We start from the raw sequence: 55,789 nt of genomic DNA, 5'->3' as shown, positions 1-55,789 counted from the left end.
GGGCCCGCTCGCAGGCCTGCCAGATCTCCTCGTCGGTCGCCTCCGGCCGGCCCACCTGGAGGTTCTCCTTGATGGTGCGGGCAAACAGCATCGGCTCCTGGAACACGACGCCGATGTTGCGGCGGAGCGAGACGAGCGCGATGTCGCGGATGTCGTGGCCGTCGATGAGGACGCGGCCCGACTGCGGGTCGAAGACCCGGTGCAGCAGCGACAGGGTCGTCGACTTGCCCGAACCGGTGGAGCCGACGAGGGCGATGGTATCGCCGGGATTGGCGACGAAGGTGAGGTCGGCCACGGCGGCGCGCTTGCCGTCATAGGAGAAGGAGACGTTGTCGAAGGCCACCGTGCCGGTCACCCGGCCGATGTCGAGGGCGCCGGGACGGTCGTGCACCTGCGGCGCGGTGTCGACCACGTCGAAGAAGTCCTTGATCTTCGGCCCCTCGAGGAAAACCGAGTTGATGAAGCCGACGAGGGCCTCGAGCTTGCCGATCAGCATGGTGGCGAAGCCCATGAAGGTGACGATCTCGCCGATGGTGGCGAGGCCGTTGATGTGCAGCCAGGTGCCGACGAGGAAGATGGACAGGACCGTCAGCGTCGCCGAGGCGCGCGAGGCGACCGCCGCGATGGCCCACCACGACAGCACCGGGATCTGGGCTGCGAGAAGCGCGTCGATCGTGGCGCGCATGGCGCGCACCTCGGCCTCGACGCGGGTGAAGGACTGGATCACCGGCACGTTGCCGAGGGCGTCGGTGGCCCGTTCGGCAAGGGCATTGTGGAATTCCTGGACTTTGCCCTGGAGCGTCTCGGTCTTGCGCAGCACCCAGCTGGTCAGGATGAAGAAGAAGAAGACCATCACCACCAGAAGGCTGCCGAGCCGCCAGTTCACCCAGAGCGACACCGGCACCAGGATGACGAGCGCGATGAGCGAGGCGCAGTGCTCGCGCAGGAAGGAGAGCAGCAGCCAGGCCATGGCGTTGGAGCCTTCCAGCATCTGCTTGAGCAGGCGGCCGGAATGGGCTCCCGAGTGGTAGCTGAGCGGCAGATTCAGCACGTGCTCGAAGAAGTGCTGCATGAAGGCGAGACGCCGGCGGTGCGACATGCGGTCGGCATGGAGGGCGACCAGCACGCCCGCACCGATGGTGAACAGGCCGAAGATGACCCAGGCCAGCACCAGCGGCAGGATCTCGGGCCAGGTCACGATGCGACCGCGGGCCTGAGCGCCCGACAGGGTGTCGATGATCCGGCCGAACAGGATGGGCTCGGCGAACATGATGCATGCGAGCACGATGTTGCAGCCGAGCAGGATCATGCCGAGCCGGGTTTCCGGGCCGAGCTGCTTGAGGACGCGCCAGTAGACCCTGAGAAGCGACATGCGAAGGCCCCGCGAACATCAACCACAGACGAGTCGCCAGAAGCACACTTGCCAGACGAAACCTGCAGCTTGCTCGAACTGGCTCCAATCACGCGACGTGTCAACGTCGGATGGTTATCTGGCCCTGCGTAGCTATCGCCATCGTGGCCTCCATCGCCAGGATCACATATCGTTGGCGTAGGGGTAGATCCTTCAGGCGGCCTTCAAACGATTCAGAGAGATTGAGTCGAACGGGTGTGTCTTCGCGCCATTTGATACCTACCTTTCCGACCGCCTTGACTAGCTGATCGACGTCCGCCTTCGAAATTTTCTCGTCCCCTCTATGAGCGAATCTATTTCTATGGCTATTCATGATAGTGAATGGCGACAAATAAATTTCTGCGACCCCGAGTAAATGCAATACCTCAATCTTTTGGCTTAAATACCGAAATCCGCTCCTATCAACTAAGTATCTGTCATTTGTCTTGTGCGCAATTACGGAATCAATAGCTCTTTCTGCCTCATAGTGACATCTAATAATGACACCGATATCATCGGAAGACTTAAGGGCTTCCAAGAAGCGATCCATGTCTGGATTGTGCTGAGTAACCACTGTGGTCATTGGGACGGCCGTTGATGGGTATCCATGGTGGTAGTTCATTGGATAAACCACTTTGAGTCAAAATCGCAGTCCTCTCCCTAGCCACGGCAGGGCGAGATGGGGCGCCACCGTCGCGGCGATGTCGGCGAACGTATCGCGCCGCCCGATGTTGCCGACCGGCAATCCCGGCCCGAAGGCGAGGACGGGGACATGCTCGCGGGTGTGGTCGGTGCCGCGGAAGGTCGGGTCGCAGCCATGATCCGCGGTGATGACGGCGAGGTCGCCGGGCCGGAGCGCGGCTTCGAGCGACGGTAGCCAGGCGTCGAAGGCCATCAGCGCCCGGCCATAGCCCTCCGGGTCGCGGCGGTGGCCGTGGAGCGAGTCGAAGTCGATGAAATTCGCCATGAGCAGGCCGCCGTCGGGCAGCGTCGCAAGGCCTTCGAGGGCGCGCGCCTGCAGCGCCGCATTGCCGGAGGCCTTCAGCACCTCGCCGGTGCCGACATGGGCGAAGATGTCGCCGATCTTGCCAACCGTGACGACGCCTCGCCCGGCGTCCTCCGCAACCTTCAGCAGGGTCGGGGCCGGCGGTGGCACCGCATAGTCGCGACGATTGCCGGTGCGCACGAAGTCGCCGGCCGACACGCCGGTAAAGGGGCGGGCGATGACGCGGCCGATGTCGAGCGGATCGCAGAGGCGGCGGGCGATGCAGCACAGTCCGTACAGCCGCTCCAGCCCGAAGGCCTCCTCGTGGGCGGCGATCTGCAGAACCGAATCCACCGACGTATAGAGGATCGGCTTGCCGGTCCGCATGTGCTCCTCGCCGAGGTCGGCGATGATCTCGGTGCCTGAGGCGTGGCGATTGCCGAGGATGCCCGGCAGACCCGCCTCGCGGACGAGGGCGTCCGTCAGGCTGGCGGGGAAGCAGGGCACGGTCTGAGGGAAATAGCCCCAGTCGAAGGTGACCGGCACGCCGGCGATCTCCCAGTGGCCGGACGGCGTGTCCTTGCCCGTCGAGGTCTCGACGGCATAGCCGTGGCGGGCGGAGAACGGCCCGTCCGCCGAGAGGCTGGGCGGCAGGCGGCCCGTGGAGGCGAGCGCCGCGGCGCCGAGGCCGAGACTGTCGAGGTTGGGCAGCGCGAAGGGAAGCCTCCTCTCCGCATACCATTCCGCCACGTGGCCGAGCGTGTCGGCGCCCGCGTCGCCATAGCGGGCCGCATCGGCGCTGGCGCCGATGCCGACCGAATCGAGGACGAGGATGAGGGCACGCGGCATGGCTCAGCCTGCGATCCGCGCCTGAACCAGGGCGCCGACGGCGGCGCCGCCATCGCCGAGCGACACGGCGCGCTCGATCATCGCCGCAACTCCTGCCATCGTCGCCTCGTCCCGGCCATGGACAAGGGCCAGCGGCTGGCCGGCTTCGACCTCCTGGCCGAGCGCGACGATGTCGGTGAGCCCGACGGCATGGTCGACCGGATCGGCCGAGCGGGTGCGGCCGCCGCCGAGCGCCACCACCGCCATGCCGATGGCGCGCGCATCGATCGACAGCACCGTGCCGGCGCGGGGCGCGGCCACCGGGCGCACCAGCGGCGCGCGCGGCAGGTGCTTGTCGGGATGCTCCATCAGGTCGCGCGGGCCGCCAAGGGCGGCGACCATGCGCTGGAAGACCTCCGCCGCCCGGCCGTTGCCGAGCACGCGCTCCAGCTTGCCGAGGGCGGCGTCCAGGTCGGGCTCCAGCTTGCCGAGCACCAGCAGTTCGGCTGCGAGCGCCATGGTGACGCCATGCAGGCGCGACACGGCGTGGCCGCCCTCCAGATGCTCGATGGCGATGCGCACTTCCAGCGCGTTGCCGGCCGCCGGGCCGAGTGGCTGGTCCATGGCGGTGACGAGCGCGACCGTCGGCAGGCCGGCGCCGGCGGCGACCGTCGCGATGGACTGGGCCAGTTCACGCGCGCGTGGGAAGTCCGGCATGAAGGCCCCCGAGCCCGTCTTCACGTCCATGACGAGGCCGTCCAGCCCGGCTGCGAGTTTCTTCGACAGGATCGAGGCGGTGATGAGTGGGATGGATTCCACTGTCGCGGTGACGTCGCGCACGCCATAGATGACCTTGTCTGCGGGGGCGAGATCGGCGGTCTGGCCGATGATGGCGCAGCCGACCTCCCGCACCGTCCGCCGGAACAGGTCGTGGGCGGGCGTCGCATCGTAGCCGGGAATGGATTCCAGCTTGTCGAGCGTCCCGCCGGTATGACCGAGGCCGCGCCCGGAGATCATCGGCACGAAGCCGCCGGCCGCCGCCACCATCGGCGCCAGCATGAGGGAGACCGTGTCGCCGACGCCGCCGGTCGAGTGCTTGTCGAGGACCGGGCCGGGCAGGTCGAGGTCGCGCCAGGAGAGCGTGCGTCCGGAGGCGGTCATGGCGCGGGTGAGCGCCACGCGCTCGGGCATGGTCATGTCGCGGAAGAAGGTCGCCATGCAGAAGGCGGCGACCTGCGCCTCGGTCACCGTTCCCGTGCTGATTCCCGCGACGAAGGCGGCGATGTCCTCCTCGCCGAGCGTCCCGCCGTCGCGCTTGGCGCGGATGATCTCCTGCGGAATGAAGGTCATGTCTCGCCCGCCGCCACCAGCAGGGCGTCGAGGAGGCCGGAGGCGCCGAAGCGGAAGGTCCTCGGGTTCGCCCAGTTAGGCCCCATGATCCGGTCGGCGAGGGCGAGGTAGGTTTTCGCATCCTCGAGCGTGCGGATGCCGCCGGAGGGTTTGATGCCGATGGTGCGGCCGGACGCCCGGATCTCCTCCAGCATGAGGCTGACCGCCTCGGGGGTCGCGGAGACCTCGGTCTTGCCCGTCGAAGTCTTGATGAAGTCGGCGCCGGTGCCGATGGCGATACGCGCCGCCTCGCGGATGAGAGCAGGCGTCTTCAGTTCGCCCGTCTCGAGGATGGTCTTCAGCGTGCGGCCGGGCGGCACCACGGCGCGGACGGCGCCGAGAAGGGCGCCGACGACCTCGCGCCGGCCTTTCGCCAGCGCCCGCCAGGGCAGGACGACATCGATCTCGTCGGCGCCGTCGAGAATCGCGTAGCGGGCCTCGTCCGCCGCGCGCATGACGTCGTCGTCGCCGGCCGGGAAGTTGACGACGGTCGCGACCTTCACGGGCGTGCCCCTCAGCAGACGGCGCGCCTGCGGCACGAAGCCGGCCCAGAGGCAGACCGCGGCGACCGGGCCGAGCGGCGTCACGGCGCGGGCGCAGAGCCCCTCGACGCCGGTCTCGTCGAGGCCGTTCGACAGGTCGGTCAGGTCGAGGAGCGCCACGGCGCGTCGGGCAAAGTCCCTGTCGGTCATGGGGCAAGCTCGTCGAGGAAGCCGCGAATCACCGCCTCCATGGCTGCGGCGCCGGCGGCTGCTACGGCCTTGGTCTCGGCGTGGGAGGGCGCTTCGGGCGAAAGCCCGGCGGCCAGGTTGGTGATCATCGACAGCGCCGCGACGGTGAGGCCGGAATGGCGGGCGAGGATGACCTCCGGCACGGTCGACATGCCGACCGCGTCGGCGCCGAGCGTGCGCAGCGCGCGGATCTCGGCCGGCGTCTCGAAGCTTGGGCCGGTCACCCAGGCATAGACGCCCTCGAACAGGGCGATGCGGCGGCGCGCTGCGCCATGGGCGATGGCGGTGCGCAGCGCGGGGTCATAGGCGGTGTTCATTGGCACGAAGCGGCCGTCACCGGTCTCCCCGATCAGCGGATTGGGGCCGAACAGGGCGATGTGGTCCTCGACCACCATGATGCTGCCGGGCGGCATGTCGGGCTTCAGAGACCCCGCGGCATTGGTGACGAGAAGGCGTGGCACGCCGAGCGCGGCAAGCGTGTCGATGACCGGCTTCATGGCGCGCGAATCGCCGCTCTCGTAGGTGTGGGCGCGGCCCTGCAGCATGGCGACGCGGCGGCCTTCGAGCGTCCCGATGACGAGCCGTCCGGCATGGCCGGAGACGCCGGCATGCGGAAAGCCCGGCAGGTCGCGATAGGGTAGCACGACGGCGTCCTCGACCGCGTCGGCCAGCGGTCCGAGGCCGGTGCCGAGCACGATGGCGCAGGCAATGGGATCGGGTCCTGCGGCGTCCCGAATGGCGCGGGCGGCGGTCATGCGAGATTGTCCGGACCGAAGGAATGGGGGAGCAGCTCCGCCAGCGTGAAGCTGCGGCGGACGCCCTCGGGGCTGGCGACATGGACGGCAAGCCTGTCGCCTCCGAACTCGCGCAGGCGCTGCCGGCAGGCGCCGCAGGGGGTGCAGAGTTCGGGGCCTTCGCCAAGGACCAGAATCGCGGCTGCGGCACGGTCGCCAGACAGGATCATGGCGGCGATGGCGCCGGCCTCGGCGCAGGTGCCGACCGGATAGGCGGCGTTCTCGACATTGCAGCCGGCATGGATGCGGCCGGACGCGGTGCGGATGGCCGCGCCGACGCGGAAACGCGAATAGGGCGCATAGGCCCGCGCGTGCGCCCTCGCGGCCGCCTCGAACAGCTCCTTCACGGCTGCATCCACGTCACTCTCCCTGGACCCTCGCCGCCCGCCTTCGTCCTTGTCGCACGGCCGGCCCGGCCGGGCCAGTTCAGGGCAGGATGACGAGGCCGTCCTCGGCGCATTCCACAGTCGCCTTGTCGCGGTTCGCCAACATCTGCGGCCCCATGTGGGTGAGGATGACGCGCTTCGCCTTCAGGTCGGGCAGGCGCGCCGACAGGGTCATCCAGTCGAGATGGTTCTTCAGCGGCTTATCGTAGGTGTAGCACTCGACCAGCAGCACGTCGGCGCCGTCAGCGAGCGGCAGCAGGATGTCGGTCCAGGTGGTGTCGCCGGAATAGGCGAAGACCTTGCCGTCGCGCGCGATGCGATAGCCCTGGCAGGGGCCGGCGCGCTGGTCGTGGTCGACCGAGAAGGCGGTGATTCCGGCGCCTGCGAGCACCGCCGGCGCTTCGGGAGAGACCTCCACATAGGTGATCGGGAAGGGAAAGCTGTTGGTGCCGAAGCCGGGGAAGGCGGTGTCGGTGATGGTGCTGACGCGCTCGCGCACGCCCGTCGGCCCGGCGATGGTCAAGGGCGCGGTGCGCCGGCTCTCGAACAGCGCGTCGAGCAGGAAGAAGGGCAGGCCGCCGGCATGATCGCCGTGAAAATGGGTGAGCAGGATGGTCGAGATGGCGTTGCGGTCGATGTTGGCGCGCTGCATGGCGAGGAGCGAGGTCGCCCCGCAGTCGATCAGCATCACGGTGCCGTCGTCGCCGGTGAGGTGGAGGCATGTCGAGTAACGTCCGCCCGAGCCGAAGGCATCGCCTGAACCGAGAACGGTGATCTTCATGTCTGATCCGCTGATAAGGGCGCCGCGGCATCGGCCGCTGCACCGGGACGCTGGGGATAATCGGCACGAACCGGGTGGAGCCGGACAGGCGGCAATTTCGCACGCGCCCGCCGCTTGTCCAGAGCGTCTTCGTGCCGCTCTCCGATAGGCCCGCATCGATGCAGGCCACATACCCGTCCCGCAGAGATGACAGCGCCCCGGCCGCTGTGCACTGTTCCGCACCCCTGCAGCGACGCAAGAGCCATGACCCAGACAGACACGCTCACCATTCCCGGTCTCTCGGCGCCCGGGTCGATCGGTATCGACGCCAACGGCATCCCGCACATCCGCGCGGAGAATGAGGCCGACCTGTTCTTCCTGCAGGGCTTCCACGCGGCGCGCGAGCGGCTGTTCCAGATCGACGTGTTCCGCAAGCGCGGCCTCGGCCTTCTCGCCGCCGATTTCGGCCCCGGCTACATCGAGCAGGACCGCGCCTCGCGCCTGTTCCTCTATCGCGGCGACATGGAAGCGGAATATGCCGGCTATGGGCCGGAGGCGAAGGCGACCTTCACCGCCTTCGTCAACGGCATCAACGCCTTCATCGCGATGACCGAGAAGGACGCCTCGCTGCTGCCCTTCGAGTTCGGCCTGCTCGACACCAAGCCGGCGCGCTGGGCGCCCGAGGACGTCTCGCGCATCCGCACGCACTCCCTGTCGCGCAATGCACTGTCGGAGATCCTGCGCTGCCAGGTCCACGGCAAGGCGGACCATCGCACCGACCTTTTACGCCGCTGGCTCGAGCCGCCGGTCACGCCGAAAGTGCCGGAGGGCCTCGACCCCGCCTCCATCCCGCTACGCGTGCTCGACCTCGTCAAGCTCGCCACCGCCAACGCGACCTTCTCGAAGGAGCGGCTGGAGGCGACGCTGGAGGATGCGCCGAAGTGGCGGTCGACCACCGATCTGCTCGAGGTCGTGCTCGACGCCCAGTACACCGGTTCGAACAACTGGGCGGTGCATGGCTCCAGGACCGACACGGGCATGCCGATCCTCGGCTCCGACCCGCACCGTGTTCACGGCATGCCCTCGCTCCGGACCGTCTTCCACCTGACCTGCCCGACGCTCGACATCGTCGGCGCCGGCGAGCCATCGGTGCCGGGCGTGATGATCGGACATAACGGCACCATCGCCTGGGGCCTGACCATCTTCTACATCGACCAGGAGGATCTCTACTTCTACGAGACCCACCCGGACGACCGCGACCTCTACCGCTATGGCGACACCTGGGAGCGGGTGCGCACCGTCGAGGAGAAGGTCAAGGTCAAGGGCTGCGACGACCAGATTCTGGTGCTGAAGTTCACGCGCCATGGTCCCGTCGTTCACGAGGACGCCGAGGCCGGCCGGCTCTACGCCATCCGCGCCGCCTATTTCGAGCCTGGGACCGCGCCCTATCTGGTCGCCCACAAGCTGATGCGGGCAAAGAACCTCGCCGAGTTCCGCGCCGCGGCCGTCACCTGGGGCACGCCGTCCTGCAATCTTGTCTATGCCGACAAGGCCGGCGACATCGCCTGGATGCCGGCCGGCATCAATCCGGTCCGGCCCAACTGGGACGGCCTCCTGCCCGTGCCGGGCGACGGTCGCTACGAATGGGCCGGCTGGCGTGACCGCGCCCTGGCGCCGGTCATCCACAATCCCGAACGCGGCTTCGTCTTCTCGGCCAACGAGATGAACGTGCCGGAGGGGTGGGACCACGAGGCCTATCCCTTCGGCTTCGAGTGGGTGGACTACTCGCGGGCGAACCGCATCGAGGAGGTTCTTCTCTCCGCCTCGCCCCACACGCTCGCCACCTCGCGGGCGCTGCAGACGGACGTCGTTTCCATTCCGGCCCGCCGCCTCGGCAAGCTGCTGGCGGGACTGTCGGCACCCGATCCCGATACGGCTGCGGCGCTGGCCATGCTGGGGGCCTGGGATCATGCGCTGACCTCCACCTCGGCCGCCGGGGCGCTGTTCGAGGTCTGGTGGGCCAAGCATCTGAAGAAGGCGCTGTGGAACGCCGTCGTCGCTCCCGAACTGCATGCGCTGATGGTGCCGGGCGACGTCGATGGAACGCTGGCCGCCCTTGAGGCGCCCGACGACCGGTTCGGCGCCGACCCGGCGGCGACCCGCAATGCCCTCCTGCTGTCGTCGCTCGGGGCTGCCTATGCCGAAATGAAGGCGCTGCTCGGGCCGGATCCGCAGGGCTGGGCCTGGGGCAAGCTGCACCACGGCTATTTCCAGCACCCCCTGTCCTTCCTGCTGCCGGAGGCGACCGCGAAGGCCTGGTCGATCGGGCCGGTGCCGCATGCGGGCTCCGCCGTCACGCCCATGCATACGGGCTACAGGGGCACCGATTTCCGAACCATGATGGGCTCCTCGTTCCGCCTCGTCGTCGATCTCGCCGATCTCGATCGTTCGGTGACGATCAACACGCCGGGCCAGTCGGGCAATCCGAATTCGCCGCACTATCGCGACCTCTTCGCGAAATGGGCGGCGGGGGATTATGTGCCGCTGCCCTATTCCGAGGCGGCGGTCGAGGCGACGCTCGAACGCAAGCTCGTCTGCAAGCCCGGCTGAACCGTTTCAGGTGCCGTATTTCGCGCGGGCAACATTTGTTTCCTGGTGTGTCGCCGGGCTGAAACCCGCACTTCCTACCCTCCGCTCTCGACGAACTGAGGGGATGGGCCGGATCATGCCGCACCGCGACGCACTCGCCAGCCTCAGCCAGGCCCTGGCCGCGATCGACGTGATGATCCGCAGCGGCAAGGGGCAGGGCGGCCGTCTCGTCGAGATGGCGCGCGAGGCGCGGCATTCTGCCGACCAGCTCAGCCGGCAGAACCTGTCGCAGGCGTCCGCCGCGACGCAGGAAGGCGCGCATCCCGAGAAGGTCTAGACCGGCAGGCTTGATGTCGCCTTCACCTCTTCCATCACCGCATAGGTGCGTGTCTCGCGCACGCCGGGCAGCGACAGCAGTACCTCGCCGAGGAAGACGCGGTAGGCCGCCATGTCGGCGACGCGCGTCTTGATCAGGTAGTCGAAGCCGCCGGCGACCAGATGGCACTCGAGCACGTCGGGCGCGCGCGTGACGGCGTTCGCAAAGCGGTCGAAGACATCGGGCGTGGTCTTGTCCAGCGTCACCTCGACGAAGACGAGGAAGCCGCGCCCGAGCTTCTGCGGGTCGAGGCGGGCGCCGTAGCCGGCAATGATGCCGTCGCGTGTCAGCCGCTTGACGCGCTCGCTGGTGGCGGTCGGCGAGAGTCCCACCCGCTCGGCAAGGTCCACATTGGCGATGCGGCCGTCCTCCTGCAGCAGGCGGAGGAGCTTGCGATCGAGAGCGTCGAGCGGATCAGACATGGCGGAAGTCTCTATCACAAGGTCGTTTGATAGTGAATGGTCCGGTACAAGCGTCAATTCGTCCTCTCGAATCACGGCATATGTGCGGATATGGTGTCGATACCGCCAACGCAGGCTCGAGGTTGCCCCTTGTCGTCACTCCCCCGCTTCGACGCTCCCTATGCCGAGGCCGACGAGGCCATCGCCCGCCGCCTCCTCGCCACCGCCGCTCTCGCGCCGGAGGCCGAGGCGCGGATCGACCAGCGAGCCCGTGCCCTGATCGGCGCCATCCGTGCCAAGTCGGGCGGGCTCGGCGGCATCGAGGACTTCCTGCGCGAATATTCACTGACCACCAAGGAGGGACTCGCCCTCATGGTGCTGGCCGAGGCGCTGCTGCGCGTGCCGGATTCGCGCACGGCGGATGCGCTGATCGAGGACAAGCTGTCGGGCACCGACTGGGCGCATCGCGCGACGAAGTCGGAAGCCTGGCTGGTCTCGGCCTCCGCCTGGGCGCTCGGTGTCACCGCCCGCGTCATCCATCCCGGCGAGACGCCCGAGGGCATCCTTGAGACGCTCGGCAAGCGGCTCGGCCTGCCGACGGTGCGGGCGGCGACGCGGCAGGCGATGCGGCTGCTCGGCTCGCACTTCGTTCTCGGCCAGACCATCCAGGAGGCGCTCGGCCGCGCCGGATCGTCCCGCCGCTTCCGCTACTCCTATGACATGCTCGGCGAGGGCGCCCGCACGGCCGCCGATGCCGCGCGCTATCTCGCCTCCTACCACGACGCCATCGAGGCCATCGGCAAGGCGGCGGGCAACGAGGCCCTGCCGAACCGTCCCGGCATTTCCGTGAAGCTCTCCGCCCTGCACCCGCGCTACGAGGCGGTGAGCCGCGAGCGGGTCATGACGGAGCTCGTGCCGAAGCTCCTCAAGCTGGCACAAGCGGCCAAGGCGCATGACCTCAACTTCACCGTCGACGCCGAGGAGGCCGATCGCCTCGAACTGTCGCTCGACATCATCGCCGCCGTGCTGGCCGATCCCTCGCTCGCCGGCTGGGACGGCTTCGGCCTCGCCGTTCAGGCCTACCAGAAGCGGGCGCTGGCGGTGATCGACTGGCTTGACGCCCTCGCCACCCGCCTCGACCGCAAGCTCATGGTGCGCCTCGTCAAGGGCGCCTACTGGGACACCGAGGTGAAGCGGGCCCAGGAGCGCGGCCTGCCGGACTTCCCGGTCTTCACCCGCAAGCCGATGACCGACCTCGCCTACATGGCCTGCGCGCGCCGTCTGCTCGCGGCCCGGCCACGCATCTATCCGCAGTTCGCCACCCACAACGCGCTGACCATCGCCACCATCCTCGAGGAGGCCGGTGGCCATAACGAAGCCGACCGGGGCTACGAATTCCAGCGCCTGCACGGGATGGGCGAGGCGCTCTACGATTCGCTGCTGGCGACCCTGCCTGACGCCGCCTGCCGCACCTATGCGCCGGTGGGCGGACATCGCGACCTGCTCGCCTATCTCGTCCGCAGGCTGCTCGAGAACGGCGCCAATTCCTCCTTCGTCTCCGCCTCCGCCGATCCCGCGGTGCCGGTGGAGACCCTGCTCACCCGGCCGCAGAGCTGGATCGGCAACGCCACCGATGCACGGCCGCGCAAGCTGCCGCTACCGAAGGACGTCTATGCGCCCGGCAGGGTCAATTCGGCCGGCGTCGAGTTCGGCGACGCCAAGGCGCTCGCGGCCTTTGTCGCCGAGGCCGGCAAGGGTCCGGCGCGCTTTCCGGCCACAGCCCAGCCGCTGATCGGCGGCAAGACCCTGCGCGGCGCGATCCGGTCGGTCACCAGCCCGGTGGACGGCACGGTGGTCGGGGCTGTGGAGGAAGCGGACGAGGCCACGGTGAAGGCGGCCTTCGACCGCGCCTCCGCCGGCTTTGCCGCATGGAGCCGCACGCCGGTGAGCACTCGCGCCGAGGCGCTGGAAAGGCTCGCGGACCTCCTGGAGGGTGAGCGCGGGATGCTCTGCGCCCTGCTGGCGCGCGAGGCCGGCAAGACGCTCGACGACGGGGTCGCGGAGATCCGTGAGGCCGTCGACTTCTGCCGTTACTACGCGCAGGAGGCGCGGCGACACTTCGGCGAAGGCCAACTCTTGCCCGGTCCGACCGGCGAGGAGAACCGGCTCACCCTGCGCGGGCGCGGCACGATCGTCTGCATCAGCCCGTGGAACTTCCCGCTCGCCATCTTCCTCGGGCAGGTGGCCGCGGCGCTCGCCGCCGGCAATGCGGTGATCGCCAAGCCCGCCGAGCAGACGCCGCTGGTCGCCGCTGCGGCGGTGGCTCTGGCGCACAGGGCCGGCATTCCCGGCGACGCGCTGGCGCTGGTGCCCGGCGACGGACGGGTGGGCGCGCTGCTGGTCGGCGAACCGCGGGTTGCCGGCGTCGCCTTCACCGGCTCGACCGAGGTGGCGTGGAAGATCAACCAGCAACTGGCGGCGAAACGCGGGCCCATCGTGCCGCTGATCGCCGAGACCGGCGGCATCAACGCCATGATCGTCGATGCCACCGCCCTGCCGGAACAGGTCAGCGACGACGTCGTCATGTCGGCCTTCCGCTCGGCCGGCCAGCGCTGCTCGGCGCTCCGGCTCCTGTGCCTGCAGGAGGACGTGGCCGAGCGCATGCTGGAGATGGTGCAGGGGGCGGCGGCGGAACTGAGGATCGGCGATCCCGCCGATCCGGCCACCCATGTCGGCCCGGTGATCGACGCCGAGGCGAAGGAGCGGCTCGATGCGGTCGTGGCGAGGGCAAAGTCGGAAGGGCGCCTCGTCTGGCAGGCGAGCCTGCCGGCGGATGCGCCCGCCGGGCTTTTCGTCGCGCCGGCCATCATCCGCGTCGCAAGACCGGAGGACCTGACGGACGAGGTCTTCGGGCCGGTGCTGCACGTCACGACCTGGAAGGCGGGCAAGCTTGGTCCGCTCACCGATGCCGTCGCGGCCAACGGCACCGGCCTGACCCTCGGCATCCATTCGCGTATCGACCAGATGGTGGAGGAGGTCGTCTCGCGCCTTGCCCATGGCAATGTCTATGTGAACCGCAACATGATCGGCGCCGTGGTCGGCACCCAGCCCTTCGGCGGCTCGGGCCTTTCGGGCACGGGACCGAAGGCCGGCGGGCCGCACTATCTGCCGCGCTTCGCGGTGGAGCAGGTGGTGACCGTCAACACGGCCGCCGCCGGGGGCAATGCCAGCCTGCTGACGGCGGGCGAGGGCTAGCCCCGGATTGTCCGCCACAACCGGCCGTCGATGGCGGCGAGACCGAGGCCGATCAGCGCCATGCCGGCGAAATGCGTCCAGGCCAGTCTCTCGCCGAGAAAGAGGCTGGCAAGGAGAATGGCCGAGACCGGGATGAGAAAGGTGACGAGCAGGAGATTGCTCGGGCCGGCGCTGGCGAGGATGCGGAAGAAGAGGATGTAGGCCAGCGCCGTCGACAGGACGGCGAGGGCGAGCACCGCGGCGATGGCCGCGATGCCGGGCATGGCGAGGGACCAGGGCCGGTCGACCAGTGCGACGACGGGCGTCATGACGAGACTGGTGACGGTGAGCTGCGCCCAGGCGGTGAAGGTCGGGGTCACGCCGAGCGGCTTGATGCGCCGGCCCCAGAGCCCGGAGAAGGCGTAGGAGAGGGCGGCGGTGAGGCAGGCCGCCAGCGCCCAGAGCGGTGTGTCGAGCGCGCCCGTGACCGCCGGCCCGACGAGCACCACCACCCCGGCGAAGCCGAGCGCGACCCCGAAGGCCTTGCCCGGTGTTGCCCGCTCGTCATCGGTGAAGAGGTGCATGACGATGACCGTGAACAGCGGTGTCGTCGCGTTGAGGATCGCCGCGAGCCCGGCCGGGATCGCGGTCTGACCCCAGAAGATCAGTGAGAAGGGGACGACGTTGTTGAGAAGCGCCATCACGGCGAGCGTCAGCCACACGTCCCGCCGCTGTGGCAGCCGCTCTCCGGTGATGCGCAGCAGGACGAGCAGCACGGCAGAGGCAATCGCCACCCGCGCCAGGACGAGCGTCAGCGGCGGAACGCCCTCCAGCGCGACGCGAACGAAGAAGAAGGACCCACCCCAGAGGATGGAGAGCGTCACCAGCAGGGACCAATCGCGCAGGCTCACCGGATTCCGTCCCCGTTGATCTTGGATGCGGTCCTATAGGCAATGGTCAGTCGATGCGACCACCCGCTTTCTGCGGCTTCGGGGAGGGGCATGCGCGCTCCCGTATGGCCCACCGTCATTGACAGGCCGCATTTCTGTGGCAGCGTGATTCATCCGCGATAATAGACATTTGATTCGCCCGGAGACGAGGATCGAAGGCCCCGAATGTCCGACGCCATCGCCCGTCTGCATGCAGCCATCACCCGGGTCAGCCGCAATGGGAACAGTTCCTCGCGCACGGCCAGGCTGCTCGCCAGCGGCCGCGCCAAGATGGCGAAGAAGCTGATGGAAGAGGCGGCGGAGGTGACGCTCGACGCGGTCGTCGACGATCGCGAGGCGGTGGTGCGCGAAAGCGCCGACCTCATCTACAACCTGACCGTCCTGTGGGCCGATATGGGCATAGACCCCGCCGAGGTCTGGAACGAGATGGACCGGCGCGAACAGCTCTATGGTCTCGCCGAGAAGCTCCAGAAGGGTCCCGTCGCCGTCAACGGGCGTTGAGCGGACGGTTCACTCGCGCAGGAACAGCGGAAGATCCACCGGAGGCCGGCGCACCTCGCGGTTGACGGCGTTCAGCATGCCGACCGCACGGCGGATGAGCCAGCCGTCGCGCTGCGGGCAGGCGTCGCGCGCGAGGGAATGTGCGGCGCGCAGCGTGCGGACGAGGCGAGCGCGCTCCGGGGCCGGCAGCCCGGCCCGCTCCACGACGGAGCGGGTGCGCATGAACTCCGAAGGGTCCGAGCAGATGTCGCCGCGCGGCATGAACTGCGCCCCGGCAGGACCGGGGCCCGCGACGAGGATGAGGAGGACCAGGACGGCCGCGGCCAGCCGTGCCAGCACCGCGGCGATGGCGCCGACGTCGCCGTGAACCTCCAGCGTCTTGAGCCGTGCGGTCTTGCCCTGGACCACGCTCACCTGGGATCGCGCAACGCCGAGTTCGTCAGCCATCAGATGCTCCAGTGCCTGGTTCGCCTTGCCGTCCTCGGGCACGGCCCGCACCCGCGCCCTGAACACCGCCCGCCCGTCGGCGAGCCGGTCGGCCCCTTCGAGCCGGTCCTGTCCGCCCCGCGGCGTCAGCCGGACATCCACCAGCAGGCGGTCGCCGACGATGCGGAAGGGCGCCTCGCTCACCGCCCGCCTCAGAACACGTAGGGGCGCACGTAATAGGCCAGCAGCATCTGGATGAAGATGATGCCGAGAAGTAGGACGATGGGGGAGATGTCGACGGCGCCGAGATTGGGCATGCGTCGCCGGATCGGCGCGAGGACCGGTTCGGTGAGCGCCCGCAGCGTCGTGTCGATCTGGGCGACGACCTGGTTGCGGTAGTTCAGTACGTTGAAGGCGATGAGCCAGGACAGCACCGCCGAGATGATGATCACCCACCAGTAGAGGTTGAGGGCGATGATGATGATGTCGATGACTGCTTTCATGGGTCCGCCGTGACGGGAGAGGAAGCCGGACCCGTTTTATGGGGGTTGCCGGTCGCCGGGGCAAGCGCGCTTCGGGCACAGGCCCGTTCAGTTCGCCGCGAAGGACGAGCGCTGGGCCCAGCCGGTCATGCGGTTCTCCAGCCAGACGGTCGCCATGTACATGGCGACGCCGAGGATCGCGAGGGCGATGAGCGCGGCGAAGAGCAGCGGCACGTTGAAGTCGGCCGAGGCGCGCGCCATCAGGTTGCCGATGCCGTAGCGCGAGGCGTTGTACTCGGCGATCACCGAGCCGACATAGGCGAGCGTGATGGCGACCTTCAGCGAGCCGAAGAAATAGGGCAGCGACCGGGGGATGCCGACCTTGGTCATGATCTGCAGTTTGGAGGCGCCGAGCGCCTTCAGCACGTCCTCGGTCTCCGACTCGATGGTGGCGAGGCCCGTCGCGACGTTCACGACGATGGGGAAGAAGGAGATCATGAAGGCGGTCAGCACCGCCGGTAGCCAGCCGACGCCGAACCAGATGACGAGGATCGGCACAACGGCGACCTTCGGGATCGAGTTGAAGCCGACCAGCAGCGGGTAGAAGCCGGCATAGAAGAAGCGGCTGGCGCCGAGGACGAGGCCGAGCGCGATACCGAAGGCGACCGCAAGCCCGAAGCCGGCCAGCGTCATCCAGGCGGTATGGAACGAGTGGAAGCCGATCTGCCGGCGGAACTGCCAGAGGGCGATGGCGATGTCGCTCGGCGCGGGCAGGACGAAGGTGGAGACGGCGAAGGCCTTGCAGAACAGTTCCCACAACAGGAACGTGCCGATGGTGCAGACCAGCGGGGCGAGCTGCAGCGACAGCTTGGTGCGGTCGAGCGCCGTGGAGCCGACCACCTTGTAGAGCAGGTAGGCGATGTAGCCGACGATGCCGATGACCAGCGCCGTCGGCCAGGAGGTCAGCAGGAATTCACCGAGCGCGTCCATGGGTGATCCTCAGGCCGTCGATCGGGCATGCGCGATGCGGCCGCGCAGATCGTGGACGATGTCGGAGAATGCCGGCGAGTAGGTGATCTCGAGGTCGCGGGGCCGCGGAAATTCGACCTCCCTCTCGGCGATGATCTTCCCCGGCCGCGACGACATGCAGAAGATGCGGTCGGCGAGGAAGGTCGCCTCGCGCAGGTCATGGGTCACCAGGATCACGGTCAGCGTGCCGGCCATGCGCGCGTGCAGGTCGCGGATGACACACCACAGTTCCTCGCGGGTGAAGGCGTCGAGCGCGCCGAAGGGCTCGTCGAGCATCAGCAGCTTCGGCTCGTGGATCAGGGCGCGGCACAGCGAGGCGCGCTGCTGCATGCCGCCGGAGAGCTGCCAGGGGAACTTGGAGCCGGCGCCTTCGAGGCCGACCGACGCCAGCAGCGCCTCGGCCTTGGCGACATACTCCGCCTTGTGGCGCCGGAGGCGCGAGCGGTGAGGCTCGACGATCTCGAGCGGCAGCATGAGGTTCTCGAGCGTGGTGCGCCAGGGCAGCAGGGTCGGCGCCTGGAAGGCCATGCCGGCGATCTTCACGGGATCGCGCACTTCCTTGCCGTCGACGACGACCGCGCCCGTCTGCGGGAACTGCAGGCCGGTCGCCAGCTTCATCAGCGTGGACTTGCCGCAGCCCGACGGTCCGACCACCGCGGCGAACTCGCCCTCATTGACCCTGATGTCCAGCCCGTCGACGGCCAGAGTGCCGCCGGTCGCATAGGTGTGGCTTACGCCGGTGAGTTCGACGAAGGGACGCAAGGAGAGTCGCTTTCGAGGCGGCGCATCGGCGCAGGATTGGGGCAGGGGCATTCCCGCCCCCGCAAGTCATCGGCGTAGCAAGCCTCAGGCCAGCTTGCGGTCGGCCGCCGCCGGCAACAGGTCGGAGACGAAGACGTCCTCGGCCTTGGGCTTGTTCTTGTAGGTGAAGGTCAGGCCGATCTGGTCGATCGCCTTGGCCATGCGCGCCGGATCGATGCCGCCAACGCCGTTGGCCTTCACGAACGGCGTCATGACGTAGTTGTCGATGCACATCTTGAGGCGCTCGGCCTCGGTCTCCTGGCGGGCGACGTCGTTGCGGGCCAACACCAGCTTCACGGCGGTCGCCTGATCGGCGATGCAATCGCGGATACCCTTCACCACGGCGCGGTTGAAGGCGGCGACCTGGTCGCGCTTGTCCTTCAGGAAGGCGGGGCTCGGCATCAGCACGTTGCCGTAGAGGTCGACGCCATAGTCGTACATGTGCAGCACGATGATGTCGGCGTCCGGCACGCCGCGCGACTTCAGGTTGATGTAGGAGGAGTGGGCGAAGCCGAAGATGGCGTCCACCTCGCCGGAGGCGAGCATCGGCTCGCGCACGGGAAAGCCGACGTTCTCGAACTTCATCTTGGAATCGTCGAGATTGTTGACGGCCTTGAAGATCGGCCACTGGGCGTAGGCGGCGTCGGGTGCCGGGGCGCCGAACTTCTTGCCTTCCAGACTCTTCACGTCGGCGGTGATGCCGCGCGACCTGCGGCCGACGATGGCGAAGGGCGGACGATCATAGACCATCATCACGCCCTTGACGTCGACGGTCGGATTCTCGTCGCGGAAGCGGATCATCGAGTTGATGTCGCCGAAGCCCATGTCGTAGGTGCCGGAGGCGACGCGGGTGACGCCCTCGCGCGAGCCGGAGGCGGCGTCGATGGTGACGTTCAGACCCTCGGCGCGGAAATGGCCCTTCTCCAGGGCCATCAGGAAGAGACCGGCGGGACCCTCGAAGCGCCAGTCCAGGGTGAAGCGGACATTGGCGGTGGCCTGGGCATGAACGGCGGGCGCGAAGAGCGGGGCAAGGGAGGCGGCGCCGGCGAGCTTCAGGGCCGCGCGGCGGGTGGGGCGAAAGCGATACTCGGTCATGGACTGGCCTTCTGGCGGTCGGGATGTCGGAAGCCTAACCCGGGGGGCATGGCCGGACGGTGACCGCATCGGGGCAACCGACCGGACACCGCGCTCGTCTCCGGGCAGCAAAGACCATGCCGTAACGTCCGGCAACCGATTTTTGAGGCAGCCGCCGGTTCCTGCGCAAGAATGCGGCAATATGCCCAGACGGCAGGCGCAGATGCCTGTCAGCGCTGGATGGACGCCGTGGTCGAGGGGGCGCCGAGCTCAAGGCGGGTCGGCTGGATCTCGGCCATTCCGACAGGCGTGCGGATGGTGATGCGGGCGGGCACGAGGGCGCGCGTGCCGGCGACCGGCGCGAGCCAGATCTGCATGTCGCGGTTCGCCTCCATCGGAGCCGTCACCGCCGGGCGGTGGCCGGCGATGGCGCGGTAGCGGGCGTTGCAGACGACGGCGGGGCCGTCATAACCGGCGACCTTCAGCGTCTCGGTGCGGGCGAAGGAGAAGGAGAGGTCGTAGCGCTGGCGCCCGTCGAAGACCGGAAAGGTCTTGCCGCAGGCCTCCGGCGAGACGGTCGGTCCCGAACCCGAAACGAAGAAGAAGCCGGCCGAGAGCGGATCGAGCACGCCCTGCTTGTGGGCGGCGGTCAGGGGCACCTCATCGGGCATGGCGGGCCGTGCCGGCTCGGCCGAATGCGAGCGGATCGCGCCGCCGGACATCGCCATGCGGATGGCGTCGTTCTGCTGGGTCGTGTTGAGCGTCAGCGTGTAGTTGGCCGGAACGGCGCGTGCGCCGGCGATGCGGCCCGAGGCCATGGCCGAACCGCGGCCGGAGGCGACGACGCGCGATACGCCCGACAGGCGCAATGATACCGAGGCCTGGTAGCTGTCCTGCGAGATGCGGCCCTCGAACCCGGCAATGCCCACCTGGAGCCCGCCGATCAGGATCTCGTAGCGGCCGGAGACCCGCTCCTGGGTCCATGCCGGCGTGGCGGCGATGGCGAGAAGCACGGCGGCGGCAGGCAGGGTCGATCGGGACACGGTACACAACTCCAGGACCAACGGGCCGGACGGCGCCACCCGGCATGTCCGCATCAAACAGCGAAATGGTTAATGCCTTGGAAATCCACATGTGGCTTCATGGAAAGAACAGGCCGCTGAGGTAGCAAATTACCCCAAAATCGGGCGCGGCGGCCGGCGGGGAGGCGGATCGTCTTGCGATCAGGCGTGCGGGCGTGGTTTGCGGAGCGGCGGGAGGCGCTCGCGCTGGTCGTGGAGGCGGGCCTGCGTGCCTTGCGCGCCACGTCGACCTGGCCGGCAGCCCTGCGCCTGGCGATGGGCGCGACGCCTGCGCCGGCCCTCATCCTCGTACCGCAGGACCTGCGCACGACGGACCCGGTGCGGGCCGACGAGATCGCCGCCGGGGTTCATGTCTTTGCCGGCCAGATCGTCACGGCGGAGGATCCTTTCGCCGCCGAGCCGCCGACCCTCGAATGGGCGGAGGCCCTCGCCTCCTTCTCCTGGCTCCGGCACCTCAGGGCGTCGGGGACGCCGGAGGCAGCCGAGACCGCCCGCCGGCGGGTCATGTCCTGGATCGAGGCGAATGCGCGAGGCTATCCCCACGGGACCTCGCCGCTGCTGGCGGCCGAGCGGCTGCGCGCCTGGTTCGCCGCCTCCGGCCTGCTGCTGGCCGGCGCCGACCAGGTCTTCTACCGGCGCTTCTCGCGCGCCCTGTGGCGCCAGGTCCGCCAACTCGAACTGGCTGTGCCGAGGCTCGCTCCGGGACCCGACCGGCTGCTGGTGTTGATCACGCTCGTCACCGCCGGCCTGTGCATGGAGGGAGAGGCGCGGCTGCTCGCCCGGACGTCCCGCCGACTGGCCGATGAACTCGATCGGCAGATCCTCGCCGACGGCTGCCACATCAGCCGCGATCCCGGTGTGCTGGTCGGCCTCGTCCTCGATCTTCTGCCGCTGCGCCAGCTCTTTCCCGCCCGCAACGTCACCCCGCCGCCGGCCATCCTCATCGCCGTCGACCGCATGATGCCGATGATCCGCTTCTTCCAGCTCGGCGACGGCGCGCTGGCGCGCTTCAACGGCATGGGGCCGACGGCCATCGACCAGGTGGCCACGGCGCTGGCCTATGACGAGACGCGCGGCCTCGTGCCCGGCTCGGCCCCGCACGGCGGCTACGAGCGGCTGCAGGCGGGGACGAGCATCCTGCTGGCCGATGTCGGCAGGCCGCCGCCGGCGCGGGACAGCGCCACCGCCCATGCCGGCTGCCTCGCCTTCGAGTTCTCGGCCGGGCGCGAACTCGTCGTCATCAATTGCGGCGTTCCCGCCATCCACCGCGCCACCTGGCGGAGCGAGGCCCGCAAGACGGCGGCCCATTCGACGGTCGGCGTGGCGCAGCGCTCCTCCGCAAGGCTCGGGCGAGGCCTCTACAGCCAGGGCCTGATCCTGTCGGGGCCGCGCCGCATCGCGATGTCCCGCAAGGCGCTTGTCGTCGAGGCGAGCCATGACGGCTATCTCGACCGCGAGGGGGTGATTCACAAGCGCTCCCTCGCCCTGTCGGCGAGCGGCGACCGGCTTGACGGCATCGACCGGGTGAGCGGATCGGACCGGCCCTGGACCGCGCGGTTTCACCTCCACCCGGCGGTGCAACTGATCCCGACCGAGAATCTGCGGGCGGTGCTCCTCCGCCTGCCGAGCGGCGAAGGCTGGCGCTTTGCGGCGGACCAGCCGATCGGCGTCGAGGAGAGTGTGGCGCTGGCGCAGGCCGAGGGGCCGCGCCGCACCCTCCAGCTCACCGTCAGCGTTGCGTCCTCGGCGGCGATCCCCCAGGTCGGCTGGACACTGGAGCGGATGATGCGACCGCGCCGGACCGGGTCCGGCGATCCGGAGCCCCAACTGCCGCTGTGATCGACCAATGGCGGGGCGAACCCGCGCCGAAAGCGGTTTCGGCGGCGCGGCGCGCGTGCTAGAGCGCCCGGCATCCCCATCACGCCCGCCGGAGCCGCCAGCCGTGCCGACCGCTTCTCCCATCGCCCGTGCCCTTCTGTCCGTGTCCGACAAGGCCGGCATCGTGGATTTCGCCCGCGATCTCGCCGCTCTCGGCGTCGCCCTCGTCTCGACGGGCGGGACGTTCAAGACCTTGAAGGATGCGGGCCTCGCGGTGGCCGAGGTGGCCGACCTCACCGGTTTCCCGGAGATGATGGACGGGCGCGTGAAGACGCTGCATCCGAAGGTCCACGGCGGCCTTCTCGCCATCCGCGGCAATGCCGAGCACGAGGCCGCTGCCAAGGCCCACGGCATCCTGCCGATCGACCTCCTGGTTGTGAACCTCTATCCGTTCGAGGCGACGATCGCCCGCGGCGCGTCATGGGACGACACGATCGAGAACATCGACATCGGCGGTCCCGCCATGATCCGCGCCGCCTCGAAGAACCACGAGGCGGTGACCGTGGTGGTCGATGCCGCGGACTACGCCGCCGTCGTCGACGCCATGAAGGCGAACGGCGGCGCGACGACGCCGGACCTGCGCAAGCGCCTCGCCGCCAAGGCCTATGCCCGCACGGCGGCCTATGACGCGGCGATCTCCAACTGGCTGTTCGACGCACTCGACGAGACCGTGACGCCCTATCGCGCCTTCGGCGGAACGCTGGCGCAGTCGCTGCGCTACGGCGAGAACCCGCACCAGTGGGCGGCTTTCTACAAGACGCCCCAGAACGCGACACCGAGGCCGGGCGTCGCGACGATCCGCCAGTTGCAGGGCAAGGAGCTCTCCTACAACAATCTCAACGACACCGACGCGGCCTATGAGCTGGTCGGCGAGTTCGATCCCGCCCGCACGGCAGCCGTCGCCATCATCAAGCACGCCAACCCCTGCGGCGTCGCCGAGGGAGAGGACCTGCTCTCAGCCTACGAGAAGGCGCTCGCCTGCGACCCCGTCTCGGCCTTCGGCGGCATCGTGGCGCTCAACCGCACGCTCGACGCGGAGGCAGCGCGGAAGATCGTCGAGATCTTCACCGAGGTCATCATCGCCCCCGACGCCACCGACGAGGCGAAGGCCATCGTCGCCGCCAAGAAGAACCTGCGCCTGCTCATCGCCGGCGGCCTGCCCGACCCGAAGGCGCCGGGCATCACGGTCAAGACCGTGGCCGGCGGCCTGCTCGTGCAGTCGCGCGACAATGCGGTTGTCGATGCGATGGACCTCAAGGTCGTGACGAAGCGCGCCCCGACGGCGCAGGAACTGACGGACCTGCGCTTCGCCTTCCGCGTCGCCAAGCACGTCAAGTCGAACACCATCGTCTATGCGAAGGACGGCGCCACCGTCGGCGTCGGCGCCGGCCAGATGAGTCGGGTCGATTCCGCCCGCATCGCCGCGCGCAAGGCGCAGGACGCGGCCGAGGCCGGCGGCTGGGCCGTGCCGCTCACGAAGGGCTCGGTGGTTGCCTCCGATGCCTTCTTCCCCTTCGCCGACGGGCTGCTGGCCGCGGTCGAGGCGGGCGCCACCGCTGTCATCCAGCCGGGCGGTTCCATGCGCGACAACGAGGTGATCGCGGCGGCGGACGAAGCCGGTCTCGCCATGGTCTTCACCGGGGTGCGCCACTTCCGGCACTGACAGCGAGCCGCTACATTGGTGGCGGGCGACCACAGGAGACCCCTCACCATGCTGCTTTCCACGACGCCGACCCTCGAGGGTGGCCGGATCATCCGCTACAACGGCATCGTCACCGGCGAGGTGATCCTCGGCGCCAACATCTTCCGCGACTTCTTCGCCTCGATCCGCGACATCGTCGGCGGCCGGGCCGGGTCCTACGAGACGGTGCTGCGCGACGGCCGCAACACCGCCTTCCAGGAGATGATGGCGGAGGCACAGCGCCTCGGCGCCAATGCCGTCGTCGGCATCGACATCGACTACGAGACGCTGGGCAAGTCGATGCTGATGGTGTCGGTGTCCGGCACGGCGGTGACGGTGGAGATGCTGATGGGTCAGCAGGCCCCGACCCAGCCCGCCGGCTTCGGCGGTTCGGTGCCGCCGTGGAGCGGTCCACGCTGATGGCTCAGCGTGCGGCGGAGACCGCGCGCTCGGTCCTGACGAAGGCGAGGACGCTCGCCCCGATGAGGAACATGATGGCCAGCATGCCGAGCCCGGCGCGCTGGTCATTCAGCGCCAGCGTCACGACGCTCGCCAGGAACGGCCCGACAAAGGCCGTCACCTTGCCCGACAGGGCGAACAGCCCGAAGAACTGGCCGATCTGCTCGCGCGGCGCGAGGCGCACCAGAAGCGAGCGCGAGGCCGCCTGCAGCGGGCCGGCCGCCGCCCCGATCAGCCCGCCGAGCACGAGATAGACCCGCTCGGGCGCGGTCGCGAACAGGCCGTCGCCAGGTGCCGGCGGCGTCGTCTGGAAGATGAAGAAGACATGGCCCGGGCCGATCAGCAGGATGGTGACGACGGCGAAGGTGAGGAAGAAGATCGAGCCGAGGATCACCCGCTTCGAGCCGATGGTATCGTCGAGCCGGCCGCCAAGCAGCGCCCCCGCCGTGCCGGTGATGGTGAGCAGGATGCCGAACAGCCCGATCTCGATGGTGGTCCAGCCGAACACGCCGGCCGCATAGATGCCGCCTAGGGCGAAGAGCGCCACCAGACCATCCATGTAGATCATGTTGGCGAGGAGGAAGATGAGCACATTGCGGTGCCGGCGGACCTCCTTCACCGTCGCCTTGAGGCTCGAGAAGCCGGAGCGCACGGCGGCGCCCATCCCCATGCGGGCGGGAACGTCGGGGGTGAACAGGAACAGCGGGATGACGAAGACGATGAACCACAGCGCCGTCAGAGGCCCTGCGGCGCGGTCGCCCTCGCGCTGGGCCGGATCGAGGCCGAAGAGCGGATCGAGGCCGATGAGGGTGCGGCCGGTCTCGGGGCTCGCGACGAGGAAACCGAGCATGAAGATGAGGGACATCATGCCGCCGACATAGCCGATGGCCCAGCCGAGGCCGGAGAGCCGCCCGATGCGCTCGGGCGGCACCAGGGTCGGCATCATGGAATTGTTGAAGACGGTGGCGAATTCGGCGCCGATGGTCGCCAGCACGAAGGCGACGAGCACGAGGGCGATGGTCTCCGGCGCGCCGGGGCGGCCGAACCAGAGGAGCGAGGCCCCGACGATCAGCAAGAGGCCGAAGGCGGCGATCCACGGCTTGCGCCGGCCGGATGCGTCGGCGATGGCGCCGAGCACGGGCGAGAGGAGCGCAATCGCCACGCCCGCGGCGCTGGTTGCAAAGCCCCACATGGCCTGGCCCTGGACCGGATTGGCGGCGACCGTGCTGGCGAAGAAGGGCGCATAGACGAAGGTGTTGATCAGCGTGAAATAGGGCTGCGCCGCCCAGTCGAAAAGCACCCAGCCGACGATGGCCGGGCGGGGCGCCGGCTTGTCGGTGGTCTCGTCCGAGACGGTGACCGGGGGTAGCATGATAATGACCTTGGGCAGGTTCCGCGCAGAACGGAAGCGTCGGGCGTCGCGGTGGTTAGCGGGGGGCTGCACGCGATGCGGAATTCACGGGAGAGGCGCTGACTATTCGGGCCAGCGGGGAAGGCCCTCGGGTCCGTCGGCAGGCGTTCGGGCGACGTTGAGGACGAGCGCCAGCAGCGAGTAGATGCCGACCAGGGTCGGGATTTCCACCGCACCCTGCTCGCCGTGCCGGGCGACGATCCGCGCATAGGTCGTATCCGACCAGCGCTTCGTCGCGAGGAGCTCGGCGACCGCATCGTAGATCAGGGCCTCGTCGGCCGACATGGCGTCCGGCCGCCGGCCGTCAGCGAGCGCGGCGAGAATGTCCTTCGACACGCCGGCCTTCTCCGCCTCCATGGCGTGAACCGACCATTCGAACTGCTGCGAGTAGGAGCGGGCGACCTGGCAGATGGCCATCTCCTTCAGGTCCTCGGACAGGCAGGAGCCGTAGCGCAGGCGCCGTCCGAGGGCCTCGACGTCGATCATGACCTTCGGCGAGCGCATCAGCGGCGCATAGGGGCCGAAGGGCTCGACCCCGCGCCGCTTGCGGAAATCCGCGGCGGCGGCCTCCTGGTCGGGCGTGTAGGCGGAGGGCGGGATGGGCGGCAGGCGATCGGGGGCGGCCATGGACGGGTCTCGCAGCGCTTGTTCTTATGACGTCGCGCGGAAGTGACCGACTCAATTCCGCAACCGGTTGCATCATGGCGTTCGCCGGCCGCTTGCCAAGGGGCGCAGGCGCGGGGCGGTGGTGCGTCGACAGGGGACATGCGCATGCGGTTTGGAAAGTTCGTCGCCGTTGCGGTCCTGGTGCTGATGTCGCATGCCGCGATGGCGCAGCTTGCTCCTGGTCCGGCGCAATCGTCCTGGCCGATCATCTCCGAGGCGGCGCGGGTCCATCCGGCGCTCGCCCCGAACGGCATGGTGGCGAGCCAGGAGGCGCGCGCGACACGGGTCGGCGTCGAGATCCTGAAGCGCGGCGGCAATGCGGTGGATGCGGCGGTCGCCGTCGGTTTTGCGCTGGCCGTGACGCTGCCGCGGGCGGGCAATCTCGGCGGCGGCGGCTTCATGCTCGTGCACCTCGCCGAGCGCGGCGAGACGGTGGCCATCGACTACCGCGAGACGGCGCCGCAGGCGGCGACGCCGACCATGTTCCTCGGCCCCAACGGCGAGCCGGATCCGCGGCTCTCCCGCGATTCCGGGCTCGCCGCCGGCGTGCCGGGAACGGTGGCCGGCCTTGCCGAGGCGCACCGGCGCTACGGCTCGGGACGGCTGTCGCTGGCCGAACTCGTCGCGCCGGCGATCCGGCTGGCCCGCGATGGCATCACGGTCGACGAGGACCTCGCCGATTCCCTGCCGCGCGCCGCAACCCGCCTCGGCCGGTTCCCCTCATCGCGCCGCATCTTCCTGAAGGTCGACGGCACGGCGCCCGGCCATGGCGACCTGCTCGTGCAGGAGGACCTCGCCCGCTCGCTGGAGGCCATCGCCCAGCAGGGCCCGGCCGGCTTCTACGAGGGCGCGACTGCGGCGCGCATCGTCGCGGCGCTCGGTCAGCACGGCGGCATCATGACGACGGAGGATTTGCGCGCCTACCGGCCGGTGATCCGCGACGTGGCGCGCGGCAGCTACAAGGGCTATGCGATCGCCTCCATGCCGCCGCCCTCCTCGGGGGGCGTGCATCTCGTGCAGATGCTGAACCTGCTGGAGCCCATGGATCTGGGTTCGCGCGGCCACAACAGCGCCGGGACGATCCACCTGATGGTGGAAGCGATGAAGCTCGCCTATGCCGACCGGGCCCGCTATCTCGGCGATCCCGACAGCGTGGCGGTGCCGGTGCGCGGCCTGACCTCGCGGGCCTATGCCGACGGGCTCAGGCGGCAGATTGATCCGGAACGCGCCCGGCCCTCCGCCGAGATCCGCGCCGGCGATCCGGCGCCGCACGAGGGCGAGCAGACGACGCATTTCTCGGTGGTCGACCGCTTCGGCAATGCGGTGTCGAACACCTATACCCTCAACTTTTCCTACGGGCTCGGGCTCGTCGCCGACGGCACCGGCATCCTGCTCAACAACGAGATGGACGATTTCGCCGCGAAGGCGGGCGCCGTCAACGCCTTCGGGCTGGTTCAGGGCGACGCCAACCTGCCGGGGCCGGGCAAGCGGCCGCTGTCGTCCATGACCCCGACGATCCTGTTCCGCGACGGCAAGGTGGCGATGGTGACCGGTTCGCCCGGCGGCAGCCGGATCATCACCATCACGCTGCAGACGATCCTGAACGTCGTCGACCACGGCATGAACGTGGCCGAGGCGGTCGCGGCGCCGCGCATCCACCACCAGTGGCTACCGGACGCCATCGACATCGAGGGCGGCCTGTCGGTCGATACGCTGAGGCTGCTGGAGGCGCGTGGCCATCGGCTCGCGGCCCGCGGTAGCTTCGGCAACGTCAACGCCATCCTGGCGGTGCCGGGTGGATGGGCCGGCGCATCGGACGCTCGGCAGCGCGGCACGCTGGCCGCGGGGCACTGAGGGAGCTTGCTGCGCTGCACGGCGCGAGTGCGTCCTTCGAGGCTCGCCCTCCGGGCTCGCACCTCAGGATGAGGAGGCTAGCGATCGGCATCAGCGTTTAAGGGGCGCGACCCGTCCGCATGAACCGAGATGCAAACCACAGCCCTCCTCATCCTGAGGTGCGAGCCCGGAGGGCGAGCCTCGAAGGACGCACTTGCCCGGTGCAAGGCGCTCGTCAACAGCCCTTCTGCTCCTGCCACAACGTTGTCAGCAAGGGCACGCCGGGAAGGCCCTGCGGCATTGACCGTGACGCTGGTTTGTTCTCATAATGTTCTCATGAGCAAAGGCCGAACGATCCATGCCTTCGACGCCGGTTCCCCCTCTGCCCTGAGGGCCTCCGGCCTTGCCGCGCGGTTCCATGCCTGGCGCGGCGTTTCCGGGCGCCGCTATCTGGCGACCGTCCATGCCGCCGCGACCGCCCCCGCCTATGAGGGGGCCGTCATCGTCCTTGCGCGCGCCGAAGCGGACGGCACGCGCGTCGCAGTCTGGGCCGGCCGTTCCCCCGGCTCACCCCGTGCGCTGGTCCGGCTCGCCCAGATGAAGCGGGCCGAGGAGGTGCATGTCCACCTCATCGCCGAGCGCGAGGAGCAGCGTGCGGCGGTGGAGGCCGATCTTGCGACATCCGTGACGGATCTCGCCGACCGCCTGCGTTTTGCCGCTCGGGCGGGGTAGTGCGCGGCCCAGCCGCCGTCCCGCTCAGCGCTGGACCGGGATGCGCGGCTCGTCCGCAGCCTTCTCGCGTTTTTTGGCGGCGCGGCGGGAGAGCATGTTGAGACTCTCCACCAGCGCCGAGAAGGCCATGGCTGCGTAGATGTAGCCCTTCGGCACCTTTACGCCGAAGCCTTCCGCGATCAGCGTCATGCCGATCATCATGAGGAAGGCCAGTGCCAGCATGACGATGGTGGGGTTGTCCTCGATGAAGTTCGCCAGCGGGTCGGCGGCGAGCAGCATGACCGTCACGGCGACCACCACGGCGATGACCATGATGACGATTTCGTCGGTCATGCCGACGGCCGTGATGATCGAATCCACCGAGAAGACGATGTCGAGCACGATGATCTGGGCGATCGCCGAGCCGAAATTGGAGATGACCACCTTGCCGGTGTCCGCCTCGTGCAGCCCGCCGCGGACATCGACGTTGTGATGGATCTCCTTCGTCGCTTTCCACAGCAGGAAGAGTCCGCCGGCGATGAGGATGATGTCGCGCCAGGAGAACCCCTTGCCGAGGATCGAGATGACCGGCTGGGTGAGCGTGACGATGATGGCGACGGTGCCCAGCAGGGCGAGGCGCATGATGAGCGCCAGCGAGATGCCGATGCGGCGGGCCTTCTCGCGCTGGCCCTCCGGCAGCTTGTTGGTCAGGATCGAGATGAAGATGAGGTTGTCGATGCCAAGGATGACCTCCATGGCGATCAGGGTCGCAAGCGCGGCCCAGGCGGTGGGGTCGGCTGCAAGACGCGCGATGTCTTCCACGGGGGGTCCTCTCCGTCACGGCGGCGTGACTGCCAGGCGCAGGTCACCAACCCGACTAGACGTCGATATGTCGCAACCGGTTCCCCGGCGCAAAGAGCGCCGGACCCGTGGTGATTTGTCGCGGGGTTGCGACCTGCCGGGCGAGAGCGGGAGTCAGGGCGTCAGGATGACCTTGCCCTTCGCCTGCCGGCTGGTGAGCACGCCCAGCGCCTCGGCAATCTTCTCCAGCGGATAGGTGCCGTGGACGTGGAGCGACAGCTTGCCCTCGGCGGTCCATCGGGCGACCTGCATGAGGTTCTGCCGGTTCTTCTCCGGCTCGCGCTGGGCAAAGGATCCCCAGAAGACGCCGCGGATGTCGCAGCCCTTCAGCAGGGTGAGGTTGAGGGGGATCTTCGGGATCTCGCCGCCGGCAAATCCGATGACCAGGAAGCGGCCCTCCCAGGCGATGGCGCGCAGCGCCGGCTCGGCCAGCTTGTCGCCGACCGGATCGTAGATGACGTCGGGACCCTTGCCGCCGGTGAGCGCCCGAAGCCGCTCCTTCAGGTCTTCGGTCGCATAATTGATCGTCTCGTCGGCGCCATGCGCGCGGCAGAAGGCCAGCTTGTCGTCGCTGGAGGCACAGGCGATGACCTTCGCACCCATCGCCTTGCCGAGCTCGATGGCGGCGAGTCCGACGCCGCCGGCAGCGCCCAGCACCGCCAGCGTCTCGCCGGGCTTCAACTGGGCGCGGTCCTTCAGCGCATGGATGGTCGTGCCGTAGGTGATGATCATCCCGGCCGCCTGCTCGTCCGACAGCCCGTCGGGAACCGGCGCGAGCGTCGCGGCCTTGACGACCACATGGGTGCGCGCCGCGCCATGGGAGATGTTGCCGAGGACGCGGTCGCCGACCTTCAGGCCGGTGACGCCCTCGCCGAGGCTGTCCACCCGACCCGCGAACTCCGACCCGGGCGAGAAGGGCAGCTCCGGCTTCACCTGGTACATGTTCCGGATGATGAGGTTGTCGAAGAAGTTCAGGCCGACGGCCGCGACCCGGACCACCGCCTCGCCTGGACCGGCCACCGGATCGGGAAGCTCCTCGACGACGAGGCTTTCGGGCGGCCCGTAGGCCTTGCACAGGACGGCTTTCATGAACGGCATCCTCCAGGGGAATGCGGCCAGCTTCTGCGGCATCGCGCCCAAGTCAATCCCGGCCGAAGGGACGGGCCAAGGGGGTGGACGCAGGAAAGGCGGCCTTAAGGGGTGAGGGCCAAGCATGGGTGACGCAACAGGTGAGCCTTGGCGCGCAACCATGGCAGCCGCTCACAAACGGAACTTCTGATTGCCGTATTCGATGGTATTCTTACCGACATGACGCCCATGCGCATCGAAAGCGCGCCCGGCGGCGCGGTGCCCGGCATGATGGCCCGAAGCCAGACTTCGCGGCCGAGACGGATTCTGCGCCTGTCCTTCCTCCTGCCTGCGGTCTTCGCGGCCGCCGTGCTGGGGCTTGCCGGCGGTTTCATCGCCTTTGCCGAGACGGCGACCCGCCCCTACGATCCGGCGAGCCCGCGGACCGAAGCCATCGTGGCGATGACCGGGGGCTCCTACCGGGTGAGCGATGCCGTCACTCTGCTCGGCGCCGGTCACGGCCGGCGGCTGCTGATCAGCGGCGTCAATCCGATCGTGCGCGAGCGGGAACTCGCACGGGCGGTGCCGGCGGCCTCGCCGCTGATGGCCTGCTGCATCGACCTCGACCACCGGGCCCTGAACACGCGCGGCAACGCCATCGAGACCGCCAAATGGGCGCGGCTGCATGCGTTCCGGTCGCTGCTCGTGGTGACGTCGAGCTATCACATGCCCCGCACCATGCTGGAGTTGCAGCGGCTCTTGCCGGACGTGCGCCTCGTGGCCTTTCCGGTTCTCACTGGCGCGCTCGACCCGCAGGGATGGTGGAAAGACGCGGCGAGCGTGAAGATTCTCGGTTTCGAATATGCCAAGTATCTGATGGCAGCGGTGGGGCTGAGGCTCGACCGGGCGACGGCCGACCCCTTCGTCCCGCCACTGCGCACCGCCCGCACCTGAACCGCCTGCCGGGCGGCAAGGACCCGCCCGATGCTTCATCTGCGTTCCCTCGTCTTCAACATCTTCTTCTACCTGTGGACCGCTCTCCTCCTGCTGGTGCTGATCCCGATCCTGCTGCTGCCCGGCAGCCGGGCGATCCTCGCCATCGGCCTCCTGTGGGGGCGCGGCAACCTGTGGGCGCTGCGCGTCATCTGCGGCATGACGGTCGAGTGGCGCGGCATGGAGAAGATCCCCGAGGGGCCCCTGCTGGTCGCCGCCAAGCACCAGTCGGCCTGGGAAACTTTCGCCTTCTTCGTGCCGTTCCGGCGTCCGGCCTATGTCTACAAGCGCCAGCTCGCCTATGTGCCGCTGTTTGGCTGGACGATCTGGAAGGCGCGGCAGATTCCCGTCGACCGCGGCCGCAAGGGCGAGGCGCTGGCCTCGATGACGGTCGGGGCGAAGGCGGCTGCGGCCATCGGGCGCCAGGTGATGATCTTCCCGGAGGGCACGCGCCGGGCGGTCGGGGCGCCGCCCGATTACAAGTATGGCGTCGCCCATCTCTACAGGACGCTCGGCCTGCCCTGCCAGCCGGTGGCGCTGAACTCCGGCATGTTCTGGAGCCGGAAATCGTTCCTCCGGCGGCCGGGAACCGTTCTGGTCGAGTTTCTCGATCCCATCCCGCCGGGCCTGTCGCCGACGGAGTTCGCCGAGAAGCTTGAAGCGGAGATCGAGACGGCGACCAACCGGCTGATTGCCGAATCACTGGCGCGCGGCGAAGGCGAGGCGTGATCCTCGTCACCCCTGCGGATGAAAGAAATTATAGACCGCCTGCGCGGTTCCCGCATTGATGCCGGGAGCGCGCTGCAGGTCGTCGAGGCTCGCCCGCTCGATCGCCTTCAGCGTACCGAAGTGGTTGAGCAGGGCGCGCTTGCGCGCCGGGCCGATGCCGCCGATCTCGGCGAGGCCCGCCGAGCGGATGTTCTTCTTGCGCCGGCCGCGATGGGTGCCGATGGCGAAGCGGTGGGCCTCGTCGCGCAGCCGCTGGAGGAAGTAGAGCACGGGATCGCGCGGCTCGAGCCGGAAGGGCTCGCGTCCCGCCATGTGAAAGGTCTCGCGACCGGCCTCGCGGTCGCGTCCCTTGGCGACGCCGACGAGGGGCACGTCGTCGATGCCGAGTTCGCTGAGGATGGCCCGGGCCGCGGCGAGCTGGCCGGGGCCGCCGTCGATGAGAACGAGGTCGGGCCAGGAGCCGTCGGCCTCCGCCTCCTCCGGCACGGTCTCTCCGGGCGCGGCCTCTTCAGACAGCGCGTCCCGGGTTTCGGCGTCGCCCTCCGGTTTCGGCGCGTCCTTCAGGAGGCGCTTGAAACGCCGCTCCAGCACCTCGCGCATCATGCCGAAATCGTCGCCCGGGGCGATGTCGGACTTGATGTTGAAGGTGCGGTAGTCGCGCCGGCGGAATCCCTCGGGACCGGCCACGATCATGCCGCCCACCGCGTTCGAGCCCATGATGTGGGAGTTGTCGTAAACCTCGATGCGGCGCGGCGGGGCGGGCAGGCCGAAGGCGCTCGCCACCCCCTGCAGCAGCTTCATCTGCGAGGCGCTCTCGGCGAGCTGACGGCCGAGCGCCTCCCGCGCATTCTGGTGAGCGTGGTCGACGAGGTCCTTCTTCTCGCCGCGCTTCGGCGCCTGCACCTCGACCCTGCGGCCGGCGCGGGCGGAGAGGGCCTCGGCGAGCAGCGCCTGATCCTCGACCTCGTGGGAGATGAGGACGAGCGAGGGCGGCGGCTTGTCGTCGTAGAACTGGGCGATGAAGGCGGCGAGCACCTCGGCCGGCTCCAGCGAGCGATCGGCCCTGGGATAGTAGGCGCGGTTGCCCCAGTTCTGGCCGGTGCGGAAGAAGAAGACCTGAATGCAGGTCTGTCCCCCGTCCTGCACGGCGGCGAAGACATCGGCCTCCTCGACCCCGCGCGGATTGATGCCCTGCGTCGACTGCACCGCGGAGAGGGCGGCGAGGCGGTCGCGATAGACGGCGGCGCGCTCGAACTCCATGGCCTCGGCGGCCTCCTCCATCTGCCGTGCGAGAAGCTGCTTCACCGCCTGGCTGCGGCCGGAAAGGAAGAGCTTCGCCTCCTTGACCAGCGCGGCGTAGTCGGCGGGGGCGACCTCCTGCGTGCAGGGGCCGGCGCAGCGCTTGATCTGGAACAGGAGGCACGGCCGGGTGCGGCTCTCGAAGACGGCGTCGGAACAGGAGCGCACCAGGAAGGCGCGCTCCAGCGCGTTGATGGTGCGGCCCACCGCCTGCGCCGAGGCGAAGGGGCCGAAATAGTCGCCCCGGGCGGCGCGCGCGCCGCGGTGCTTGGCGATGCGCGGCGCTGGATGGTCGGCGGTGATGAGGATGTAGGGGAAGGACTTGTCGTCCCGCATCAGCACGTTGAAGCGGGGGCGGAGCTGCTTGATGAGGTTGGCCTCGAGCAGCAGCGCCTCGGTCTCGGTCTTGGTCGAGACGAATTCCATGGCGGCGGTCGCCGCCACCATGCGGACGATGCGGCTGACGAGCCCGGTCGGCCGGGCATAGGAGATGACGCGGCGGGCGATCGACTTCGCCTTGCCGACATAGAGCACCTCGCCTTTCGCATCGATCATGCGATAGACGCCGGGGCCTTTCGGGGCATGTTTGACCGCGGCCTTGATCACCTCCATGCCGGCGGCGACCGTGCCTTCGGTCGGCGCTGCGTCCTCGTCCGGGGATGGTTCAAGGACGAGCGTCTCGATCTCCTCCGCCTCCGCGGTTTCGGGATCGGTCAGGTCAGGGTCGAGATTGGTGTGGCCGGGGCGACTCATGGTCTGCGATATATAGGCGAAGTGGATGCCCGGCAGGTGGCATCAGCAACAAGGATGTGCGCCGACCGCCCGGCCCCCGCCTACTCCCGGACGCCGTCGATGTCGGGGGTCTGCCAGAGCAGGTGCTGGCCACCGTCCACGGGCAGGGTCACACCGGTCACCGCGGACGCGCGGGCAAGATAGAGCACGGCCTCGGCGATGGCTTCCGGCGGGCTTCCGCCACCGGTGAGAGTTGCCGCCTGCTGGCGGGCGAAATCCTCGGGAAACTGCCGCGCGCCCTGGAGGCTGGGGCCGGGCGCGACCGCGTTGACGCGGATGCGCGGCCCGAGCGCCTGCGCCATCGTCACCGTGGCCGCCGCAAGGGCGGCCTTGGTGAGGGCGTAGGAATAGAAATGCGGCGTCGGCTTGAACACCCGCTGGTCGGTGACATTGACGATTGCCGATCCGGCCGGAGCCTGCGCGGCGAAGTCCTGCGCGAGGAAGGAGGGGGCCTGGATGTTGACGCGGAACTGCCGGTTCCACACCTCTCGGGTCAGGCTGCCGAGATGGTCCTCGACGAACTCGCTGGCATTGTTCACCAGCAAGGTCAGCGGGCCGAGGGCGGCAACCGCAGCGGCCACGAGGCCATCGACCTCGGCAGGCTCGGCAAGATCGGCCCGGACCACAACCGCGCGCCCGCCACGGTCGACGATGGCGGCGGCGAGCGCCTCGGCCTCCGTGCCCGACCGATGGGTATGGATCGCCACGGCATAGCCGCCATCGGCGAGCGCCTCGACGATGGCCCGTCCGATTCGTCGCGCCCCGCCTGTGACCAGCGCTGTGCCAGGTTCGATCATGGCGCTCCCGTTTCCCGCGATCCGGACGACGTTCCGGAACCGCTGATGCCCTTATGCCACAGCACGGTAGATGCCCCGATGCCGTGTCGCGTCAGTATCGATCAGGCGAACCGCGAAGGCTGCATCCCCATCGGGGGTGTTTGCGTTGCTCTACGCAAGGGCAGCGGCGCCGGTTCACCTGAGCTGCCCCGGGATGTTCCCATCGCCGCCACGATTGCACCACAAGGAGACAGTTTATATTGAGGAAATATGATCATCTCCATCGTTTTTATATAGTAAGTATTGCTTGGTAGCTGATTATTTCCAATTAAGACTGCGGCGAAGAGCCTCATTTCAGCCAATATGGAATGGAAATGACTGCACCTGTCGTCTGAATGACGATGGATGCTGAATTTCGAGGTAACGTTCCATTAACGACGCAACCAAGGAATAGGCGCAAATTCGAACGAATGCGGTTATGGATCATTCACCGCATCACATCAGGGACGGCGCGACGGGCAGGGCCCCCGCGGTGTTCATGGGACAGGAGTTGATTATGAAGAAGATCGTCTGGGCCGCCGCTGCAGCCGCCATGCTCGCCACGCCGGCCTTCGCCGCCGACATTCCGCGCCGTCAGCCCATCGCTGACACCGTCTATGTCCCGGTCGCACCGGCCGGCGTCTGGACCGGCTTCTACGTCGGTGCCCATCTCGGCGGCGCCTTCTCGTCGAACTTCCGCAACGACCTCGGCTATGGCCTCGGCGGCTCCTCGGGCCTCCTCGCCGGCGTCCAGGCTGGCTACGACCACCAGTTCAACCGCGTTGTGCTCGGTGTCGCCGGTGACCTGTCCTACTCGACGGTCTCGCGCCGCTACATCGACCTCGCCCCGACCGACATCCGTGCCAAGCAGGACTGGAGCGGCTCGCTGCGCGCCCGCCTCGGCTATGCCGTGCAGGACAACATGCTGCTCTACGTGACCGGTGGTCTCGCCCTCGGCAACGTCCGCGTCTCGGACGCCCTGACCCCGAGCTCGCAGTCGCGGACCCTCGCTGGCTGGACCGTCGGTGCCGGCGGCGAGTACAAGTTCACCCAGAACTGGTCGGGTCTGATCGAGTATCGCTATACCGATCTCGGCCGTGCCACCTACGGCAACATCGCCCTTGCCCCCCGCGTCGGCTTCAACAGCCATACGCTCCGCACCGGCGTGAACTACCGCTTCTGATCATCGCCGTCCGGCGATCGTGACCACGGCCCGGGCCTGCGCCCGGGCCGTTCGTCGTTGTGGCGGCGGTTGATCCGTCGCATTGCCACTGCGCCGCCTCCGCACTAGAAGGCCGCCATGGCGCTTCTCGATCTCGCCAATCCGACCCGTTTCCTCGCGCTGGTGGCGCGGGCGCTGCCGTGGCTGACCGCCGCGACGGTTCTCGCGCTTGCGGCGGCGGGCTATCTCGCCTTCTTCGCCTCGCCCGACGACTACCAGCAGGGCGGCACGGTCCGGATCATGTACATCCACGTGCCGGCGGCTTGGCTGTCGCTGTTCTGCTATGCGGTGATGGCGGCGGCCTCCCTCGGCACGCTCGTCTGGCGCCACCCGCTCGCCGACGTCTCGGCCAAGGCGGCAGCGCCGATCGGCGCCGCCTTCACCTTCATCTGCCTTGCCACCGGCTCGCTGTGGGGCCGGCCGATGTGGGGCACCTGGTGGATCTGGGATGCGCGGCTCACTTCCGAGCTCGTCCTCCTCATCATGTATCTCGGCCTGATGGCGCTGTGGCGCTCGGTGGACGACCCCGGCCGCGCGGGCCGCGCCGCTGCCGTGCTGACGCTGGTCGGCACCGTCAACCTGCCGATCATCAAGTTTTCGGTCGACTGGTGGAACACGCTGCACCAGCCGGCATCGGTGTTCCGTCTGGGCGGGCCGACCATTCATCCGGCGATCCTGACGCCGCTGCTGGTCGCCGCCATCGCCTTCACGCTGCTGTTCGTGACGCTGCATCTCGCCGCGATGCGCAACGAGATCCTGCGCCGGCGCGTGCGCGCCATGCAACTCGTGGAAGCGCAGCGCGAGATGGCTCCGGCGGGCGCCCAGCCCGTGCCGGGCGAGTGAGGCAGCCATGTTCGGTTCCGATCCCCATGCCGGTTTCATCCTCGCCTCGTACCTGGTGACGGCCGTGACGCTCGCAGCCGTCATCGCCTGGATCGTCATCGATCATCGCCAGCAGAAGGCGAAGCTCGCCATCCTCGAAGCCAGAGGCGTCACCCGCCGTTCCGCCCGCCGCGGGGAGGGAGCAACGTGACCGAGACGACCGCCCCCGCGCCGAAGCGCCGGACCTGGATGGCGTTGGCGCCGCTCGCCATCTTCGCCGCGCTTGTCGTCATGTTCGTCATTGGCCTCAGGGGCGATCCGCAGCGCCTGCCATCGGCGCTGGTCGGCCGGCCTGCGCCAGTCTTCGATCTCGCGCCGCTGGCCGGCATCGACCGGCCAGGCTTCCGCACCGCCGACCTCGCGGGTCACGTCACCGTGGTCAACGTCTTCGCCTCCTGGTGCATTCCCTGCCACGACGAGCATCCCTTCCTGATGGAACTGGCGACGGACACGCGCATCCGCATGGCGGGCATCAACCAGAAGGACCAGCCGGAGAATGCGCGCCGGTTCCTCGGGCGCAACGGCAATCCCTATGCGCTGGTCGGCGTCGACCCGGCGGGCCGCGCGGTAATCGACTGGGGCGTCTATGGCGTGCCGGAGACCTTCATCGTCGGGCGTGACGGGACCATCGCCTTCAAGCATGTCGGGCCGATCAACGCGGCGATCCTCGCGACCATCATCCGGCCGCAAGTCGAGAAGGCGTTGGCGCGGTAAGGCGACCTCCCCCGAATCGCCGGGATGCGCGGGCGGGAACGACGCCGCACACTTTCCGCGTCTGACGAGGGGATCGCCGTGACCGACGCCAACTCTGCCGAGCTGCTCATCGAACGCCACGGACCGGTGGCGGTGCTCACCCTCAACCGCCCGCAGGCGATGAATGCGCTGTCACAGTCGCTGATCCGTTCGCTCAGCGCGGCCATCGTGTCGCTCGGCCGCGACGAAACGGCGCGGGTGATTGTTCTGACCGGTGCCGGGGACCGGGCCTTCTCGGCCGGGCTCGACCTGAAGGAACTCGGCGCGCGGCCCGGGCTGCTGGGCATGGTGGAGGGGGAGGGAGAGCGCCCCAACCCGATCCGCGCAATCGCGCAGTGCCCCAAACCCGTGATCGCGGCGGTGAACGGCGTTGCCATCACCGGCGGGTTCGAACTGGCGCTGGCCTGCGACATTCTCGTGGCGTCAACCACCGCCCGCTTCGCCGACACCCACCAGCGCGTCGGCGTCATTCCCGGCTGGGGCCTCAGCCAGAAGCTCTCCCGCATCATCGGCCCGTCCAGGGCGAAGGAGATGGCCTTCTCGGGCCGTTTCATCACGGCGAGCCAGGCCGGCGACTGGGGCCTCGTCAGCCGCGCCGTTCCAGCGGGCGAACTGATGGCCGACGTCCTGGCTCTGGCGCAGGAGATCGCCGAGGTCGATGCCGCCTTCCTTGCGGACTACAAGAGGCTGGTCGACGTCGGCTACGGCCTGCCCTTTGGCGAGGCGATGGCGCTGGAATCGGAGTGGTCGCGCCGCCACAACGCTGCGGTAAGGCCGGACGAACTGGAGGCGCGCCGTGCTGGCGTGCAGGCCAAGGGGCGCTCGCGCGAGACCTGACCCAAATCGCGCGTCATCACCCCGTCACGCGAACAGGTGTTGACGGGAGGGTCACGCCGTGGCCAATGCGGGCCGTTACCTCATCCGGGTCCCGGCGTGGCCGCCGCGGACCCGTTTTCAGTTCCCATGCAAGATCGGAGACCTCGCATGAGCTCATGGCCCGTCTATCATGAAATCACCGGCCCGATCGTGATGATCGGCTTCGGCTCCATCGGCCGCGGAACGCTGCCGCTGATCGAGAGGCATTTCAAATATGATCAGACGCGCCTGACGGTGATCGATCCGGTCGACACCGATCGCAAGCTGCTGGATGAGCGCGGCATCCGCTTCGTCCAGGAAGGGCTCACCAAGGACAACTACAAGGCCATCCTGACGCCGCTGCTGACCGCCGGCGGCGGCAAGGGCTTCTGCGTCAACCTGTCGGTCGACACCTCCTCGGTCGATATCATGGAGCTCTGCCGCGAACTCGGCTGCTTCTACATCGACACGGTGGCGGAGCCCTGGGCCGGCTTCTATTTCGACGAGAGCATGGGCCCCGCCGAGCGTTCGAATTATGCGCTGCGCGAGCGCGTGCTGGCGGCCCGCGAGCGCAATCCCGGCGGCATCACCGCCGTGTCCTGCTGCGGCGCCAACCCGGGCATGGTGTCCTGGTTCGTCAAGCAGGCCCTCCTCAACGTCGCCACCGACCAGGGTGTCGACTTCACCGAGCCGAAGTCCAAGGCGGAATGGGCAGCGTTGGCCATGAAGGTCGGCGTCAAGGGCATCCACATCGCCGAGCGCGACACCCAGCGCTCGAAGAAGCCGAAGCCGGCCAACGTCTTCGTCAACACCTGGTCGGTCGAGGGCTTCGTGTCCGAGGGCCTGCAGCCGGCCGAGCTCGGCTGGGGCACGCACGAGACCTGGATGCCGGACAATGCCGGAACCCACGAGACCGGCTGTGGCGCGGCCATCTACCTGATGCAGCCGGGCGCCAATACCCGCGTGCGCTCCTGGTGCCCGACGCCGGGCGCGCAATACGGCTTCCTCGTCACCCACAACGAGGCCATCTCGATCGCCGACTATCTCACGGTGCGGGATGCGAGCGGCAAGGTCACCTACCGGCCGACCTGCCACTACGCCTACCACCCGGCCAATGACGCGGTGCTGTCGCTGCACGAGATGTTCGGCGCCGCCGGCAAGCGCCAGGATTCGTGGCACATCCTCGACGAGAACGAAATCGAGGACGGCATCGACGAGCTCGGCGTGCTGCTCTACGGCCACGCCGGCAATGCCTACTGGTATGGCTCGCAGCTCTCCATCGAGGAGACGCGGCGCATCGCCCCCTACCAGAACGCCACGGGCATGCAGGTGACCTCGGCCGTGCTCGCCGGCATGGTCTGGGCGATGGACAACCCGGAGGCCGGCATCGTCGAGGCCGACGACATGGACTTCCGCCGCTGCCTCGAGGTGCAGAAGCCCTATCTCGGCCCGGTCATCGGCACCTATACCGACTGGACGCCACTGGATCGCCGCCCGGGCTTCTTCCCGGAGGACATCGACACCTCCGATCCCTGGCAGTTCCGGAACATCTTGGTACGGGACTGAGGCATCGGGTCTAGGCCAAGGGCGCGATTCCCCTCACCCTTCCCTCTCCCCGCTCGCGGGGAGAGGGGGACTTCCACGTCGCTATTCTTTCTCAGACGGCGCCAGGACCTTTCGTCAACCTGAAGCCACGACTCCGGCAACCCCTCTCCCCGCCTGCGGGGAGAGGTGAAGGGTGAGGGGCCGTGTCGGAAGACCCACAACCCCTTCAGGCTTTCGGCTCCGTTAGCGCCGCCTCGAACAGTCCGAGCGCCGCCGCGGCGAAGGCGTGCATGTTGGCGAGGCGGTCGGACGAGCCGGTTTCGATGGTCCGCGTCCGGCTGGCCGGACCGTCGATGCCGACGCAGGCATGACCGGCGGCATCGCCATAGCGATTGCCGGTGGGGCCCGTCGCGCCGGTCTCGGACAGGCCCCACGTCGCGCCATGGCTCTGGCGGATCGTCGCAGCCATCAGGGCGGCCCAGGGCTCGGAGGCGGAGCGGATGCCCGTTTCCACCATCTGCCGCGTGCTGATGCGGAGCAGCGCATCGCGGGCCTGCGAGGTGTAGACCACCGCGCCGCCGAGAAAATAGGCGGAGGCGCCCGGGACCGCGAGCAGGGCCGCCGAGATGAGCCCGCCGGCGGAGGATTCGGAGACTGCGACCGTCTCGCCGCGGTCGATCAGCAGGCGGGCGATGCGCGCCGCCGTCGCGCGGGTGGTCGTGTCGTCCTGATCCATGGCCGTCTCCCTGATGAACCTCGTGGCGATGATGGACCGTGGCATGCTCCCGGTCGAGCGGGCGCGACCGCAAGGACCAGCCGCCGATATTGCGAAACCCGGCGCTTCGCCTAGATTGCCGCGGCGCCCATGCGGCGCAGCGCCCGACCGATCTCCAAGGATGTCATCATGGTCCCTCGCTCCCTGTCCAAACTCGTCGTTGCAGGCCTTGCGACGCTCGGTCTCGCGGCGGCAGCCTCCGCCCAGGCACCCAGGGAGCTCAGGATCTTCAACTGGTCGAACTACATCGACGAGCAGGTGCTGCGCGACTTCGAGCGCGAGTTCAACGCCAAGGTCACCTACGACACCTATGATTCCAACGAGGTGCTGGAGACGCGCCTGCTCGCCGGCCGCACCGGTTACGACATCGTTGTGCCCTCGGCGCCCTTCCTGTCGCGGCAGATCGCGGCGGGGGTCCACCAGCGGCTCGACCTGTCGAAGATTCCGAACCGGACGCATTTCTGGCCGGAGATCCAGCGCCGGGTCGCCGCCTATGATCCCGGCAACGCCTATTCGGTGACCTATCTCTGGGGCACCACGGGGATTGGCTACAACGTCGCCAAGATCCGCGAGCGCATGCCCGATGCCCCGCTCGATTCCTGGAAGCTCGCCTTCGACTTCGACACGCTGGCGAAATTTCGGGATTGCGGCATCCACTTCCTCGACACGGCCGAGGATTTCCTGCCCTCGGTGATGCGCTATCTCGGCCGCGACCCCAATTCCAAGCGCGCCGAGGACTGGGAGGCCGCCGCCGCGCATGTGCAGAAGCTGCGCACGCTCGTCACCAAGTTCCACTCGTCGGAATACATCTCGGCTCTAGCCAACGGCGACATCTGCCTCGCGGTCGGCTACTCCGGCGACATCTTCCAGGCGCAGAAGCGGGCGAAGGAAGCCGGCAACGGCGTCGACGTGCAGTACGTCATCCCGAAGGAGGGCGCGCAGATGTGGTTCGACCAGATGGCGATCCCCGCCGACGCGCCGAACGCCGACCTCGCCCACGTCTTCATCAACTACCTCAACCGGCCCGAGGTGATCGCGAAGGTCGCGAGCTTCGTCTCCTATGCGAGCGGCAATCTCGCGGCGAAGCCGCTGATCGCGCCCGCCGTGCGTGACAACCCGTCCGTCTATCCGCCGGACGAGGTCATGGCGCGGCTCTTCACCGTGACCAGTCCGGATGCGCGCCTGCAGCGCGTCATCACCCGCGCCTGGACGCGGGCGAAGACCGGCCGCTAGGGGCCATCGTGGAGCCTCCCGACCGCCCGGCGCGCAACGCCTCGTCTCTCGGAGCGGTGCGCTCCAGCTTCGCGCCGTGGGACGACCCGGCCGCGACGCCGCTCGTCGTCTTCGACCGCGTGACCAAGCGCTACGGCGACGAGACCGCCGTGGCCGACCTCTCGCTCGCCATCCATGAGCGCGAATTCTTCGCGCTGCTGGGGCCGTCGGGTTGCGGCAAGTCCACGCTGATGCGCCTGCTCGCCGGCTTCGAGATCCCGAGCGAGGGCCGCGTGCTGCTGGCGGGCGAGGATCTCGCCGGCGTGCCGCCGCACCTGCGTCCCACCAACATGATGTTCCAGTCCTATGCGCTCTTCCCCCACATGAGCGTGGAGAAGAACATCGCCTTCGGGCTCGAGATGGAAGCCCGGCCGCGCGACGAGATCGGGGCGCGGGTGGCCGAGGCGCTGCGCATGGTGAAGCTCGAGGGCCTCGCTGCCCGCAAGCCGCACCAGCTCTCCGGCGGCCAGCGGCAGCGCGTGGCGCTCGCCCGCGCCCTCGTCAAGCGGCCGAAGGTACTGCTACTCGACGAGCCGCTGGGCGCGCTCGACCGCAAGCTGCGCGAGGAGACGCAGTTCGAGCTCGTCGCGCTGCAGGAGCGGCTCGGCCTCACCTTCATCATCGTCACCCACGACCAGGACGAGGCGATGACCATGGCGACGCGCATCGCCGTCATGGACAAGGGGCGGATCGCGCAGGTTGGCACGCCGCCGGCCATCTACGAGGCGCCGGCGACGCGCTATGTCGCCGACTTCATCGGCGACATCAACCTCGTGGAGGGCGCGGTTTGCTCCGTCGAGGGCCGCCGCGTGACGGTCGCGACCACCGTCGGCGACCTGACCGTTGCCGATGCCTCTGAAGCCGTGGCGATCGGGCAGACGGTTGCGGTGGCCTGGCGACCGGAGAAGACGCGCATCGTGCGGGCGGAGGAGGCGATCAGCAACGGCCGCGCCGTCATCCCCGGAACGGTCCACGACATCGGCTATCTCGGCGACTGGACGACCTACCACGTCGCGGCGGGTGGCCTCAGGCTGAAGGCGGCGGTGGCCAATGCCTCGCGCGTGGTCGAGAGGCCGATCACCTGGGACGATGCGGTGAAGCTGGCGGTGGCGCCGGAGTCGCTGCTGCTGCTGGTGCGGTGACATGAGCGAGCGCGCCACCCGCCGCACCATCATTCTCGTGCCCTATCTGTGGCTGGCGGTGTTCTTCCTGGTGCCCTTCGGCATCGTCGCGAAAATGTCGTTGTCGCAGGTGGCGACCGCCATCCCTCCCTACACGCCGACCTTCGGCCTCGACGACGGCCCGGCCGGCTGGCTTGCCAAGGCGCGCGAGCTCTCGCTCGACAACTACGCGGTGATCTTCGGCGACCGGCTCTACATCGACGCCTTCCTATCCTCGATGCGTATCGCCGCGACGGGCACGGCGATCCTGCTCGTCATCGGCTATCCCATGGCCCATGCCATGGCGCGCGCGCGGACAAGCTGGCGGCCGATCCTCGTCATGGCGGTGATCCTGCCGTTCTGGACGAGTTTTCTCATCCGCGTTTACGCGTGGATCGGCATCCTGAAGCCCGAAGGCCTGCTCAACGAGCTGCTCCTCGGCCTCAGGCTGATCGGCGCGCCCCTCCAGATCGCCAACACCGAGACGGCGGTGCTGATCGGCGTCGTCTATTCCTACCTGCCCTTCATGGTGCTGCCGCTCTACGCGACGCTGGAGCGCATGGACCGGACGCTGATCGAGGCGGCGAACGACCTGGGGTGCCCGCCGTGGAAGGCCTTCTGGCGCATCACCGTGCCGCTGTCCCTGCCCGGCATCGCCGCGGGATGCTTCCTCTGCTTCATCCCGATCACCGGCGAGGTGGTGATCCCCGACCTGCTCGGCGGTTCCGACACGCTGATGATCGGCAAGACGCTGTGGACGGAGTTCTTCTCCAACCGCGACTGGCCGGTCGCCTCGGCGGTTGCGGTGCTGCTGCTAGTCATCCTTGTCGGACCCATCATGGTCTATCAGCGCCAGCAGGCCCGGCAGCTGGAGGCGGGTCGATGACAAATCCGCGGTCCCGGCTGCTCGACGCCACGGCGCTGACGCTTGGCTTCAGCTTCCTCTACCTGCCGATCGTCATCCTGGTGATCTTCTCCTTCAATGCGAGCCAGCTCGTCACCGTCTGGGGCGGGTTCTCGACGCGCTGGTACGGCGCCATCTGGCAGAACCGCCAGCTGATGGACGCCGCCTGGATGACGGTGAAGGTCGCCGCCGCCTCGGCCGCCTTCGCGACCGTGGTGGGCACGCTGGCGGCGCTGGCGCTGACGCGCTACGCACGTTTCCGCGGCCGCATTCTCTTCTCCGGCCTCGTCTACGCGCCCATCGTCATGCCAGAGGTGATCACCGGCCTGTCGCTGCTGCTGCTCTTCGTCTCGCTCGGTATCGACCGCGGGTTCTGGACCGTGACGGTGGCCCACGCGACCTTTACCTGCGGCTTCGTCGCGGTCGTCGTGCAGTCGCGCCTCGTCACCTTCGACCGGTCGCTGGAGGAGGCCGCCGCCGATCTCGGGGCGGCGCCCTGGCAGGTGTTCACGCGCATCACGCTGCCGATCATCGCGCCGGCCGTGATCGCGGGATTCCTGCTCGCCTTCACCCTGTCGCTGGACGACCTCGTCATCGCGAGCTTCACGACCGGGCCCGGCTCGACCACCCTGCCGATGCGCATCTACAGCCAGGTGCGGCTCGGCGTGACGCCGGAGATCAACGCGATCTCGACCATCATGATCGCGGTGGTCACGGTGCTGGTCATCGGCGCCTCGCTCGCCACCAAGCGAAGCGCCGCCGCGCACTGACGGTTGACCTTGCCGTCCCGCCGGTGATTTCTGCTGGCGGGACATCCGTCCCGTCCCAGCGAGCGTCCCATGCCGTCAGCCGTCGATAATCTCCTCGGAATCCTCGACCTCGAGCGCCTCGAGGTGAATCTCTTCCGCGGCCAGAGCCCGCAGGAGGGCTGGCAGCGCGTCTTCGGCGGCCAGGTCATCGGCCAGGCGCTGGTGGCCGCCTGCCGCACGGTCGAGAGCCGCCGGCCGCATTCGCTGCACGGCTATTTCGTGCTGCCCGGCGACCCCAAGGCGCCGATCATCTACGAGGTCGAGCGGGTGCGCGACGGCCGGAGCTTCTCGACGCGGCGGGTGAAGGCCATCCAGCACGGCGCGGCGATCTTCTCGCTGTCGGCCTCCTTCCACGTCGAGGAGGAGGGTGCCGAGCACCAGTTCGCCATGCCCGACGTGCCGCCGCCGGAGGCGCTCAAATCGGAGGAGGATGTCCGAAAGCTGTTCCAGGCCAACATGCCCGAGGCGATGAAGGCCTATTTCGCGCGCGAGCGGCCGATCGAGATCCGGCCGGTCGAGTTTGGTCGCTATACCGGCGAGAGCCAGTCCGAGGGCAAGTTCCATGTCTGGATCCGCACCACCCAGGCCCTGCCGGACGACCCGGTCATCCACCAGTGCGTGCTGGCCTACGCCTCCGACATGACGCTGCTCGATGCCGCCAACGTGCCGCACGGACGCTCCTTCTTCGACCAGTCGGTGCAGGCGGCGAGCCTCGACCACGCCATGTGGTTCCACCGGCCCTTCCGCGCCGACGACTGGCTGCTTTATGCCCATGATTCGCCTTCGGGGCAGGGCTCACGCGGCTTCACGCGCGGATCGATCTATACCCGGCAGGGGGTGCTGGTGGCCTCGGTGGCGCAGGAAGGCCTGCTTCGCCAGAAGCGTCCCTGACGCGTCTGCCTTCTTTTTCATCACATCCGGACGGTGATCGCGGCCAAATCGCGGCCGGCGCTTCGTCCTGCCTAAAAGTCATGCACATGGCCGTTCCGGCCGTATCGCATGACGGACCATATTCCTTCAAGTGATTGTCATCCTTTATGAAATCGTGATGCACCGATATTGGCACGCGACTTGATTCCCTTCATCCCGGTTCGGACTTCGGCCTTCGGGATCGCGGCCGACTTGCAGCCACAAACGCTTCCGCGGGACCTGGTCCGGACGAAGCCAATTCGGGGATGACCACATGAAGATCGTGATGGCGATCATCAAGCCATTCAAACTGGAGGAAGTCCGCGACGCCCTCACGGGCATCGGCGTTCACGGCCTGACCGTCACCGAGGTGAAGGGTTACGGCCGCCAGAAGGGCCACACGGAGATCTACCGCGGCGCCGAATATGCCGTCAGCTTCCTGCCGAAGCTGAAGATCGAGGTGGCCGTGGCGGGTGCCGATGTCGAGAAGGTGGTGGCGGCGATCGCCGGCGCCGCCAAGACCGGCCAGATCGGTGACGGAAAAATCTTCGTCACGTCGATCGAGCACGCGGTGCGCATCCGCACCGGCGAGACCGACGTCGACGCGCTGTGACGCGCCCTCCCACCGCAACGCCTTTCTTCCGGAGACTTTCCACATGATGAGATCGAGCCTTTCCAGGTGGGGCCTCGGCGCGCTGGCGCTGGCGGGCCTTGCCGCGGCCCTCGCCGAACCGGCCCTCGCGCAGGCGCCGGCCGCAACCCCGCCCAAGCCGAATTCCGGCGACACCGCCTTCGTGCTTTTCTCCGCCTATCTCGTGCTGCTGATGGTCATCCCCGGCCTCGCCCTGTTCTACGGCGGCCTGGTGCGCGCCAAGAACATGCTGTCGGTGCTGACCCAGGTCTTCGTCATCGTCGCCGTCGTCTCCATCATCTACGTGACCTACGGCTACTCGCTGTCCTTCACCTCGGGCGGCGGGCTCAACAGCTTCGTCGGCGGCTTCTCCAAGGCCTTCCTCATGGGCGTGACGCCCGAGTCGACCGCGGCGACCTTCTCCAACGGAGTCGTCATTCCGGAATATGCCTACATCCTTTTCCAGATGACCTTCGCCTGCATCACGCCGGCCCTCATCGTCGGCGCCTTCGCCGAGCGCGTGAAGTTCTCGGCGCTGCTGCTGTTCGTGGTCCTGTGGGTCACCTTCATCTACTTCCCGATGGCCCACATGGTCTGGTACTGGGCCGGCCCCGACGCCATCGCCGACGCCGTCAAGGCCGTCGCTGCAGCCGGAACCGATGCCGCTGCCAAGGCTGCCGCCGAGGCGAAGCTCGCCCAGGTCAAGGCTGATGCGGGCCTGCTCTTCTCGTGGGGCGCCCTCGACTTCGCCGGCGGCACGGTCGTCCACATCAATGCCGGTATTGCCGGTCTGGTGGGCTGTCTCGTCATCGGCAAGCGCATCGGCTACGGCAAGGAGCTGATGCCTCCCCACTCGCTGGTCATGACGCTGATTGGTGGCGCGCTGCTGTGGGTCGGCTGGTTCGGCTTCAACGCCGGCTCCAACCTCGAGGCCAACGGCGTCGCCGCTATGGCCGCGATCAACACCTATGTCGCGACCGGTGCCGCGACGCTGTCCTGGCTCTTCGTCGAATGGGCCGCCAAGGGCAAGCCATCGCTCCTCGGTGCCGTCTCCGGCGCCATTGCGGGCCTCGTGGCGGTCACCCCGGCGGCAGGCTTCGCCGGCCCGATGGGCGCCATCGTCCTCGGTCTCGTCGCCGGCGGCGTCTGCTTCATCTTCTGCTCGACGGTAAAGAACGCCTTCGGCTACGACGACTCGCTCGACGTGTTCGGCATCCACTGCATCGGCGGCATCATCGGCGCCATCGCGACGGGCATCCTGGTGAACACCGCCCTCGGTGGCGCCGGCATCGCCGACTACGAATCGAAGCCCGGCGAACTCGCCGTCGGCGCCTACGATTTCGGCACGGCGGTCTGGGCCCAGGTGAAGGGCGTTCTCTTCACCATCGTCTGGTCCGGCGTCGGCTCCTTCATCCTGTTCAAGATCGTCGATGTGATCATCGGTCTGAGGGTGACGGCCGACCGCGAACGCGAGGGTCTCGACCTCGCCGAGCACGGCGAGCGCGCCTACAATCTCTGACGCCTGTCCTCCTTCAGGCTTCCAGCCCCCGGCGTCCCGCGCCGGGGGTTTTTTCTTGGCACAGGCCGGTGGAGTCTGGTCGCCAGCGATGGTTAATCCGGCGTCAACCGTTGGCTCGCTAAGGTCCGGGACTGAACCGGAGGGCGCTCCGGCCCGGCGCGAGGCTCCTTCTCGCCCGGCTTCGCGCCCCCTCGCACGGGATTGGATGACGATGGCAGTGGCGCGCCGGCAGACCGGACCTTCCCTGGTCCCCGACGGATTGGGCGGCGCCATGCGACGCCAATTGCGCCGGCTGACCGGCCTCGGCATCCTCGCTGCGGTCGTCGTTGCCGCGGTGGCGATGCTCACCTGGACCGCCGGCGACCCCTCCCTCAGCCACGCCACCAACGCCCCGGTGAAGAACTGGATCGGCAAGCCCGGCGCCATTCTCGCCGATCTCCTGATGCAGCTCTTCGGCCTCGCGGCCATCGTCCTGCTCGCCGTCTCGGCCATCTGGGGCTGGCTCATGCTCCGGGCGCGGCCCTTCGATCGCGAGGGCTTGCGCGTTCCGCTCGGGATCGGCGCGGCCATGGTGCTGGCCGTTGCTGTCTCGCTGATCCCGCCCCCGGCCGGATGGCCGCTGCCGACCGGCATCGGCGGCGTTGTCGGCGACGGCGGCATCACCGTTCTGTCGACCCTGTTCGGCCGGATGCAGGGCCTGACCCGCATCATCGCCCTGTCGACTATCGCGGGCATGGGTCTCGCGCTGCTGGCCGCTGCCGTCGGGCTCATCCTGAGGCCCGAGCCGGAGACGCTGGAGGAGGAACTCGATCGCGTCGCCCCCAGGGCGCGTCGTCCGAGCGATGAGGATAGCGAGCCCGGCCTCGTTGGCGGCATGGTCTCCAGCGCCGTCGGCGCCGTCGCCCACGGCATGCTCTCCACCAGGGCGCGCCTTGCCCGCATGGTGGCGGAAGCCCCCCAGACGGCGCGTGTCGCCGCGGGCGCCCCTGCAGAGGGTGCGGAGGCGAGTGCCGGCCCCGGCCTTGCCGCGCGGGCGAAGGCCTTCTTCACCGAACCCGACGATGACGGCCTGCCCGCGTCGCGCCGCTCCTCGGGCGTGCGCCGCGAGCCCGTGCTCGAGGCGGCCCCGGATCGCCTGCCGCGCACCTATCACGCCCCACTCGACGGCCGTGTCCGCCCGGAGGACCCCGATGAGATCGCCGCGCCGGACATCGCGCCGGCGGACGACGTCGAGGACGAGCGGCCGCTGCCGTCGGCGTCGCCTGCCGCCAGGGTCGGGCCGCGCATCCATGCGCCCGCCCCGACCCCGCGCCCCGTCGCGATCCAGCAGAAGCTGCCGCTTCCGCCGCCGGAGGGAGTGGACGACACCTACGAACTGCCGCCGCTCGACCTCCTGACCGAGCCGAAGCCGTCCGAGCGCGACGCCTCCATGTCGATGGAGGTGCTGCAGGAGAACGCCGCGACGCTCGCCTCGACGCTCGACGATTTCGGCGTGCGCGGCGAGATCATCAACGTGCGTCCGGGCCCGGTGGTCACGCTCTACGAACTGGAGCCTGCCCCCGGCACCCGCTCCAACCGCGTCATCGGCCTTGCCGACGACATCGCCCGCTCCATGTCGGCCATCTCGGCGCGCGTCGCCCTCGTCGCCGGCCGCAACGCCATCGGCATCGAGCTGCCGAACGCCAAGCGCGAGAATGTGCTGCTGCGCGAGATGCTGGCGAGCCAGGATTTCATCACCGCCAAGGAAAAGCTGCCGATCGCGCTCGGCAAGACCATCGGCGGCGATCCGGTCATCGCAGACCTTGCCAAGATGCCGCACCTGCTGGTCGCCGGCACCACCGGCTCGGGCAAGTCGGTCGCCATCAACACCATGATCCTGTCGCTGCTCTACCGACTGCGGCCGGACCAGTGTCGCCTGATCATGGTCGATCCGAAGATGCTGGAACTCTCCATCTACGACGGCATTCCCCATCTGCTGACGCCCGTCGTCACCGACCCGAAGAAGGCGGTCGTGGCGCTGAAATGGGCGGTCCGGGAGATGGAGGAGCGCTACAAGAAGATGTCGAAGCTCGGCGTGCGCAACATCGATGGCTTCAATGCCCGTATGGCGCAGGCCAAGGCCAAGGGTGAGGTGCTGACCCGCACCGTGCAGACGGGTTTCGACCGCGAGACGGGGGAGGCCATCTACGAGCAGGAGGAGATGGGCCTCGAGCCGATCCCCTACATCGTCGTCATCGTCGACGAGATGGCTGACCTGATGATGGTCGCCGGCAAGGAGATCGAGGGCGCCATCCAGCGCCTGGCGCAGATGGCCCGCGCCGCGGGCATCCACCTGATCATGGCGACGCAGCGCCCCTCGGTCGACGTCATCACCGGTACGATCAAGGCGAACTTCCCGACCCGTATCTCCTTCCAGGTCACCTCCAAGATCGACAGCCGCACCATCCTCGGCGAGCAGGGCGCCGAGCAGCTCCTCGGCCGCGGCGACATGCTCTACATGGCCGGTGGCGGCCGCATCAGCCGCGTCCACGGTCCCTTCGTCTCCGACGAGGAGGTGGAGCGCATCGTCGGTCACCTGAAGATGCAGGGCGCTCCGGACTATCTCGAAGCCGTCACCACCGACGACGACGAGGGCGTTGAGGGCGATGGCGACGACGGCGCTGTCTTCGACAAGGGCGCCTTCGGCGAGGAGCCGGCCGACCTCTACGACAAGGCGGTTCAGGTCGTGCTGCGCGACAAGAAGGCCTCGACCTCCTATATCCAGCGCCGCCTGCAGATCGGCTACAACCGCGCCGCCTCGCTCATCGAGCGGATGGAGCGCGAGGGCCTCGTCGGCCCCGCCAACCACGCCGGCAAGCGCGAGATCCTGATGCCGGAGGCCGCCGATTGACGGGCGTTCCGCCTCGAAATCGCCCCAACGGCTTCCTATCTCCCAATCCACCATGACCGTTCCGAACACGACGCGCCGAGGATTCACGATGACCGCCAGACCCCGCGCGCTTCCGGCCGGCCTCATCCTCGCCGGCGCGGTCCTTGCATTCGGCATCGCGCCCGCCATCTCCGGCGAGCGGCCGTTCATCCTCGCCCAGGGAACGCCGCTGCAACTCGGTCCGCCGGCAGGCGGCGCGGCGCAGCCGCCCCGTCCCGGTGCTCCGACGGCCTCGCCCGCGCCTGCACCCGCACCCTCCGCGGGCGGCGCCCTGACGGCGCCGGTCCGACGCGCCGCGCCGCGGGCCGCGCGCGGCGTCGATGCCGATTCCCGCGAGATCGCCCAGCAGGTGAATGCCTATTTCAACGGCATCCGCTTCATGCAGGGCGACTTCGTCCAGATCGGCCCGGACGGCCGCCGCACCACAGGCAAGCTCTATCTCGACAAGCCCGGCAAGATCCGCTTCCAGTACAATCCGCCGAGCCCGGTGGAGGTCGTCGCCGATGGCCAGTCGGTGGCGGTGCGCGACCGGCGCCTGAACACCCAGGACATCTACCCGCTGTCGCAGACGCCGCTGCGCTTCCTGCTCTCCGACCGGGTCGACATCCTGCGCGACGCCAACGTGACCTCGGTCACCCGCGATCCGGACTACGTCATCGTCATGCTGGAGGAGCGTCAGGCACTCGGCGGCACCAACCGGCTGATGGTGCTGTTCAACGCCTCCGACATGGCCCTGCGCCAGTGGACGGTCTATGACGCGCAGGGCTACGAGACCTCGGTGGCGCTGCACAACCTCGATCCGCGTTCGCGGCCCGACCAGCGGCTCTTCCGCATCAACTACCAGCGCCTGCTGGAGTGATCGCGTCCGTCAGTCGATTGCGCCGAGCGTGCGCATCACCGTCCAGCGGCAGGTAAGGGCGGCGACCGCCGTCACCAGCACGACGAGGACGGCGATGCCGGCATAGCCGGTGGCGCCCAGGGCAAACGACCCGAACAGCGCCTCGATCTGGTCGCCGCCGGCCGTCGCCCGCCAGCGGGCCGCGACGGCGCCGGAGACGAGGATCGCCGCAAGGGCAAGGACCCCGCCGGCCGCCGCCCCCTTGAGCGCCAGCCAGAGGAAGTGGCGCTGGAACTCGCCAGCGATGAAGGCGTCGCGCGCGCCGACGAAATGCAGCACCTCGACCACGGGCCGGTTCGTCTCGACCGCGGCACGGGTGGCGAAGATGACCGACAGACCGGTGGCTGCGATCATCAGCGCGACGATGACGAGGCCGACGACGATGACGGCGCGCGCCATGGCGCGCAGGCGGTCGAACCACTGGCGATGGTCGTCGAGGCTGGCGGTGGGAACCTCGGCGGTCAGGGCCCTCCGGAAGGCGTCCATGTCTGTGCGCCGGTCGTCCGCGAGCTTGACCACGATCAGTCGCGGGATGGGCAGGTCCTCCGCGCCGAGGCCGGTGCCGAGCCATGGCTCGAGCATGCGGCGCGTTTCCTCCGCGGTGTAGGGCGAGACGTCGGCGACTCCCGGAAAGCGCACGGCGATCTCGGTGGCGCGGGCGACGTCGGCGACAAGGTCGCGGCCGGCTACGGGGCGCACCTGGATGGTCGCCTCCCGGATGATGGAGGAGGTCCAGTCGGCTGCGGCGGTCCGTACCAGGTCGACGCTGCCGACGGTGAGCGATCCGAGGAAGGTCATGATCGCGATGATGACCGCAAGGGCGCGCCCGGCGATCGAGGAGGGCGGCACGAGAGAGGCGCCCCGCGGCCGCATGTCGGCCCGTGCGCCGCCCTGCGCGCGATCCCGTTCCCGGCTCGCCAGCCAGTGCTGCAGGGAGGCGCTGCGCCGCGTTCCGCTCACCACCCGCCGGCCTCCTGGTGATGGGGGTCGCTGACCGAGAGGCTGCCCTCGCGGATGATGAGCTGGCGCGCTTCCACCTGCTCCAGCAGCGAGAGGTCGTGGGTGGCGATGAGCACGGCGGTGCCGGTGCGGTTCAGTTCCACGAAGAGCCGCAGCAGGCGCTTGGCGAGCGGCGGGTCGACATTGCCGGTCGGCTCGTCGGCGAGCAGCATTTCGGGACGCACGATGACGGCGCGGGCGATCGCCGCGCGTTGCTTCTCGCCGCCGGAAAGGATGGGGGGATAGGCGTCGATACGCTCCCCGAGACCCACCCACTCCAGGAGGTCGATGACCTCCGAACGATAGCTCGCCTCCTCCTTGCCGAGCACGCGCAGCGGCAGGGCGACATTCTCATAGGTCGTCAGGTGGTCGAGCAGGCGGAAATCCTGGAAGACGATGCCGATGCGCCGGCGCAGCACCGAGAGTTCGTCCTTTGACAGGCGCGAGGTGTCATGGTCGAAGACGGTGACGATGCCGCGCGTGGCGCGCAGCGACAGGAACAGCAGTTTCAGGAGGCTGGTCTTGCCCGCGCCGGACGGGCCGGTGAGGAACTGGAACGAATGCGGTTCGATGCCGAAGGAGAGATCCCTCAGCACCTCGGGCCCCACCCCGTAGCGCAATCCGACATTCTCGAACCGGACCAAGGCCTCGACTTCCCTCTCTCGGCCGGCGATTCGGCCGGCGCGATCATGCCACGGCCGGGGACTTAACCGCCAATTAACCATGGTGGGCAAAGGTGTGGTGGAGGGACAACCGTCCCGAGGCGCGTAACCCATGCTGATCGTCTGCCCGTCCTGCGCGACGGCCTTCAGGGTCACCAAGACCGTCCTGGGCGATGCCGGGCGGCAGGTTCGCTGCGCCCAGTGCCGGGCCGTGTGGCTCGCCACGCCGGAAAGCGCCGTCGAGGAACAGGTTGAGGCCCCGGCCGCAGCCGAGCGCGTCGGCGCGTCGGCTGGCGGCGACAGCCAGGGCGGCGACGATGCCGACTGGGGCGCGGCTTTCGCGGAGGAGGCCGAAAGCAAGGCCGGTGGCGATGCGCTCGCCGAGCCGGCCGTGCCGGAAGACGAGGTCCCGTCCATCCAGCCCGACGCAGACGTACCGCCCCTGCCGGCCCGCGCCGCAGAACCGGACGAAGCCGAGAGGTCGTCGCCCGAGGCCAAGCGGACTGTCCGTGATGAACGGGAACCCAGCGGTTTGCGGCGGCTGCGTCGACCGAGCCTGCCCCGTCCCGGCGGCCAGTCGTTTCGTCTGTCGCCGTCCTACCTGATCCTGCTCCTGGGAACGGCGATCCTCGCGATGTTTTTCCTCGGACGCGAGCAGGTGGTGCGCACCGTGCCGGATTCGGCGGGGCTCTATGAGAGCATCGGCCTGCCGGTGAACCTGCGCGGCGTCGAGTTCCGGGACGTGAAAGGCGCCAACGAAGTCGTCGACGGCGTCGTCGTGCTGGTTGTCGAGGGGCGGCTGGTCAACATCACCGGCCGGCCCGTCGAGTTGCCGCGCCTGCGCCTGTCCGTCCGCGATGCGGCCGGCAAGGAAATCTATACGTGGACGGCGACGGCGCCCAAGGCCCGGCTCGAGGCCGGCGAGGCCGCGCCGTTCCGCTCGCGGCTCGCCTCGCCGCCGCCGGATGGTGCGAGCGTCGAGGTGCGCTTCTTCACCCGGGTCGACGCCACCGGCAGGTGACGCCGCAGGCACTGCAGGCTACATCTTGATCAAAGGCCCGCCCGACGGGTCCCGCCGGAGTGCGTTTCGATGAATCGTGACAATATCCGCGTCCTGTTTTCGGCCGATGCCATCGCGGAGCGCAACACGGCGCTGGTGAAGGAAATCGCCGACACGAAGCCCGAGCGGCTGCTGGTGGTGGCAGTCCTCAAGGGAAGCTTCGTCTTCGCCGCCGATCTCATCCGGGCGATGGACGCCGCGGGCATGGCGCCGGAGGTGGAGTTCATGTCGCTGTCGTCCTATCTCGACGGCACCGTCTCCACGGGGCAGGTGCGGGTGCTGCACGATGTCGAGAGCCCGGTCGAGGGCCGCGACGTCCTGCTCGTCGACGACATTCTCGAAAGCGGCCGCACGCTCACCTATGCCAAGGACCTGCTGATGGCCCGCGGCGCCCGCTCGGTGCGCACCTGCGTGCTGCTGGAGAAGCCCGGCAAACGCGCCGTCCACCTGGAGGCCAACCACGTCGGCTTCACCTGTCCGGACGTGTTCGTCGTCGGTTATGGCATGGACGTCGCGCATGCCTGGCGCCAGTTGCCGTTCGTCGGCGTCATCGAGGACTGAGGGCGTGGCGCGGGTTCTGATCGCCGAGGATGACGAGCCG

At 68.7% G+C, this 55,789-nt stretch carries 52 protein-coding genes and 3 pseudogenes (2 of these 55 running past the window's edge); 30 read left to right on the top strand and 25 right to left on the bottom strand.

Going from position 1 to position 55,789, the window contains the following annotated elements:
• From ACJ4V0_RS08840 to ACJ4V0_RS08805, 8 genes are all read right to left on the bottom strand, one after another.
• Nucleotides 1-1,372, bottom strand: partial view of a glucan ABC transporter ATP-binding protein/ permease gene (locus ACJ4V0_RS08840; RefSeq protein ID WP_448299205.1) — the 5' portion only. Its footprint begins 419 nt before the window's first position; only the first 1,372 of its 1,791 coding nucleotides appear in the window; the start codon lies at nt 1,370-1,372; its stop codon lies off the left edge, out of view.
• A gap of 100 nt (nt 1,373-1,472) precedes the next feature.
• On the bottom strand, nt 1,473-1,940 hold the full coding sequence (locus tag ACJ4V0_RS08835; protein WP_448299204.1) for a hypothetical protein: 468 nt from the start codon (nt 1,938-1,940) through the stop codon (nt 1,473-1,475).
• A gap of 90 nt (nt 1,941-2,030) precedes the next feature.
• Nucleotides 2,031-3,224: a phosphopentomutase gene (locus ACJ4V0_RS08830; RefSeq protein WP_448299203.1), complete on the bottom strand. Its 1,194-nt coding sequence runs from the start codon at nt 3,222-3,224 to the stop codon at nt 2,031-2,033.
• A 3-nt stretch (nt 3,225-3,227) separates the two neighbouring features.
• A complete protein-coding gene (deoA, locus tag ACJ4V0_RS08825) occupies nt 3,228-4,553 on the bottom strand; it encodes a thymidine phosphorylase (RefSeq protein WP_448299202.1) in 1,326 nt (441 codons plus the stop codon).
• Nucleotides 4,550-5,284: a deoxyribose-phosphate aldolase gene (deoC, locus tag ACJ4V0_RS08820; RefSeq protein WP_448299201.1), complete on the bottom strand. Its 735-nt coding sequence runs from the start codon at nt 5,282-5,284 to the stop codon at nt 4,550-4,552. Before deoC ends, deoA begins: the two co-directional genes overlap by 4 nt.
• A complete protein-coding gene (locus ACJ4V0_RS08815) occupies nt 5,281-6,078 on the bottom strand; it encodes a purine-nucleoside phosphorylase (protein ID WP_448299200.1) in 798 nt (265 codons plus the stop codon). The genes deoC and ACJ4V0_RS08815 overlap by 4 nt, the downstream gene beginning before the upstream one ends.
• Nucleotides 6,075-6,476 (bottom strand): cytidine deaminase, encoded by a 402-nt coding sequence (locus ACJ4V0_RS08810; RefSeq protein WP_448299199.1) that lies wholly within the window; start codon nt 6,474-6,476, stop codon nt 6,075-6,077. The genes ACJ4V0_RS08815 and ACJ4V0_RS08810 overlap by 4 nt, the downstream gene beginning before the upstream one ends.
• 67 nt (nt 6,477-6,543) lie before the next feature.
• Nucleotides 6,544-7,284, bottom strand: a complete 741-nt coding sequence (locus tag ACJ4V0_RS08805; protein ID WP_448299198.1) for an MBL fold metallo-hydrolase — start codon at nt 7,282-7,284, stop codon at nt 6,544-6,546.
• Nucleotides 7,285-7,527: 243 nt separating this feature from the next.
• Between ACJ4V0_RS08805 and ACJ4V0_RS08800 the strand changes: the two genes are divergently transcribed.
• Entirely contained in the window at nt 7,528-9,873 is a 2,346-nt protein-coding gene (locus ACJ4V0_RS08800; protein ID WP_448299197.1) for a penicillin acylase family protein, read from the top strand.
• 115 nt (nt 9,874-9,988) lie between these two features.
• Nucleotides 9,989-10,189 (top strand): hypothetical protein, encoded by a 201-nt coding sequence (locus tag ACJ4V0_RS08795; protein WP_448299196.1) that lies wholly within the window; start codon nt 9,989-9,991, stop codon nt 10,187-10,189.
• Here ACJ4V0_RS08795 and ACJ4V0_RS08790 read toward each other — a convergent pair.
• Nucleotides 10,186-10,650: an Lrp/AsnC ligand binding domain-containing protein gene (locus tag ACJ4V0_RS08790; protein WP_448299195.1), complete on the bottom strand. Its 465-nt coding sequence runs from the start codon at nt 10,648-10,650 to the stop codon at nt 10,186-10,188. The two genes, ACJ4V0_RS08795 and ACJ4V0_RS08790, sit on opposite strands and share 4 nt — an antisense overlap.
• Before the next feature lie 90 nt (nt 10,651-10,740).
• On the opposite strand from ACJ4V0_RS08790, the gene putA reads away from it, so the two are divergent.
• Nucleotides 10,741-13,884, top strand: a complete 3,144-nt coding sequence (gene putA, locus ACJ4V0_RS08785; RefSeq protein ID WP_448299194.1) for a bifunctional proline dehydrogenase/L-glutamate gamma-semialdehyde dehydrogenase PutA — start codon at nt 10,741-10,743, stop codon at nt 13,882-13,884.
• Here putA and ACJ4V0_RS08780 read toward each other — a convergent pair.
• Nucleotides 13,881-14,774, bottom strand: a complete 894-nt coding sequence (locus ACJ4V0_RS08780) for a DMT family transporter (protein WP_448299193.1) — start codon at nt 14,772-14,774, stop codon at nt 13,881-13,883. The genes putA and ACJ4V0_RS08780 overlap by 4 nt on opposite strands.
• Nucleotides 14,775-14,978: 204 nt before the next feature.
• Between ACJ4V0_RS08780 and hisE the strand changes: the two genes are divergently transcribed.
• Nucleotides 14,979-15,314: a phosphoribosyl-ATP diphosphatase gene (hisE, locus tag ACJ4V0_RS08775; RefSeq protein WP_448299192.1), complete on the top strand. Its 336-nt coding sequence runs from the start codon at nt 14,979-14,981 to the stop codon at nt 15,312-15,314.
• A gap of 321 nt (nt 15,315-15,635) precedes the next feature.
• On the opposite strand, the pseudogene ACJ4V0_RS08770 reads toward hisE, so the two are convergent.
• The 6 genes and pseudogenes from ACJ4V0_RS08770 to ACJ4V0_RS08745 form a co-directional block, all read right to left on the bottom strand.
• A pseudogene (locus tag ACJ4V0_RS08770) lies at nt 15,636-15,944 on the bottom strand (DUF167 domain-containing protein); the annotation flags it as partial.
• Nucleotides 15,945-15,952: 8 nt separating this feature from the next.
• On the bottom strand, nt 15,953-16,243 hold the full coding sequence (locus ACJ4V0_RS08765; protein ID WP_448299191.1) for a YggT family protein: 291 nt from the start codon (nt 16,241-16,243) through the stop codon (nt 15,953-15,955).
• Nucleotides 16,244-16,330: 87 nt separating this feature from the next.
• Complete coding sequence (locus ACJ4V0_RS08760) at nt 16,331-17,212, bottom strand: ABC transporter permease (protein ID WP_448299190.1); 882 nt, start codon at nt 17,210-17,212, stop codon at nt 16,331-16,333.
• A 9-nt stretch (nt 17,213-17,221) separates the two neighbouring features.
• Entirely contained in the window at nt 17,222-18,013 is a 792-nt protein-coding gene (locus ACJ4V0_RS08755) for an ABC transporter ATP-binding protein (RefSeq protein WP_448299189.1), read from the bottom strand.
• 84 nt (nt 18,014-18,097) lie between these two features.
• Nucleotides 18,098-19,147: an ABC transporter substrate-binding protein gene (locus ACJ4V0_RS08750; protein WP_448299188.1), complete on the bottom strand. Its 1,050-nt coding sequence runs from the start codon at nt 19,145-19,147 to the stop codon at nt 18,098-18,100.
• Nucleotides 19,148-19,356: 209 nt separating this feature from the next.
• Entirely contained in the window at nt 19,357-20,169 is an 813-nt protein-coding gene (locus tag ACJ4V0_RS08745) for a DUF3108 domain-containing protein (RefSeq protein ID WP_448299187.1), read from the bottom strand.
• 186 nt (nt 20,170-20,355) lie between these two features.
• Here ACJ4V0_RS08745 and ACJ4V0_RS08740 point away from each other — a divergent pair, with 186 nt between their 5' ends.
• The 3 genes and pseudogenes from ACJ4V0_RS08740 to ACJ4V0_RS08730 form a co-directional block, all read left to right on the top strand.
• Nucleotides 20,356-22,047 carry a heparinase II/III family protein gene (locus ACJ4V0_RS08740; RefSeq protein ID WP_448299186.1) on the top strand — a complete coding sequence of 564 codons (1,692 nt, stop codon included), beginning with the start codon at nt 20,356-20,358 and terminating at the stop codon, nt 22,045-22,047.
• A 103-nt stretch (nt 22,048-22,150) separates the two neighbouring features.
• Nucleotides 22,151-23,749 carry a bifunctional phosphoribosylaminoimidazolecarboxamide formyltransferase/IMP cyclohydrolase gene (gene purH, locus ACJ4V0_RS08735; protein ID WP_448299185.1) on the top strand — a complete coding sequence of 533 codons (1,599 nt, stop codon included), beginning with the start codon at nt 22,151-22,153 and terminating at the stop codon, nt 23,747-23,749.
• Between the two features lie 48 nt (nt 23,750-23,797).
• Nucleotides 23,798-24,106: pseudogene (locus ACJ4V0_RS08730) on the top strand (YbjQ family protein); the annotation flags it as partial.
• Nucleotides 24,107-24,191: 85 nt separating this feature from the next.
• On the opposite strand, the gene ACJ4V0_RS08725 reads toward ACJ4V0_RS08730, so the two are convergent.
• Nucleotides 24,192-25,598 carry an MFS transporter gene (locus ACJ4V0_RS08725; RefSeq protein WP_448299184.1) on the bottom strand — a complete coding sequence of 469 codons (1,407 nt, stop codon included), beginning with the start codon at nt 25,596-25,598 and terminating at the stop codon, nt 24,192-24,194.
• Nucleotides 25,599-25,700: 102 nt separating this feature from the next.
• The gene (locus tag ACJ4V0_RS08720; RefSeq protein WP_448299183.1) at nt 25,701-26,264 is read right to left on the bottom strand and encodes a carboxymuconolactone decarboxylase family protein; all 564 of its coding nucleotides are present in this window, start codon (nt 26,262-26,264) and stop codon (nt 25,701-25,703) included.
• 138 nt (nt 26,265-26,402) lie between these two features.
• Here ACJ4V0_RS08720 and ggt point away from each other — a divergent pair, with 138 nt between their 5' ends.
• Together ggt and ACJ4V0_RS08710 are read left to right on the top strand one after the other, a co-directional pair.
• Nucleotides 26,403-28,157, top strand: a complete 1,755-nt coding sequence (gene ggt / locus ACJ4V0_RS08715) for a gamma-glutamyltransferase (RefSeq protein WP_448299182.1) — start codon at nt 26,403-26,405, stop codon at nt 28,155-28,157.
• Nucleotides 28,158-28,472: 315 nt separating this feature from the next.
• Nucleotides 28,473-28,868 carry a hypothetical protein gene (locus ACJ4V0_RS08710; RefSeq protein WP_448299181.1) on the top strand — a complete coding sequence of 132 codons (396 nt, stop codon included), beginning with the start codon at nt 28,473-28,475 and terminating at the stop codon, nt 28,866-28,868.
• Nucleotides 28,869-28,892: 24 nt separating this feature from the next.
• On the opposite strand, the gene ACJ4V0_RS08705 is transcribed toward ACJ4V0_RS08710, so the two are convergent.
• Entirely contained in the window at nt 28,893-29,669 is a 777-nt protein-coding gene (locus ACJ4V0_RS08705) for a TerC family protein (protein ID WP_448299180.1), read from the bottom strand.
• Nucleotides 29,670-29,822: 153 nt separating this feature from the next.
• Nucleotides 29,823-30,797 (bottom strand): NADPH:quinone oxidoreductase family protein, encoded by a 975-nt coding sequence (locus tag ACJ4V0_RS08700; protein WP_448299179.1) that lies wholly within the window; start codon nt 30,795-30,797, stop codon nt 29,823-29,825.
• A 228-nt stretch (nt 30,798-31,025) separates the two neighbouring features.
• Between ACJ4V0_RS08700 and ACJ4V0_RS08695 the strand changes: the two genes are divergently transcribed.
• Nucleotides 31,026-31,730 (top strand): YdcF family protein, encoded by a 705-nt coding sequence (locus tag ACJ4V0_RS08695; RefSeq protein ID WP_448299178.1) that lies wholly within the window; start codon nt 31,026-31,028, stop codon nt 31,728-31,730.
• 30 nt (nt 31,731-31,760) lie between these two features.
• Complete coding sequence (locus tag ACJ4V0_RS08690; RefSeq protein ID WP_448299177.1) at nt 31,761-32,498, top strand: lysophospholipid acyltransferase family protein; 738 nt, start codon at nt 31,761-31,763, stop codon at nt 32,496-32,498.
• Between the two features lie 6 nt (nt 32,499-32,504).
• Here the strand turns inward: ACJ4V0_RS08690 and uvrC are convergent, their stop codons facing one another.
• Both uvrC and ACJ4V0_RS08680 read right to left on the bottom strand, forming a co-directional pair.
• Nucleotides 32,505-34,550 (bottom strand): excinuclease ABC subunit UvrC, encoded by a 2,046-nt coding sequence (gene uvrC / locus ACJ4V0_RS08685; protein WP_448299176.1) that lies wholly within the window; start codon nt 34,548-34,550, stop codon nt 32,505-32,507.
• Nucleotides 34,551-34,630: 80 nt separating this feature from the next.
• Nucleotides 34,631-35,386 (bottom strand): SDR family oxidoreductase, encoded by a 756-nt coding sequence (locus ACJ4V0_RS08680; protein ID WP_448299175.1) that lies wholly within the window; start codon nt 35,384-35,386, stop codon nt 34,631-34,633.
• Nucleotides 35,387-35,921: 535 nt separating this feature from the next.
• On the opposite strand from ACJ4V0_RS08680, the gene ACJ4V0_RS08675 reads away from it, so the two are divergent.
• The 6 genes from ACJ4V0_RS08675 (at nt 35,922) to ACJ4V0_RS08650 (ending at nt 40,682) form a co-directional block, all read left to right on the top strand.
• Nucleotides 35,922-36,587, top strand: a complete 666-nt coding sequence (locus ACJ4V0_RS08675) for an outer membrane protein (RefSeq protein ID WP_448299174.1) — start codon at nt 35,922-35,924, stop codon at nt 36,585-36,587.
• Nucleotides 36,588-36,704: 117 nt separating this feature from the next.
• Nucleotides 36,705-37,469, top strand: a complete 765-nt coding sequence (locus ACJ4V0_RS08670; protein ID WP_448299173.1) for a heme ABC transporter permease — start codon at nt 36,705-36,707, stop codon at nt 37,467-37,469.
• Nucleotides 37,470-37,476: 7 nt separating this feature from the next.
• The gene (gene ccmD, locus ACJ4V0_RS08665) at nt 37,477-37,659 is read left to right on the top strand and encodes a heme exporter protein CcmD (RefSeq protein WP_448299172.1); all 183 of its coding nucleotides are present in this window, start codon (nt 37,477-37,479) and stop codon (nt 37,657-37,659) included.
• Nucleotides 37,656-38,222, top strand: coding sequence for a DsbE family thiol:disulfide interchange protein (locus tag ACJ4V0_RS08660; protein WP_448299171.1), 567 nt, complete (start codon nt 37,656-37,658; stop codon nt 38,220-38,222). The genes ccmD and ACJ4V0_RS08660 overlap by 4 nt, the downstream gene beginning before the upstream one ends.
• A 78-nt stretch (nt 38,223-38,300) precedes the next feature.
• Nucleotides 38,301-39,098 (top strand): enoyl-CoA hydratase, encoded by a 798-nt coding sequence (locus ACJ4V0_RS08655; protein ID WP_448299170.1) that lies wholly within the window; start codon nt 38,301-38,303, stop codon nt 39,096-39,098.
• Between the two features lie 147 nt (nt 39,099-39,245).
• Nucleotides 39,246-40,682, top strand: coding sequence for a homospermidine synthase (locus ACJ4V0_RS08650; RefSeq protein WP_448299169.1), 1,437 nt, complete (start codon nt 39,246-39,248; stop codon nt 40,680-40,682).
• Between the two features lie 205 nt (nt 40,683-40,887).
• On the opposite strand, the gene ACJ4V0_RS08645 is transcribed toward ACJ4V0_RS08650, so the two are convergent.
• The gene (locus tag ACJ4V0_RS08645; protein ID WP_448299168.1) at nt 40,888-41,397 is read right to left on the bottom strand and encodes a CinA family protein; all 510 of its coding nucleotides are present in this window, start codon (nt 41,395-41,397) and stop codon (nt 40,888-40,890) included.
• 168 nt (nt 41,398-41,565) lie between these two features.
• Between ACJ4V0_RS08645 and ACJ4V0_RS08640 the strand changes: the two genes are divergently transcribed.
• The 9 genes from ACJ4V0_RS08640 to ACJ4V0_RS08600 all read left to right on the top strand — a co-directional run bounded on the left by ACJ4V0_RS08640 (nt 41,566) and on the right by ACJ4V0_RS08600 (nt 52,428).
• Nucleotides 41,566-42,669 carry a polyamine ABC transporter substrate-binding protein gene (locus ACJ4V0_RS08640; RefSeq protein WP_448299167.1) on the top strand — a complete coding sequence of 368 codons (1,104 nt, stop codon included), beginning with the start codon at nt 41,566-41,568 and terminating at the stop codon, nt 42,667-42,669.
• An 8-nt stretch (nt 42,670-42,677) separates the two neighbouring features.
• A complete protein-coding gene (locus tag ACJ4V0_RS08635; RefSeq protein ID WP_448299166.1) occupies nt 42,678-43,850 on the top strand; it encodes an ABC transporter ATP-binding protein in 1,173 nt (390 codons plus the stop codon).
• Between the two features lies 1 nt (nt 43,851).
• Nucleotides 43,852-44,754, top strand: coding sequence for an ABC transporter permease subunit (locus ACJ4V0_RS08630; protein WP_448299165.1), 903 nt, complete (start codon nt 43,852-43,854; stop codon nt 44,752-44,754).
• The gene (locus tag ACJ4V0_RS08625) at nt 44,751-45,542 is read left to right on the top strand and encodes an ABC transporter permease (protein WP_448299164.1); all 792 of its coding nucleotides are present in this window, start codon (nt 44,751-44,753) and stop codon (nt 45,540-45,542) included. The genes ACJ4V0_RS08630 and ACJ4V0_RS08625 overlap by 4 nt, the downstream gene beginning before the upstream one ends.
• Nucleotides 45,543-45,611: 69 nt before the next feature.
• Nucleotides 45,612-46,472 carry an acyl-CoA thioesterase II gene (gene tesB / locus ACJ4V0_RS08620; protein ID WP_448299163.1) on the top strand — a complete coding sequence of 287 codons (861 nt, stop codon included), beginning with the start codon at nt 45,612-45,614 and terminating at the stop codon, nt 46,470-46,472.
• 292 nt (nt 46,473-46,764) lie between these two features.
• The gene (locus ACJ4V0_RS08615; RefSeq protein ID WP_448299162.1) at nt 46,765-47,103 is read left to right on the top strand and encodes a P-II family nitrogen regulator; all 339 of its coding nucleotides are present in this window, start codon (nt 46,765-46,767) and stop codon (nt 47,101-47,103) included.
• Between the two features lie 43 nt (nt 47,104-47,146).
• Nucleotides 47,147-48,640 carry an ammonium transporter gene (locus ACJ4V0_RS08610; protein ID WP_448299161.1) on the top strand — a complete coding sequence of 498 codons (1,494 nt, stop codon included), beginning with the start codon at nt 47,147-47,149 and terminating at the stop codon, nt 48,638-48,640.
• 271 nt (nt 48,641-48,911) lie between these two features.
• Nucleotides 48,912-51,530 (top strand): DNA translocase FtsK, encoded by a 2,619-nt coding sequence (locus ACJ4V0_RS08605; protein ID WP_448299160.1) that lies wholly within the window; start codon nt 48,912-48,914, stop codon nt 51,528-51,530.
• Between the two features lie 88 nt (nt 51,531-51,618).
• The gene (locus tag ACJ4V0_RS08600; protein ID WP_448299159.1) at nt 51,619-52,428 is read left to right on the top strand and encodes a LolA family protein; all 810 of its coding nucleotides are present in this window, start codon (nt 51,619-51,621) and stop codon (nt 52,426-52,428) included.
• 9 nt (nt 52,429-52,437) lie between these two features.
• Here ACJ4V0_RS08600 and ACJ4V0_RS08595 read toward each other — a convergent pair whose 3' ends face one another.
• Together ACJ4V0_RS08595 and ftsE are read right to left on the bottom strand one after the other, a co-directional pair.
• Complete coding sequence (locus ACJ4V0_RS08595; protein WP_448299158.1) at nt 52,438-53,427, bottom strand: cell division protein FtsX; 990 nt, start codon at nt 53,425-53,427, stop codon at nt 52,438-52,440.
• The gene (gene ftsE, locus ACJ4V0_RS08590; RefSeq protein ID WP_448299157.1) at nt 53,424-54,110 is read right to left on the bottom strand and encodes a cell division ATP-binding protein FtsE; all 687 of its coding nucleotides are present in this window, start codon (nt 54,108-54,110) and stop codon (nt 53,424-53,426) included. Before ftsE ends, ACJ4V0_RS08595 begins: the two co-directional genes overlap by 4 nt.
• Nucleotides 54,111-54,240: 130 nt before the next feature.
• Between ftsE and ACJ4V0_RS08585 the strand changes: the two are divergent.
• The 4 genes and pseudogenes from ACJ4V0_RS08585 to ACJ4V0_RS08570 all read left to right on the top strand — a co-directional run.
• A pseudogene (locus ACJ4V0_RS08585) lies at nt 54,241-54,339 on the top strand (MJ0042-type zinc finger domain-containing protein); the annotation flags it as partial.
• The gene (locus tag ACJ4V0_RS08580) at nt 54,340-55,149 is read left to right on the top strand and encodes an FxLYD domain-containing protein (RefSeq protein ID WP_448299237.1); all 810 of its coding nucleotides are present in this window, start codon (nt 54,340-54,342) and stop codon (nt 55,147-55,149) included.
• Between the two features lie 69 nt (nt 55,150-55,218).
• Nucleotides 55,219-55,749, top strand: a complete 531-nt coding sequence (gene hpt / locus ACJ4V0_RS08575; protein ID WP_448299156.1) for a hypoxanthine phosphoribosyltransferase — start codon at nt 55,219-55,221, stop codon at nt 55,747-55,749.
• A gap of 4 nt (nt 55,750-55,753) precedes the next feature.
• On the top strand, nt 55,754-55,789 hold the 5' end (the start) of the coding sequence (locus ACJ4V0_RS08570) for a response regulator (protein ID WP_448299155.1). It continues 348 nt past the right edge of the window; only the first 36 of its 384 coding nucleotides appear in the window; the start codon lies at nt 55,754-55,756; its stop codon lies beyond the right edge, outside the window.

It is taken from the genome of Phreatobacter aquiterrae, assembly GCF_053471285.1.
Note: the sequence above shows the minus strand (reverse complement) of the source record. Positions and strands in the feature narration are given on the sequence as shown.

Excerpts from the sequence above, each read along its gene's own strand:
- ACJ4V0_RS08835 (WP_448299204.1), bottom strand. The coding sequence starts at position 1,940 with ATGGATCGCTTCTTGGAAGCCCTTAAGTCTTCCGATGATATCGGTGTC.
- ACJ4V0_RS08830 (WP_448299203.1), bottom strand. The coding sequence starts at position 3,224 with ATGCCGCGTGCCCTCATCCTCGTCCTCGATTCGGTCGGCATCGGCGCC.
- deoA (WP_448299202.1), bottom strand. The coding sequence starts at position 4,553 with ATGACCTTCATTCCGCAGGAGATCATCCGCGCCAAGCGCGACGGCGGG.
- deoC (WP_448299201.1), bottom strand. The coding sequence starts at position 5,284 with ATGACCGACAGGGACTTTGCCCGACGCGCCGTGGCGCTCCTCGACCTG.
- ACJ4V0_RS08815 (WP_448299200.1), bottom strand. The coding sequence starts at position 6,078 with ATGACCGCCGCCCGCGCCATTCGGGACGCCGCAGGACCCGATCCCATT.
- ACJ4V0_RS08805 (WP_448299198.1), bottom strand. The coding sequence starts at position 7,284 with ATGAAGATCACCGTTCTCGGTTCAGGCGATGCCTTCGGCTCGGGCGGA.
- ACJ4V0_RS08800 (WP_448299197.1), top strand. The coding sequence starts at position 7,528 with ATGACCCAGACAGACACGCTCACCATTCCCGGTCTCTCGGCGCCCGGG.
- ACJ4V0_RS08795 (WP_448299196.1), top strand. The coding sequence starts at position 9,989 with ATGCCGCACCGCGACGCACTCGCCAGCCTCAGCCAGGCCCTGGCCGCG.
- ACJ4V0_RS08790 (WP_448299195.1), bottom strand. The coding sequence starts at position 10,650 with ATGTCTGATCCGCTCGACGCTCTCGATCGCAAGCTCCTCCGCCTGCTG.
- putA (WP_448299194.1), top strand. The coding sequence starts at position 10,741 with ATGGTGTCGATACCGCCAACGCAGGCTCGAGGTTGCCCCTTGTCGTCA.
- hisE (WP_448299192.1), top strand. The coding sequence starts at position 14,979 with ATGTCCGACGCCATCGCCCGTCTGCATGCAGCCATCACCCGGGTCAGC.
- ACJ4V0_RS08765 (WP_448299191.1), bottom strand. The coding sequence starts at position 16,243 with ATGAAAGCAGTCATCGACATCATCATCATCGCCCTCAACCTCTACTGG.
- ACJ4V0_RS08760 (WP_448299190.1), bottom strand. The coding sequence starts at position 17,212 with ATGGACGCGCTCGGTGAATTCCTGCTGACCTCCTGGCCGACGGCGCTG.
- ACJ4V0_RS08750 (WP_448299188.1), bottom strand. The coding sequence starts at position 19,147 with ATGACCGAGTATCGCTTTCGCCCCACCCGCCGCGCGGCCCTGAAGCTC.
- ACJ4V0_RS08725 (WP_448299184.1), bottom strand. The coding sequence starts at position 25,598 with ATGCTACCCCCGGTCACCGTCTCGGACGAGACCACCGACAAGCCGGCG.
- ACJ4V0_RS08720 (WP_448299183.1), bottom strand. The coding sequence starts at position 26,264 with ATGGCCGCCCCCGATCGCCTGCCGCCCATCCCGCCCTCCGCCTACACG.
- ggt (WP_448299182.1), top strand. The coding sequence starts at position 26,403 with ATGCGCATGCGGTTTGGAAAGTTCGTCGCCGTTGCGGTCCTGGTGCTG.
- ACJ4V0_RS08710 (WP_448299181.1), top strand. The coding sequence starts at position 28,473 with ATGAGCAAAGGCCGAACGATCCATGCCTTCGACGCCGGTTCCCCCTCT.
- ACJ4V0_RS08700 (WP_448299179.1), bottom strand. The coding sequence starts at position 30,797 with ATGAAAGCCGTCCTGTGCAAGGCCTACGGGCCGCCCGAAAGCCTCGTC.
- ACJ4V0_RS08695 (WP_448299178.1), top strand. The coding sequence starts at position 31,026 with ATGCGCATCGAAAGCGCGCCCGGCGGCGCGGTGCCCGGCATGATGGCC.
- ACJ4V0_RS08690 (WP_448299177.1), top strand. The coding sequence starts at position 31,761 with ATGCTTCATCTGCGTTCCCTCGTCTTCAACATCTTCTTCTACCTGTGG.
- uvrC (WP_448299176.1), bottom strand. The coding sequence starts at position 34,550 with ATGAGTCGCCCCGGCCACACCAATCTCGACCCTGACCTGACCGATCCC.
- ACJ4V0_RS08680 (WP_448299175.1), bottom strand. The coding sequence starts at position 35,386 with ATGATCGAACCTGGCACAGCGCTGGTCACAGGCGGGGCGCGACGAATC.
- ACJ4V0_RS08675 (WP_448299174.1), top strand. The coding sequence starts at position 35,922 with ATGAAGAAGATCGTCTGGGCCGCCGCTGCAGCCGCCATGCTCGCCACG.
- ACJ4V0_RS08670 (WP_448299173.1), top strand. The coding sequence starts at position 36,705 with ATGGCGCTTCTCGATCTCGCCAATCCGACCCGTTTCCTCGCGCTGGTG.
- ccmD (WP_448299172.1), top strand. The coding sequence starts at position 37,477 with ATGTTCGGTTCCGATCCCCATGCCGGTTTCATCCTCGCCTCGTACCTG.
- ACJ4V0_RS08650 (WP_448299169.1), top strand. The coding sequence starts at position 39,246 with ATGAGCTCATGGCCCGTCTATCATGAAATCACCGGCCCGATCGTGATG.
- ACJ4V0_RS08645 (WP_448299168.1), bottom strand. The coding sequence starts at position 41,397 with ATGGATCAGGACGACACGACCACCCGCGCGACGGCGGCGCGCATCGCC.
- ACJ4V0_RS08640 (WP_448299167.1), top strand. The coding sequence starts at position 41,566 with ATGGTCCCTCGCTCCCTGTCCAAACTCGTCGTTGCAGGCCTTGCGACG.
- ACJ4V0_RS08630 (WP_448299165.1), top strand. The coding sequence starts at position 43,852 with ATGAGCGAGCGCGCCACCCGCCGCACCATCATTCTCGTGCCCTATCTG.
- ACJ4V0_RS08625 (WP_448299164.1), top strand. The coding sequence starts at position 44,751 with ATGACAAATCCGCGGTCCCGGCTGCTCGACGCCACGGCGCTGACGCTT.
- tesB (WP_448299163.1), top strand. The coding sequence starts at position 45,612 with ATGCCGTCAGCCGTCGATAATCTCCTCGGAATCCTCGACCTCGAGCGC.
- ACJ4V0_RS08615 (WP_448299162.1), top strand. The coding sequence starts at position 46,765 with ATGAAGATCGTGATGGCGATCATCAAGCCATTCAAACTGGAGGAAGTC.
- ACJ4V0_RS08610 (WP_448299161.1), top strand. The coding sequence starts at position 47,147 with ATGATGAGATCGAGCCTTTCCAGGTGGGGCCTCGGCGCGCTGGCGCTG.
- ACJ4V0_RS08605 (WP_448299160.1), top strand. The coding sequence starts at position 48,912 with ATGCGACGCCAATTGCGCCGGCTGACCGGCCTCGGCATCCTCGCTGCG.
- ACJ4V0_RS08600 (WP_448299159.1), top strand. The coding sequence starts at position 51,619 with ATGACCGCCAGACCCCGCGCGCTTCCGGCCGGCCTCATCCTCGCCGGC.
- hpt (WP_448299156.1), top strand. The coding sequence starts at position 55,219 with ATGAATCGTGACAATATCCGCGTCCTGTTTTCGGCCGATGCCATCGCG.